33 protein-coding genes, 7 pseudogenes and 1 riboswitch are annotated in these 49872 nt (G+C 70.7%); of the genes and pseudogenes, 21 read left to right on the top strand and 19 right to left on the bottom strand.

Annotation, left to right across the window (positions count from 1 at the left end; genetic code table 11):
* The first annotated feature begins 341 nt into the window (after window positions 1-341).
* From ACIPEK_RS36845 to ACIPEK_RS36820, 6 genes are all read left to right on the top strand, one after another.
* Window positions 342-1202, top strand: coding sequence for a DUF4132 domain-containing protein (locus tag ACIPEK_RS36845; RefSeq protein WP_402005493.1), 861 nt, complete (start codon window positions 342-344; stop codon window positions 1200-1202).
* The gene (locus ACIPEK_RS36840; protein ID WP_402005490.1) at window positions 1199-6385 is read left to right on the top strand and encodes a hypothetical protein; all 5187 of its coding nucleotides are present in this window, start codon (window positions 1199-1201) and stop codon (window positions 6383-6385) included. The genes ACIPEK_RS36845 and ACIPEK_RS36840 overlap by 4 nt, the downstream gene beginning before the upstream one ends.
* Window positions 6382-7605 carry an AAA family ATPase gene (locus ACIPEK_RS36835; protein WP_402005487.1) on the top strand — a complete coding sequence of 408 codons (1224 nt, stop codon included), beginning with the start codon at window positions 6382-6384 and terminating at the stop codon, window positions 7603-7605. The genes ACIPEK_RS36840 and ACIPEK_RS36835 overlap by 4 nt, the downstream gene beginning before the upstream one ends.
* A 3-nt stretch (window positions 7606-7608) precedes the next feature.
* Window positions 7609-11397, top strand: coding sequence for a DUF5682 family protein (locus ACIPEK_RS36830; protein ID WP_402005484.1), 3789 nt, complete (start codon window positions 7609-7611; stop codon window positions 11395-11397).
* Window positions 11394-13316 carry a hypothetical protein gene (locus tag ACIPEK_RS36825; protein ID WP_402005481.1) on the top strand — a complete coding sequence of 641 codons (1923 nt, stop codon included), beginning with the start codon at window positions 11394-11396 and terminating at the stop codon, window positions 13314-13316. Before ACIPEK_RS36830 ends, ACIPEK_RS36825 begins: the two co-directional genes overlap by 4 nt.
* A 273-nt stretch (window positions 13317-13589) precedes the next feature.
* Complete coding sequence (locus tag ACIPEK_RS36820) at window positions 13590-13757, top strand: hypothetical protein (RefSeq protein WP_402005478.1); 168 nt, start codon at window positions 13590-13592, stop codon at window positions 13755-13757.
* Between the two features lie 321 nt (window positions 13758-14078).
* On the opposite strand, the pseudogene ACIPEK_RS36815 reads toward ACIPEK_RS36820, so the two are convergent.
* A pseudogene (locus ACIPEK_RS36815) lies at window positions 14079-14198 on the bottom strand (IS630 family transposase); the annotation flags it as partial.
* A gap of 628 nt (window positions 14199-14826) precedes the next feature.
* Between ACIPEK_RS36815 and ACIPEK_RS36810 the strand changes: the two are divergent.
* From ACIPEK_RS36810 to ACIPEK_RS36800, 3 genes are all read left to right on the top strand, one after another.
* Window positions 14827-15279: a hypothetical protein gene (locus ACIPEK_RS36810; RefSeq protein WP_402005476.1), complete on the top strand. Its 453-nt coding sequence runs from the start codon at window positions 14827-14829 to the stop codon at window positions 15277-15279.
* On the top strand, window positions 15276-19253 hold the full coding sequence (locus ACIPEK_RS36805) for a hypothetical protein (RefSeq protein ID WP_402005473.1): 3978 nt from the start codon (window positions 15276-15278) through the stop codon (window positions 19251-19253). Before ACIPEK_RS36810 ends, ACIPEK_RS36805 begins: the two co-directional genes overlap by 4 nt.
* Window positions 19254-19536: 283 nt before the next feature.
* Entirely contained in the window at window positions 19537-20256 is a 720-nt protein-coding gene (locus ACIPEK_RS36800) for an IS6 family transposase (protein WP_402005470.1), read from the top strand.
* Window positions 20257-20367: 111 nt separating this feature from the next.
* On the opposite strand, the gene ACIPEK_RS36795 is transcribed toward ACIPEK_RS36800, so the two are convergent.
* Complete coding sequence (locus ACIPEK_RS36795; protein WP_402005502.1) at window positions 20368-20481, bottom strand: hypothetical protein; 114 nt, start codon at window positions 20479-20481, stop codon at window positions 20368-20370.
* A gap of 642 nt (window positions 20482-21123) precedes the next feature.
* Window positions 21124-21839: pseudogene (locus ACIPEK_RS36790) on the bottom strand (transposase); the annotation flags it as partial.
* Between the two features lie 160 nt (window positions 21840-21999).
* Between ACIPEK_RS36790 and ACIPEK_RS36785 the strand changes: the two are divergent.
* A complete protein-coding gene (locus tag ACIPEK_RS36785) occupies window positions 22000-22677 on the top strand; it encodes an alpha/beta hydrolase (protein WP_402005467.1) in 678 nt (225 codons plus the stop codon).
* A 178-nt stretch (window positions 22678-22855) separates the two neighbouring features.
* Here ACIPEK_RS36785 and ACIPEK_RS36780 read toward each other — a convergent pair whose 3' ends face one another.
* Complete coding sequence (locus tag ACIPEK_RS36780; RefSeq protein ID WP_402005464.1) at window positions 22856-23905, bottom strand: aldo/keto reductase; 1050 nt, start codon at window positions 23903-23905, stop codon at window positions 22856-22858.
* An 87-nt stretch (window positions 23906-23992) separates the two neighbouring features.
* Between ACIPEK_RS36780 and ACIPEK_RS36775 the strand changes: the two genes are divergently transcribed.
* Window positions 23993-24457, top strand: a complete 465-nt coding sequence (locus tag ACIPEK_RS36775; protein WP_402005461.1) for a MerR family transcriptional regulator — start codon at window positions 23993-23995, stop codon at window positions 24455-24457.
* 27 nt (window positions 24458-24484) lie between these two features.
* On the opposite strand, the gene ACIPEK_RS36770 is transcribed toward ACIPEK_RS36775, so the two are convergent.
* Entirely contained in the window at window positions 24485-25216 is a 732-nt protein-coding gene (locus tag ACIPEK_RS36770) for an IS630 family transposase (RefSeq protein WP_402005499.1), read from the bottom strand.
* Between the two features lie 256 nt (window positions 25217-25472).
* Between ACIPEK_RS36770 and ACIPEK_RS36765 the strand changes: the two genes are divergently transcribed.
* Window positions 25473-26093 carry a plasmid pRiA4b ORF-3 family protein gene (locus ACIPEK_RS36765; RefSeq protein ID WP_402005458.1) on the top strand — a complete coding sequence of 207 codons (621 nt, stop codon included), beginning with the start codon at window positions 25473-25475 and terminating at the stop codon, window positions 26091-26093.
* 79 nt (window positions 26094-26172) lie between these two features.
* Here ACIPEK_RS36765 and ACIPEK_RS36760 read toward each other — a convergent pair whose 3' ends face one another.
* Window positions 26173-27084, bottom strand: coding sequence for a LysR family transcriptional regulator (locus ACIPEK_RS36760; RefSeq protein ID WP_402005455.1), 912 nt, complete (start codon window positions 27082-27084; stop codon window positions 26173-26175).
* A gap of 130 nt (window positions 27085-27214) precedes the next feature.
* On the opposite strand from ACIPEK_RS36760, the gene ACIPEK_RS36755 reads away from it, so the two are divergent.
* The 3 genes from ACIPEK_RS36755 (at window position 27215) to ACIPEK_RS36745 (ending at window position 30911) form a co-directional block, all read left to right on the top strand.
* Window positions 27215-28645, top strand: a complete 1431-nt coding sequence (locus ACIPEK_RS36755) for an MFS transporter (protein WP_402005453.1) — start codon at window positions 27215-27217, stop codon at window positions 28643-28645.
* A gap of 46 nt (window positions 28646-28691) precedes the next feature.
* A complete protein-coding gene (locus tag ACIPEK_RS36750; protein ID WP_402005451.1) occupies window positions 28692-29174 on the top strand; it encodes a pyridoxamine 5'-phosphate oxidase family protein in 483 nt (160 codons plus the stop codon).
* A 462-nt stretch (window positions 29175-29636) separates the two neighbouring features.
* Complete coding sequence (locus ACIPEK_RS36745) at window positions 29637-30911, top strand: alpha/beta hydrolase family protein (RefSeq protein ID WP_402005449.1); 1275 nt, start codon at window positions 29637-29639, stop codon at window positions 30909-30911.
* Between the two features lie 427 nt (window positions 30912-31338).
* On the opposite strand, the pseudogene ACIPEK_RS36740 reads toward ACIPEK_RS36745, so the two are convergent.
* From ACIPEK_RS36740 to ACIPEK_RS36710, 7 genes and pseudogenes are all read right to left on the bottom strand, one after another.
* Window positions 31339-31575: pseudogene (locus ACIPEK_RS36740) on the bottom strand (FAD-dependent oxidoreductase); the annotation flags it as partial.
* Between the two features lie 46 nt (window positions 31576-31621).
* A complete protein-coding gene (locus ACIPEK_RS36735) occupies window positions 31622-33511 on the bottom strand; it encodes a phosphocholine-specific phospholipase C (RefSeq protein WP_402005447.1) in 1890 nt (629 codons plus the stop codon).
* 4 nt (window positions 33512-33515) lie between these two features.
* Window positions 33516-34205 (bottom strand): HAD family hydrolase, encoded by a 690-nt coding sequence (locus ACIPEK_RS36730; RefSeq protein WP_402005445.1) that lies wholly within the window; start codon window positions 34203-34205, stop codon window positions 33516-33518.
* 132 nt (window positions 34206-34337) lie between these two features.
* On the bottom strand, window positions 34338-35474 hold the full coding sequence (locus tag ACIPEK_RS36725; RefSeq protein WP_402005443.1) for an ABC transporter ATP-binding protein: 1137 nt from the start codon (window positions 35472-35474) through the stop codon (window positions 34338-34340).
* On the bottom strand, window positions 35471-36298 hold the full coding sequence (locus ACIPEK_RS36720) for an ABC transporter permease (protein WP_402005440.1): 828 nt from the start codon (window positions 36296-36298) through the stop codon (window positions 35471-35473). Before ACIPEK_RS36720 ends, ACIPEK_RS36725 begins: the two co-directional genes overlap by 4 nt.
* The gene (locus ACIPEK_RS36715) at window positions 36286-37218 is read right to left on the bottom strand and encodes an ABC transporter permease (protein WP_371666192.1); all 933 of its coding nucleotides are present in this window, start codon (window positions 37216-37218) and stop codon (window positions 36286-36288) included. Before ACIPEK_RS36715 ends, ACIPEK_RS36720 begins: the two co-directional genes overlap by 13 nt.
* Complete coding sequence (locus ACIPEK_RS36710; RefSeq protein ID WP_402005496.1) at window positions 37215-38375, bottom strand: ABC transporter substrate-binding protein; 1161 nt, start codon at window positions 38373-38375, stop codon at window positions 37215-37217. Before ACIPEK_RS36710 ends, ACIPEK_RS36715 begins: the two co-directional genes overlap by 4 nt.
* 214 nt (window positions 38376-38589) lie before the next feature.
* On the opposite strand from ACIPEK_RS36710, the gene ACIPEK_RS36705 reads away from it, so the two are divergent.
* The 3 genes and pseudogenes from ACIPEK_RS36705 to ACIPEK_RS36695 form a co-directional block, all read left to right on the top strand.
* Window positions 38590-39348, top strand: a complete 759-nt coding sequence (locus ACIPEK_RS36705; protein ID WP_402005437.1) for a GntR family transcriptional regulator — start codon at window positions 38590-38592, stop codon at window positions 39346-39348.
* 49 nt (window positions 39349-39397) lie between these two features.
* Window positions 39398-39737 (top strand): annotated as a pseudogene (locus tag ACIPEK_RS36700) (ArsR/SmtB family transcription factor).
* A gap of 286 nt (window positions 39738-40023) precedes the next feature.
* Window positions 40024-40107, top strand: a pseudogene (locus ACIPEK_RS36695) (undecaprenyl-diphosphatase); the annotation flags it as partial.
* A 9-nt stretch (window positions 40108-40116) separates the two neighbouring features.
* Here the strand turns inward: ACIPEK_RS36695 and ACIPEK_RS36690 are convergent.
* Window positions 40117-40650, bottom strand: a complete 534-nt coding sequence (locus tag ACIPEK_RS36690; RefSeq protein WP_402005434.1) for a SixA phosphatase family protein — start codon at window positions 40648-40650, stop codon at window positions 40117-40119.
* 4 nt (window positions 40651-40654) lie between these two features.
* The gene (locus tag ACIPEK_RS36685) at window positions 40655-40993 is read right to left on the bottom strand and encodes a hypothetical protein (RefSeq protein WP_402005431.1); all 339 of its coding nucleotides are present in this window, start codon (window positions 40991-40993) and stop codon (window positions 40655-40657) included.
* Between the two features lie 33 nt (window positions 40994-41026).
* Window positions 41027-41091, bottom strand: a riboswitch (Fluoride riboswitch).
* Window positions 41092-41170: 79 nt separating this feature from the next.
* Here ACIPEK_RS36685 and ACIPEK_RS36680 point away from each other — a divergent pair.
* Window positions 41171-41299 (top strand): annotated as a pseudogene (locus ACIPEK_RS36680) (VOC family virulence protein); the annotation flags it as partial.
* A 96-nt stretch (window positions 41300-41395) separates the two neighbouring features.
* Here the strand turns inward: ACIPEK_RS36680 and ACIPEK_RS36675 are convergent.
* Complete coding sequence (locus ACIPEK_RS36675; RefSeq protein ID WP_402005504.1) at window positions 41396-41704, bottom strand: hypothetical protein; 309 nt, start codon at window positions 41702-41704, stop codon at window positions 41396-41398.
* A gap of 374 nt (window positions 41705-42078) precedes the next feature.
* On the opposite strand from ACIPEK_RS36675, the pseudogene ACIPEK_RS36670 reads away from it, so the two are divergent.
* A pseudogene (locus ACIPEK_RS36670) lies at window positions 42079-42501 on the top strand (MFS transporter); the annotation flags it as partial.
* Between the two features lie 182 nt (window positions 42502-42683).
* Here ACIPEK_RS36670 and ACIPEK_RS36665 read toward each other — a convergent pair.
* Window positions 42684-44378, bottom strand: coding sequence for a hypothetical protein (locus tag ACIPEK_RS36665; protein ID WP_402005428.1), 1695 nt, complete (start codon window positions 44376-44378; stop codon window positions 42684-42686).
* A 98-nt stretch (window positions 44379-44476) separates the two neighbouring features.
* Window positions 44477-44695 (bottom strand): hypothetical protein, encoded by a 219-nt coding sequence (locus ACIPEK_RS36660; RefSeq protein WP_402005425.1) that lies wholly within the window; start codon window positions 44693-44695, stop codon window positions 44477-44479.
* Window positions 44696-44865: 170 nt separating this feature from the next.
* On the opposite strand from ACIPEK_RS36660, the gene ACIPEK_RS36655 reads away from it, so the two are divergent.
* Window positions 44866-45057 (top strand): hypothetical protein, encoded by a 192-nt coding sequence (locus ACIPEK_RS36655; protein ID WP_402005422.1) that lies wholly within the window; start codon window positions 44866-44868, stop codon window positions 45055-45057.
* Between the two features lie 28 nt (window positions 45058-45085).
* On the opposite strand, the gene ACIPEK_RS36650 is transcribed toward ACIPEK_RS36655, so the two are convergent.
* A partial coding sequence (locus ACIPEK_RS36650; protein WP_402005419.1) for a glycosyltransferase occupies window positions 45086-49872 on the bottom strand: 4787 nt, incomplete at its 5' end.

Genomic DNA, 49872 nt, shown 5'->3' with positions numbered 1-49872 from the left:
ACCCCAACAGAGTGACGGCCACACGCCGCCCGGCACAGCACCCGAACGGCGCGTCACATCACAACAGGGCAAACGTTCCCTGCTACGGCACTAGCCACGCCTGGCGTTCCGTCGGTTGCGCCGGCGGGCCCCGTGGCGTCGCGGGCCCCGGCGGGACGGTGGGCACGGCCGGGCGGTCCCTTCCGGGGGGCGGGCACGTACGGCGAAGCGGAGGGGTCCGAACCCGTTGTCACTGGGGACGCCTAGAGTCTCTTCCACTCGTCACGGTGGGTTGCCGTTGACGGGTTTCATCAGCGTGCCGCCGGTTCGGCGGCCGTCCGGAACAACGGGGAGAACAGCGCATGGGGTGGGTTCCGGCGGGCGACTACGAAGTCGCCCTGGAGGCGGGCAAGGTGGTCTGCCGCAACGGGAAGGGCCGGCGGCTGAAGTCCGTCCCGGCCAGATTGAAGGACGACCCGGCGGTCGTCGGGCTTCGGCAGTTGACCGAGTGGCTGGAGCGGCACGCACACCAGTGCCTGGCCGACGTCGAGCAGTGGATGGTGCGTTCGTTGCCCGTCCCCACGGCCGTGCTCGCCCGGGTCTGGCCCGACCCGGCGTGGCAGGCGGCCCTGCGGGACGTGGTGGTCACCGGCGCGGACGGTGGGGTAGCCGGGTTCCTGCGCGATGTCGACCCCGACCGCGGTCTCGGCCTCGTCGACCTCGACGGCGACACGGTCCGCATCACCCCGGACGTCGTCAGCGTGCCCCACCCCGTCCTCCTCGACGACCTCGACGAGCTGCGGGAGTTCGCAGTCGAACTGGGGGTGCGCCAGAACGTGGAGCAGTTGTTCCGCGAGGTGTGGCGCCGCCCGCCGGGCCTCGCCCCGGACACCACCTCCGTGGACACCTACGCGGGCGGCGTGTTCAAGGAACTGCGCTTCCTGCACGGCCGCGTCACCCAACTCGGGTACCGGTCGCGCGGCGGATACGCGGTCTGCCCGGTCGTCGAGGACGGCGCCACCGCCGAGGCGCGCATCTGGATCGGCGAGCACGACGGATACGACGAGTACGGCACCGAGACGGGCCCCCTGGGCTGGACCGACCCTGCGGGGCGGGCGCTGACGGCCGCCGAGGTCGGCCCCGTCGCGTGGTCCGAGGGCATGCGCATGGCGGCGGCGCTCTACGCCGGCCGCGACGTGGAGGACGAGGAGCGGGCGGCATGAGCACCACGACGACGAGCACCAACGCGAACACGACGGCAGCGGGCGAGGCGTCCCTCCCCGCCCAGGCCCGGAGCGAGAGCATCTCCACCCTTGCCGTCGAGGCCCGCGCGGCGGCCCTGCTGGACGCGGGCGCGATCCTCCCGGTCGGCACCACCGACCGGGACGACGCCGACGCGCTGACCGCCCGCACCTACACGCACACCGCCCTCGGCGACCGCCCCGTGGTCCGGCTCGTGCCCGGCACCCTCGGCGAAGCCGAGGACCTGGCCCTGGAGTTCCTCGGGCTGGCCCGGACCGCCGAGGCCCCCGTCGTGGGCCAGGTGCGCCGCGAGACGCTGGGCTTCCCGGCCTGGGCGCTGGTCAACGACCCGGCCAACGGGCACCACGCCCTGGCCCTGGTCAAAGACATCGAGCGGCTGGGTCGGCAGGCCAGGACCCGCGCCGGAGCGGCCAAGGAGGGCTTCGACGCACTCGGCACCCGGCTCGGCCGGGCCGTGCCCCACTTCCTCCCCACCTACTACGAGCAGGTGGCACGCCTCTTCCTCCAGGCCGAGAACACCACCTACGCCGCCTCCTTCTTCGGCAAGGCCCGCGAGGCCGAGCGGGTGCACGGGCTGGTCGTGGACGAGGACCGGCAGCGGGCCGTCTTCCTGGAGTTCGCCTTCGCCGGCGCGCTGACCGTCAAGGCGCTGCGGCAGTACGTGCGGGACCTGGTGGCCCGGCTCGCACCGGCGGACGCCTGGGCGCAGTTCCGCCGTCTGCTGGTCGAGCGCTGCGCAGCCGGCATGCCGCCGTACGCGGCGCTGCCACAGGACGTGCGCGCGCTGGTCAAGGCCGCCGGGCTGGACCGCGAGGCCGCAGAACGCGACCTGGTGGCCGATCTGATCGGCTCCCCGGGCGTCGTCCGCGCCCCCGCCTCGTTCTGGGAGACCTACCGCTCCGCGCTCATCGCCCTCGCTCGACGGGACGCGGCTGTGCGGGCCCGGCTCCTCGGCTTCTTCCCGGAGACCTTCAGCGAGAGCGGCCGGGACACGGACGGCGAATCCGGCTGGCTCGCGTTGCTGGCCGAGTCCGGCGCCGAGGACCTGCTGACCGCCCTCCCGGGCACCTCCGGCAACGCTCCCTCCGACTCCTCCGACCCGTCCGTCTCCCCGGCGGACTGGCTCGCCCGCTGGGAGGCACACCGCCGGCGCAACCGGGTCACCTCGGGCCGCAGCCCGCAGACCCTCGACCTGGCCGCCCGGATGGCGGACCGGCTGCGGGCCGACGGGCGCCCCGTCGAGCTGTTCCAGGGCCGCTGGCAGCGCACCGCCGACCTGGACCTCCTCGACCTCTGCCTGGCCTCCGGCGTCCCCGTCGCCGAGCCGGACGACCAGGGCACGGGCACCGCTCAGGGCCCCGGCGTCCCGCTCGGCTCCTGGCTCACCGACACCGCGCCCGGCGCGCGGGGCCTCACCGTCGTCGCCGAACGGCCGGTCTTCCGCGCCCTTCTGCGCCGGAACGTCGGCAGCCTCGGCGACGGACACGGTCAGCGGCTGAGCGACGCCGGCATGGCGAAGCTGGCGGCGCACCCGGTGCTCTCCGGAATCCTGCGGGAGTGGCTGACCGCCTGCGCCGAGGAGTACACGGCCGCGCGAGGGCTCCCCGGGCTGCACACCGCTCTCAACAGGCTCTCGGCGTTCCGCGCCGTGGTCGCAGACGTCGCCCCGGAGGCCGTGCGACTCCTCAAGGGCCACGATGTCGTGCCGCTGCTCGCTTCCACCCTGCGTACCGGTGTCCTCGACGAACTGGGCTGGCCCGCGCTCGACGAGACCTACGCCGAACTGGCCGCTGAGGCCGCCGCCGCGCATCAGCGGCGCCACCGGTCGGAGAGCGTCGGTGTCACCGGCGCCTGGCCCGCGCTGATCCTGAACACTCTCGAACGGGCTGTCGTCATCGGCCCCGAAGGCGTTCTGCTGCGGCACACCCTGCGGCTGCCCGCCACCGTCGACCACTGGTGGACGCTCGCCTTCCGTTACGTCGACGGCGAGTTGATGGTCATCTGGTGGGAGGACGGCAAGCAGCGCGGCTACTGGTCGCACCGCCCCGCCGAGGTGTTCACCGTCGGCGGCGAGCAGATCCCCCGCTGGGGCGGCTCCGGCCCCTCGGACGAGGTCTGCATCCCCCTGTCCAGCGGCGGCCGTGCCACCGGCGGCAAGGCCCTGCACGCGGGCGACACCTCCCTCCCGCCTCAGCGCGCCGTCATCTCCGACGGCACCGGTCTCTGGCGGGAAGGCCACCAGGGCACGCAGCGGGTATGGCTGGAGTACGACCCGGCCGGCGGCACGCACGGCCGCGCATCCCTCCCCGCCTTCCTCCGCTCCGGGGTGCAGGACGGCACCCGGCTGCTCACTGAGCACTGCCAGGTGCTGCCCCTCCAGCCCGGCCTGGAGACCACCCCGTTCGGAACGGACGGCACGGTCCTCGGCCGCTGGGTCCGCCGCACGGTCACCGAGCCCGGCACGGCCGCCCCCGCCGACGGGCAGCGGATCGTCGCCGGCACCCCCGACGGCCACACGGTCACCCTGCCGTACCCGCTGCCCGGCGGCGGCTCCCCGGTGCCGCTCGGCGCCCTCACCCTGCCCGGCGGGTCACGGCCGGTCGCGGCACTGCGCCACCGCTCCGTCGAAGCGCACCCGGCGGACACGGACGGCACTGGTGGCAGCCTGTGGTCCGTCACCCCCGACTCCTCCGGTGGGAACGACGCGGCGGGCACCCCCTACGTGCCTCCCGTCACCTACTGGCACGCCCTGCGCCCGAGGGACGAGCGGGGCTCCACCGCCCTGCGGAACCTGACGGACTCCCGGGCGGGGGAGCTGTTCAAGGAGGTCGCCGCCGCGGTCGCCCGGCACCTGGAGGCGTTCCGGGCGGTCAAGGAGTACACCGGGCCCTCGTCACGGGAGCTGAGCCAGGAGGCCGTCGCCAGGGTGCTGCCCGAGGTGTCCGACGCACGGCTCCTCGCGGGCGTCACCGCCTTCGTCCGGAACGCGGTGGACCGGGCTGCCGCAGCCGCCCGGTACCTGGAACCGCCCAAGCCCGTGCAGCCGGCCACGCCCCGGAACACCGCACGCACCCAGGGCATGTTCTTCGATCACGAGCCCGAGCTCGGCGACGACACGACTCTGCAGATCGCCTCTGCCTGGAACTCCGAGCGGATGCGCGGCGGCTGGTGGGGAGCCGGGAGACGGTGGACCGCGATCCGGCAGATCCTCGCCGTCAACCATGTCCTCGGCGGCGAGCCGGCGTTCGGCCCACCTATACCGTCCAAGGTTCCGTTCACCCCCGTGGACGGCTGGCAGCGGGACGAGTACACCGTGCCCGGCGACTCCCTGGCCTGGACCCCCCTCCTCGACAACCTGCCCGAACTTGCCTACCGGGCCGCCTCGGCGACCACCTCCCCCGAGCACCGCACCGGTCTCCTCGTGCTGCTGGAAACCCTCGCCGCAGGCCCGCTGGCCGACCCCGCGGGCACGGTCCGGCAGGTGGAGCTCGTCGAGCCGATCCTCGGAGGGACGACCGGGCCGGGACGCCCCGAGGCCGTGCACCGCCTCGGCCAGGTGCTGCGCAGGGGCGCCCGCACCGTCGTGGTCATCGCCAACCGCGGCCGGAACTCCCGGAACGACGCGGCATGCTGGCTTGCCCTGGACCACGACCCGACCGGCGCCTTCGGCCCCGTCCCCGGCTTCACCCTGGACCACGAGCACGTTCACCGGCAGGGCATCGCCCGCGACCGGCTCACCCGGCTTATCGCCCTGGTACGGGAGCAGGGCCCGGCACCCTGGCGTCCGGAGGTCGCCGAGGCGTTCCACACGGCCACCGGCATTGGTCCCCTCCAAGCCGCCGCCCTGCTGTCGGCAGCCGTCGAGGAGCCCGGCGCCGATGCGCTCGCGCTGCTCGGGGTGAAGACACGTGCCTTCGAGGCGGCCCAGGCCAGGCTGGACGCCCTGCCCCGCGACGACCGGCACGCCCTGCTCCGGGCGCTGCTGCCCGCGGACCCGGCCGAGCTGTGGTCCACGGGCCCCGACGTCCGGGCCGCCGCCGAGGTCTGGCAGAAGCGCCTGGCCTCCCTCGTCCGCGTCCCCGAGGAACTGGACCTGGACCTGTCGGGCACCACCTCGGGCGCCGTCGACCTGATCCTCAACACGGGCTCCCGGACCTGGCTCGCCCACGGCACCGATGTCCAGGACGGCACCGGCCGCCCGGGCCTGCGCCGGGTGGGCGCACGCGGTGCGGTCTCCTCGGCGCTGACCGCCCTGCGCACCCTCGCCTACACGCTGCCGTACGGGCACCCCCTGCGGGCGCACCTGCCCGTCGGGCTCGCGGCCCTGCGTAGCCGCCTCGCCGACCCGGACCTGGTGCTGGACCTCGGTCTCGACTGGACCGAGTCGGGGGGCTCGATCGGCCCCGCCGTCCGCGCCGCCCACGGGCTCCCCGAGTCCGGCGGCGCCGGCGCCGACGGTCTCGTCCGAGCCGGCACGGCGCTGCTCCTCGCCCCCGGCCACGGCGACAACGAGAAGCTGCTGATTCGCCCGGCCGGCCTGGCAGGCCCCGACGACCCGGCGTTCGGACTCGTCGAGGGCACCGTCGGCCGTCACGGCACCGGCGATCTGCTCGCCCTGCGCACACTGCTGGGCGAGGAGCCCGACGCACTGGCCTCGGCGGGCGCCCCCGACGGCTCCCCGCACCACCCGGCCCAGGACCCGACGCGTGCGGTGCCGGACCTGGTGGCCGAGGCCGTCGACACCCTCGGCCTGAGCGCGGACGCCGCCGCCCTCTACCTCATGCTGCTCGCCCTCCCCGATCCGACGGACCGCAACTGCGTCCGCTGGACCGAGTGGAAGCCGGCACGGGTCAAGAAGGCCCGGGCGGAACTCGCCGCCGGCGACCTCGTCGTGGAGGCGAAGCGCTCCCGCGCCGGCCGCGCCCTGTTCCTCCCCTGCGGCTGGCTCGAACGCGGCGCCCCCGGACTGCCGCTGGAGACCTGGAAGGAACGCCTGTACCCCGTGGCAGGGTCCACCCGGACCCTGCCCCACCTCCCCGTGCCCGCGCTGTTCGCAGCCGCCTGGGCACGGGTCCGCGGAGGCGACGCCCCCGCCTTCGAAGAACTGGACACCCGCACAACCCGGAAGGGCCGCCGCCGATGACGAACGACATCACGACCACCGTGGACAGCACCACCACGGGCGGCGTCCCGGACCGGGCGACGGCGCCCGGCCGGGAGCTCCGCCAGGTCACGCTGCCCGAGGACCGGTACGCCACCGAGCTGGCCTTCCTCGCCGCCCACGACTCCGGGCCCCGCCCACCCGGCTGGCTGCTCACCCCGCGCGCCGTCGTCACCTTCGTGATGGGCAGTGCGGGCGAGGCACTGAGCCTGCCGAAGGGCGCCCGGCCCGGAGACGGGGCGCCGCGCCGCCTGGTGATCGAGCAGAAGTTCGTTGGCGAGCGCGCCCTGGTCGAACGGTGCGTCGTCACCCTTGCCGGAGAGCGCGGACTCCTCCTCGTGGGGGAACCCGGCACCGCCAAGTCCATGCTCTCCGAGCTGCTGTCGGCGGCCGTCTGCGGGACCAGCGCGCTCACCGTGCAGGGCACCGCGGGCACCACCGAGGACCAGCTCAAGTACGGCTGGAACTACGCGCTGCTGCTCGCCCAGGGCCCCACCGAGCAGGCCCTGGTGCCCTCCCCGGTACTCGCCGCCATGACCCGGGGGGCCGTCGCCCGCGTCGAGGAGGTCACCCGCTGCCTGCCGGAGGTCCAGGACGCTCTCGTGTCACTGCTCTCCGAGCGGCGGATCGCGGTGCCCGAACTCGCGGGCGGCGAGGGCGCCCAGGTGCACGCGGCCCCCGGGTTCACCCTCATCGCCACCGCCAACCTGCGGGACAAGGGCGTCTCGGAGATGTCCGCCGCGCTGAAGCGGCGCTTCAACTTCGAGACCGTGGGCCCCATCGGGGACGTGGACACAGAGACCGCGCTCGTCCGGCGCCAGTCGCGGGCGGCCGTCGAACGCGTGGGCGCCGCCTACCAGGTGGACGACGCGGTCCTCGAAGCCCTTGTCACCGCCTTTCGGGACCTGCGCGAGGGCCGCTCTGTGGAGGGCTGGGAGGTCGAGCGCCCGTCCACGGTGATGAGCACGGCCGAGGCGGTCTCCGTCGCGGGCTCCCTGGGCCTGGCCGCCGCCTACTTCCCCGGCGACCGGGACGTGCTCTCCCTCCTGCCCGGCCATCTGCTCGGCGTCGTCCGAAAGGACGACCCCGCCGACGCGGCACGGCTGCTGGGGTACTGGGACGGGCCGGTGCGCAGGCGCGCGGAGCAGGGGTCGGCCACCTGGAGTGCCCTGTGGGACCTGCGCGCGGTGCTGGAGAACTGACGGATGAGCGAGTCGACCACCCCCGAGACGCGGTCAACCGCCGAGGTCTCGCCCACCGCCGTTGCGCCGGCCGCCTCCCCGGCGCAGGGCCCGGCGGCAGGGCCGGCCACCCCGGAAGCCGCGGTGGCGGCCCTCGCGGCGACCGGACCCGGGTCGCCGTTCCTGATCGGAGTGCGCCACCACGCGCCCTCGCTGGCGGCAGCCCTCCCGGCACTGCTGGACGCGGCGGCCCCCGACGTCCTCCTAGTCGAACTGCCCGCCGAGTTCCAGCCCTGGCTGGGCTGGCTCGCCCACGAGGAGACCGAGGCCCCGGTGGCGCTGGCCGCCGTGCCCGCCAACGGGCCCGGTCCCGGTTTGGCAGGCGAACGGGGTCCGGCCTTCTACCCGTTCGCGGACTTCTCGCCCGAACTGGTCGCTCTGCGCTGGGCGGCAAGAAACGGGGTCCCTGCGGTGGCCTGCGACCTGCCGCTGGCCGACCGGGCGTGGGCGGGGGGCGGTCCGGACACCCCCGCCCCCGCCCCCGTCCCGGGCGCCGACTCCGCGACCGTGCCGGGGGAGGGGCACGGGCTGTCCGCCGCGCTCCGGTCCCGGCTCACCGGCCGGGACGGCGACGACCTGTGGGACAGACTGGTGGAGGCCCTCGCGCCCGGATCAACACCCGAGGCGCTCCGCCGTGCCGCCCTGCTCACCGGCTGGGCGCTGCGCCACGAGGCCGAGGCACGGGGCGGGGCGCACCGCACGGACCTGGTGCGCGAGGCATGTATGCGCGGACATGTCGCCGAGGCCCTGGCGAGCGGGCGGCGGCCCGCCGTGGTGGTGGGAGCCTTCCACACCCCGGCGCTGCTGCCGTCCGCGGCCGGGGCCACCGGGGGCCCCGCGCCGGACGCGTCCGCAGCCGTGCCCGAGTCGGGCGCGGACGGCCACGTGAACGGCGCCCTCGGGACGGCGGCGTGCACGGTCTCCCTGGTCCCGTACACGTACCCGTTGCTCGACTCACGGTCCGGCTACCCGGCCGGCATCCGGGACCCGGAGTGGCAGCACACCGTTCTGGACGCCGCCGGGGACCCGGCCGCGCTGCACGAGGCGCTGATCCGCACCGCGGTCCGGGTCTGCGCCGCCCTGCGCGAACAGGGCCACCCCTACGGCCCGGCGGACGGCCGGGAGGTCGTCCGGGTGGCCGGTGACCTGGCCCGTCTGCGCGACCTGCCCGCCCCCGGCCGCGGTGAACTCCTGGAAGCCGTGCAGACGGTGCTGGGGCGCGGCGAGACCTACGGCACGGGCCGCGCCGTCGCCCGGGCCCTCGAACGCGTACTCGTCGGAGCCCGCACCGGACGGCCCGCGCCCGCCGCACCGCGCAGCGGACTGGGCCCCGCCGTCGAGGCCGAGACCGCGGCGCTCTCCCTCCCCGGCCCCGAGGACGCGCACGAGAAGACACCGCGCGACCTCCGGCTCGACCCGGCGCGCTCCACCCTGGACCGGCGCCGCGAACTGCTGCTGCGCAGGCTGACGGTGTGCGGCATCCCCTACGCGCAGGAGCAGGGGGTGACCGGCGCGGCGGGCACGGAAGGACTCACGACGCGCTGGCAGGTGCGGTGGACCCCGGCGACGGCCGCGATGCTCACTGCGGCCGGGGCCCGCGGCGTCACCCCGGCCCAGGCGGCCATGGGCGTGCTGCGGCAGCGGCACGAGGCCGAGCGCGCGGAGGACGGCCCGACGGCCGCCCAGGTCGTCCGCGGCCTCACGGAGGCCGCCGAGTGCGGGCTCCCCGCCCTTGCCGACGAACGGCTGACTGAACTGGCGGCCGTACTCCCGGCGAGCGGCACCCTTCCCGAACTCCTCGCCGGGCTCGACCTGCTGGATCGCATCGACGCCGGCCACCTGCCGGGCCCGGCCGCGCCCGACGGCCCCTCGGCCCCGGACGCCACCGCCTCCGCCCGTGTCACCCGCACCGCGCACGCGGCCGAACTCCTGACCTCGGCCGCGGTCCGCCAGGTCGACGGCCTGACCGGCTCCGAGGAGCCCGAGGACGCCCGGGCGCTGCTCGAACTGGCCCAGCGGGCCGACCGGTTGGGCGGCATCCGGCTCACCGCTGCCCTCGCCCGGCTGGCCGCCGACGGCACCCCGTTGATCGCCGCAGCCGCCGGAGCAGTCAGGGTGCTCACTGGCCACGAAGAGGCCGAGACCTTCGGGGGGCGCGTCGCCTCCTGGGTGGACGGGGCCGTGGACAGCACCTCCCGGGCCGCGCTCACCGCCCGCCTCACCGGCGTCCTGACAGTGGCGGGCCCACTCCTGACCGTCGGCGTGGGCGCCCTGGACCCGTTGCTGCACCGGGTCGTCGAGCTGGACGACACCGCGTTCCTGGCCCGGCTGCCGGCCCTGCGCGGTGGCTTCGACACCCTGAGCCCGGCCGCCCGGGACCGGCTGCTGGACACCGTCGAGGAGCGGCTGGGCGAACGGGTGGGCACCCTCGACGCGGACGATCCGGCCGAGCTGGCCCGCCGAACGGCCGCCGACCTCGCGGCCCGCGAGCTCCTGACCGGCCTCGGCCTGCCCGTCCCGCCACCCGCGCACGACGACCGGTTCCCACCGCTGTCCGGCCACCCCGTCGCAACGCGCCCCACCGTCACACCCCACACCGCAGCCTCCACCGAGGCCACCCCCGCGCGGACCCTCGCGCCCGCCGACCGGTGGCGGCTCGTGCTCGGCCGGCGATCCGACCAACTGCCGTCCGGCGCCGCCCGTCTGGCGACCGCTCTGGACGAGCTCTACGGCGCGGGACACGGCGAGGGATCCCGCAGCGGCCTGCCCGGCCCCGGCCACGGTGGCGGCTCCGGCCCGCGCGGCGGCCGGGAACCGTCGTTCCCCGGTGTCCGCGAGTGGTCCGAGGAACTGGCCGCGCTGTTCGGCCCCGGCATCCGCGAGGAGGTCCTCGCCGCCGCAGCCGTGACAGGCCGGCAGGACGTCCTCGCCGAACTCGACCCGGCGGCCGCCACCCCCTCCGTGGAACTGCTCCGGACGATCCTGCGGTACGCCGGCGGCCTCCCCGAAGCCCGCCTGGCGGCGCTCCGGCCCCTGGTCCGCCACCTGGTCGACGAACTGACCCGGCAGCTCGCCACCCGGCTGCGACCCGCCCTCACCGGCACGATGCTGGCCCGGCCCACCCGCCGCCCCGGCGGCCGGCTGGACCTGCCGCGCACGCTGCGCGCCAACCTGGCCACCGCCCGCAGGACGGCCGACGGAACGGTCCAGGTGATCCCCGAGAAGCCGGTGTTCCGCAGTCGCGCCCGGCGGTCGGCCGACTGGCGCCTGATCCTGGTCACCGACGTCTCCGGATCCATGGAGGCGTCCACGATCTGGTCCGCGCTGACCGCCTCCGTGCTCGCCGGGGTGCCGACCCTGAGCACCCATTTCCTGGCCTTCTCCACGGAGGTCGTCGACCTCACCGGCCATGTGCACGATCCCCTCTCCCTCCTGCTGGAGGTGAGCGTGGGCGGAGGCACGCACATCGCCGCCGGGCTGCGGCACGCCCGCAGCCTGATCGCGGTGCCCACCCGCACCCTCGTCGTCGTCATCAGCGACTTCGAGGAGGGCGCGCCGCTCGGCGGACTGCTCGCCGAGGTGCGGGCCCTGGTGACCACCGGCTGCCACGTCCTCGGGTGCGCGAGTCTCGACGACGCCGGCCGGCCCCGCTACTCGACGGGCGTCGCCGGGCAGCTCGTGGCCGCCGGCATGCCCGTGGCGGCCCTCAGCCCACTCGAACTGGCCCGCTGGATAGGGGAGAAGACCGCATGAACGCCGCCCAGTTGCCACCCGTCGCGCCGGAGGTCACGGCCACGCTCGTGGAGGACCTCTCGCCCCGGCTGCGCAAGCGGCTGGACGCGGCAGTCACCAAGCTCGGCGCCCGCCCGACGCACCGCGACGGGGACACGGTGACGATCGCGGTCGACGACGAGACCGAGTTGCGCCTGCACGCCCCGGGCGGCGTGGTGGCGACGGCGGACGCCATCACCTGCGGTTGCCTCCTCGCCCCGGCATGCGCCCACCGCGCGGCCGCCGCCTGCGCCGCCCCCACGGCGGACCCGGCGCCGGAGCTCACCGACCGGCCCGCCCGGGCGGTCCCCGAACCCGCCTCCGCAACGGACCCCGCCCCCACCCCCGACTCCGCCTCCTCGCCCGAGGTGGCGAGCCCAGCCCAGCGTGCCGCGGCCGACGTCCTGTGGTCGGCTGGAGCCGCCGTGCTGGAGGCCGGCGTCGACGGGGCCGGAGCCGTCACCCAAGCGGCCCTCCTCCGCGCCGCGCACACCGCCCGGCTCCAGCACCTGCCGCGCGCCGCAGGCGCCGCTCTGTCCGTCGTCACGCTGCTGCGCGCGGCCCGCTCAGGGGACCCGTCCTACCGCACCGCCGACCTCGTCACGGCCCTGGCCGAACTCCTGGGCACCGCACACCGAGTGGGGACGGCGTCCGGAGCGGAGCTGGCCGCGGTCAGAGGCCGCGCGCGCCGCCCGTACAACCCGGACGGCTCGCTGCGCCTGTACGGCCTGTTCACCGAACCCGTGGTCACCGACTCAGGGCACGGCGGCGTCCGCACCTGGGTCGCCGGATCCGACGGCCGCCTCTGCACGGTCGGCGACGTGGCACCCGGCGGCGTCGGTCGCGCCCTGGGCGTGGCCGACCGAACCGTGCGCCTGGGGGACAGCGCGCTCACCCACCGGGAGCTGGGCCGGGCCGGCCTGGCGGTCTCGGGGGCGACGGTCTCGCCGGACGGCAGACTGGGCGCCGGTAAGGGCGTCAAGGCCGTTACCGCCCGGGGCGCGGCTTGGACGGAGCTGCCGCTCGCCGCCCTGTGGGAGACGCCGCCGTCCGAACAGGCCGCCCGCGCCCTGCGGTCCACCTCCCGCTACGCGGACCCGGACGACGGCGGCAGCGACCTGCTCTTCCTGGACGTCGAACTCCTCGGCGCCGTAAGGGAGTCGGGCGGCACCTGCCTGCTCGCGCTGTGCGAGGGAGGCATTCCCGTCCGGCTCACCGTCGCCGACGACGACCCCGCGCTGGCCCACCGCGACAACCTGATGCTGCTGGCCACGGCTCCGGGGACACGGCTGAGGATCATCGGCCGCCTGGTGCCCGCCCACCACCCCCGGCTCACCCTCCTCGCCTGCTCGCACCCCACCGGCGAAGGCACGATCGACCTCGGCCTCGACCGCCTGCGCCGCGCCGACCTCCCGGACCCGGCTGCCCCCGTGCACCCCGCCCCGCCACAGCCCGGAGGGTCCGGCGCGCACTCGCCCCTGTACCTCCTGGAGCGCCGGGTCGAACAGACGGTCCCGGCGGGCCGCGCCGCCCTCGGCATGCTCGGCGACGTCACCGCCGAGACCCGCCGCATCCGCCGCGCGGGCCTCCCCACGGCCGCCGGACTCCTCACCGCCCTGTGCACCTCGGCGGCCCAACGCGATCGCGACCTCTTCGGCCGCCTCCTCCCTGCCGACACCGACGGCTTCGCCACCTACTGGCTCACCGCCGCCCGTTACACGGCCGCCGTGGCTGAGTCCCTGTGCGCGGCAGCCTGGGAACCGACGCAGGAGGGCCCGGCCGCGGCGCCATCCGTCCCGGACCAGGGGCCAGGACGAACCGTGGCGCAAACCGCTCAGTACCAGCGGGTGCAGGTCCAGTTCCCGCCCTGTCCGTCGTACTCCTCGACGCAGGACCGATAGGCCAAACTCACCAAAGGGTCGGCAGTCAAGGCCCGCACCCAGGCCATCAACCAGCTCAAGGCCGTCCTCGTCACCGCTGGCCCGGACCTGCGCGAAGAACTTGCTGGGCTGAACAACCCGGACCTCTTCCGCACCTGCGCACGGTTCGCCGACGACAGCAACTACGACGAAGGCGACGAAGAGACGGCACTGCAGGCCACCCGCATCACCCTGTGCCTGCTGGCCCACCGGATCGAGCAGCTCACCGCGCAGATCCAGGACCTGGAACGCCGCTTGACCCGACTTGCGGAACGCCACGCACCGCAGCTACTCGCTGTGGTGGGCATCGGCCCGGACACGGCCGTGACTCTGCTCGAGCGAACCCCGGGCGCGAGGCAGTACCGTCGCCTCAACCGCGGCGGCGATCGGCAGGCCAACGCTGCCCTGCACCGGATCGTGTAGACCCGGCTGCGCTGCGACCCGCGCACCCAGGAGTTACTACGAACGCCGCATCAAGCAGGGCAAGACCCGGCGCGAAATCGTCCGGTGCCTCAAGCGTTACGCTGCCCGCGAGGTGTTCCACCTGGTCAGGGCCATGCGATCGTGACCCCGTCATAGGGGCTGTTGTGAGCGGTGAGTTCGGCGTCAGGGGTGAAGACGAAGACGGCGGACTGCTGCCGACGGTATTGGGGCACGTCAGATTCCCAGGTCGATGGTGGAGTACAGGTGGCCGGCCAGCCCCCAACAGGCTTGGCGAATGGCGTGATTACTGACTTCGGCTCGTCAGGGTGTCGTTGGGGTGTCGAGAGTCAGGCCGGTGCCGGCTATGAAGCCGTCGAGGGTGTCGGGCCGGTACTGAAGTCGTTTGAGCCGGTTGCGGACGAGGGCCTCGAGGCGGTCGAGGCCATGCGTCCCCCGAGATGTCCGTCTGCTCTGGTCGGTCAGGAAGGGTATTTCGGGGCGCGTGGGCGCACGCAAGTGCGCGTGGCGCGGTCGCGGTGCAGATGGGCCGCGCCGCCGGTTCCGTGAGTAGAGAGGACCCGCCTGGTCCATCCTCGCGGAGCCCCGCCGTGCGGCTGCTGGACTGGCGGAGATGGGGCGACCGATTATGACGGCACGGGCACCCCGTCATAGGGCGAACGAATACCTTCGTGGCCATAGGCTGCCAGCCAGCTACAGCTGGCACCTTCTCTGTCTCGACGGCGCTCAACTCGACCGCACTCCCTGACGAACCATATCCCCGCGTTGCAGCGGTGGCCCGACGTTCAACTGTTTCAGCGATCGCGCAGTACTGGGGAGGGCAGGACGCCGACCGCAGCTGCTCGTACGTGCAGGTGGTGAAGCGCAGCTCAATGAGTCCTGACAGTACGACGGGTCCGCCGGAGTCCCCAACTATGGTGTGCCGCAACGCGATTGGTGGCAGCATAGACATGAAAGGACGGATGCGGCGGAACGTCGGAACGGCGGGGGAATGCTGGCGGAATCACTAGTGGCGCTGGCCACCGCGGGATCGACAGCTCTCGTCGGGGCCATGGCCACGGATGCCTGGCAGGCCACCCGGACTGGTGTACTGGGGCTCTTCGGGCGTTCCAGCACAAGCTCGCGGGACGGCACTGCGGCGCAGCCTGTTGGCGGCACGGCACCGGAGGAGGGCGGGACGGAGGCCGCCCCCGCCGCGGACGGCCGGATCGCACTGGTCGCGGCGCAGCTGGACGGCGACGCCGCCCTCGTGGCGCGGGCCGACGACACGGCGGCGGCCCGGCGCAGCCTGCTGCCGGCCTGGCAGCTGAGGGTGCAGGAGCTGCTGCGCGAGCACCCGGAACTCGCGGGCGAGCTGAGCGACCTCACCGAGCGGATGCGGCGTTCGTTGCCCGAGGAGGAGCAGCAGTGGGTGATGCACGTCGTCGCCCACGATCACGCACAGGTGTTCGCCTCTCAGGGTGGCAACGTGATTGTCCATCAGGAGCGGAGTGAGCGCGCTTGAGTTCCCAGTACGTCACCGCCACTGGCGGGTTCGCGTACGGGGTGATCGGCGCCGATATCCACGTCTTCGGGGACGGCACGCCGCTGTACGTGCTGGAGCTGTGGCGGCCGCCGCCCGCGCTCGACGACGAGTGGCTGCGCGAGCAGCCGAGCCGGATGCTCAACGCCCGGTTCGCCGTGGTCGGGTTCACCGGCCGCGAGCAGGAACTGCGGGAGCTGCGCGAGTGGTGCACCCAGGAGCGAGGCCGGGCCGCTCGGTGGCTGCACGGGCCCGGCGGGCAGGGCAAGACGCGGATGGCGCACGAGCTCGCGGCCCAGATGGCTGAGCTCGGGTGGACGGTGGCCGCGGCGGCCGAGGGCCCGGGCGGTGTCCTGCCGCCGCCCGGCAGCCAGGACCTGCGCCCGGACGGCACCGCTGGGCTGCTTCTCCTGGTCGACTACGCCGACCGGTGGCCGCTGTCCTCGCTGACCTGGCTGTTCAGCAACGCGTTGCTGCACCGCACCGATCTCCCAGTGCGGATCCTGCTGATCGCCCGCAGTACGGACATCTGGCCGGCGCTACGGGCCTCGCTGGTGAACGAGCAGGTCTCGTTCTCTCAGCAGCTGTTGCCACCGCTCGTCGCGAACGGCCCCGACAGTCCCAGCAGGGCCACCGCCGCGGAGCCCGAAGGACGTCACACCATGTACCGGGCCGCCCTGAACGGCTTCGCCGCTCGGTACGGGGTCCCACCGCCGCGCAACGGCCCGGCCGACCTGGGCCACCCCGAGTTCGGTCTGGTGCTGGCCGTCCACATGGCCGCCCTGGTCGCAGTCGACGCGCACGCCACTGGCCGTACCCTGCCCGCGCCCGTTCCCCCGGCCACCTTCGACCCGGCCGCCGTACCCGCCCTGCCGGGCACCGCCAGACTGGCCCTCTACCTGCTGGACCGGGAACAGCTCAACTGGGCACGTCTGTACCGGGAGAGGCGCCACGGCCGGATCGCCACTCCGCCCGCCACGATGAACCGGGCCGTCTTCACCGCCGCCCTCAGCGGCCCCCGGTCCCTCGATTCCGGGACCGCACTCCTCAACGCACTGTCTCTGGGGCGCCCCACCGCCGAGGTCCTCGCCGACCACGCGATCTGCTACCCGCCACCCGATCCCGTGCGGGCCACCGTCCTCGAACCGCTCTACCCCGACCGGCTCGCCGAGGACTTCGTCGCCCTGACCCTGCCCGGCCACCGCGCCGCGTACCCGGCGCAGCACTGGGCCCCGGAGAACGCCGCGGTGACCACCCGCCACGACGACCTGCCCACCCGGGCCGTCACCATGCTCGCCGCGGCGGCCGAACGCTGGCCACACGTCGGTCCACGCTGCTTGTTCCCGCTGCTGGACGAGAATCCGGATCTGGCCGTGGCCGCCGGCGCGCCTGCCCTGCTCGCCCTAGCCAACCTCCTCTCCATCCCGGACGAGTTGCTGGGCAAGGTGCTCAACCGGTTGCCCCGCCCGACCCCGGCCGACCTGGAGGTGGCCGCCGCCGTCCTGCGGGTCCGCCTGCTGGAACTGCTGCTCGACGTGGCCGACGGCCCGGGAGCGATGGCGGGTGTCCTGGTCAACCACGGCAACGACCTCAGCCTGCTCGGCCGCCAGGAGGAAGCGGTCCGCGTCGTGCTGCGGGCGGTCAGTGCCTTCGAACGCCTGGCCGTCGAGCAGCCGGAGATCTACGAGGCCGACGTCGGGAAGTCCCTGACCAACTACGTCAACCTGCTCGTGAAGACCGGGCGGGGGACCGAGGCCGTGGCCGCCCAGGAACGGGTGGTGGGGATCTTCCGTCGCCTCCACGGGCTGGACCGGCCGCGGTACGACCTCGACCTTGCGACCGCTCTGGCCAACCTTGCCACGCACCTGGAACGCGCCGGGCGGTGGACCGAGGCGTACCGGGCCAACCAGGAGGCGATCGAGCATTACCGCCGACGGGAGGCCGACGACCCGCGCTTCCGGGCCGGCCTCGCCATCGCCCTGACCAACGCTGCGGCCCTGACCCTGCGGAGCGCGGCCGACACCGACACTGTCGTCGAGCGGCCTCCGTCCGGCGCCGGGGCGGGAGGCCCGGCCTCCACGCCCGGTGACGGCACCGAGACGTCCTTTGAAGCCGTCCGGATCTGGCGCGAACTGGCCGACGCCGACCCCGTACGCCACCGGCACAACCTCGCCCTCGCCCTGCTCAACCTCCGCAGCGAACTCGTCGACGCCGCACGCCACGAGGAGGCTGTCGCCGCCATCACGGAGTGCGTTGGCCTCTACCGCCGCTTAGCCGGCGACAACTCTCTGACGTACCGGCAGCATCTCGCCATCGCGCTCGGCCTGCTCTGCAGGAGCCTCACGGCCGTCGGCACCCACGACGAGGCCCTGGCTGCCGGCGCGGAGTCCGTCGCACTCTGGAGGCAGCTCGCCGCAGCGAACCCCGACGAGCACGAGAGGGACCTGGTCGGCGCCCTGCACAACCAGAACGACGCCCTGCGGGCTGCCGGACTACCCCAGGACCCCGAGGCCAGTGCGCGCTCACCACGGGTTCACCTCAAGGACCGCGTGCTGCAGCCCGGCACCACGGTCGAAGTGTCGGGCTGGGACCGCGCCACCGAGCTGTCGGCCACCCGCGACAACCTCCTCCGCGTAGCCGACCAACTCGCCCGCCGACAGGACTGGCCGACGTACTGGGAGGCCGTCTGCCGTTGCTCGCTGACCGACGCCGCCCGGCTTGCCCACCGCATCCCCGTGCGCCGCTGGCACCCTGCCGACGCGGTCGACCGTGCGCTGCTGGAGGCCCTCCGCTCACTCCCCGCCCGCCGCACCGCCACTCTGATTGCCGATGCCTCCGCGGGCGCGAGCACCCGGCTCCCGGCCGAGCTGGACCTCTTCGACGAGGACTTCATCTCCTTCGCCCACGGCAGCGACGCCCTGGCGGTCGCCACGACCGCCGACGGCTACCAGGAGACGATCGAGACCCTCGACCTGCGCACCGGCACCCGGAGCACCTTGCACACCGGCCCGCCCGATCACAGTTCGATCACCTGCGTCGACGCCTCGACCGTCATCGCCTTCAGGTCACCCGGCCATGGCAGGACGTACGAACTCGTCCGCCACACCGGTCAGGGCACCACTATCCTTGCGCGAGCGGCCACGATGGCCGGCGCCAGGGGGGCCACGATGCTCTTCGGCTACGTAGCCGGCCTGCATCTTTTTCCCGTCGCCCTGGTCGACGAGGGCCTCGGCTCCGCCTCGCCGGATGCCCTTCGGCAGGTCGACCTCAGTGCCTGGGGACTCTCCAACGGCACCCTGATCGCCGTGGACCCCGAGGGGACCAGGCTGGTGCTCTGCGACGGCTACGTCCTGGTCGCCGCCGACGTGCTCCTCGGCGGCGCCCTGGCCGTCGGAGGACCGGTACAGCCTGACGCGATCATCGACCTGACATTCGTCGGCCGCAACCAACTGCTCACCTCCGGCCAGGAAGGCGGGCTGACCCTCTGGCAGCTCGGCGGATCGCACATGCGGCCCCATGTCGAACGGGCCACGCCGCGCATGGAGCACCTGTTCTCCGTACCGGAGTGGGACGTCGTCGGTGGCAAGGCCCCCGGCGAAGGACGTGTCCACTTCCTCGACCCCGATACCCTCGCCCCGCGGCCAGCCCCACCCGCCCTCACGGGCACCGAGCACCTCAACCTCATCACCACCTCCCCCGACGGCCGGTACGTCGCCTACGCGGGACAACTGGCCGTCGGCGAGCCCGTCCAACGCCGCGATTTCGACTGGCACAGCCGCGTGTACGACCTCGACCACGCCGGCGCGGTCCTCCAGCGCCCCCTGACCGACCTGCGCCTCGCCGCGACCGGGCACCTTCACAGCGCGGAAATCGAGGCCCGCCGCACCGGCAACACCCACCTGCATCACCTGTTCACCCTCGCCCTCGCCCTCGCGGAGCGCTCCTCGGGCGACTGACCCCGCAGTACGGCCGGGCTGACTCTGCGACCGTGGACGGACCCGCGCCCCGCGGCGTCCCCTCCCGTCCGATCCGCAGCTCCTCACTGGTCACGAGGGCAGGCGCGCCACAGCTCCCAGGACGGGGGGAAACCCAAGGAGAAGGGATCCGGGGTGCCCGGCGCCGTGCCGGTTCCTCCGCCCGAGCCAGCGAACCGGTCCCGACGAGCCCTCCCCGGGGCACTGTCACGTTGGCTGACGGGTGGGATGATCTTCGGGTTGATCACGGTGGAGGGGGTTGTCCGTGGGCAGTACGCCGCCGTCGTACAAGGGGCACCGGTACCCGGTCGAGGTGATCTCCCACTGCGTGTGGCTGTACTTCCGCTTCCCGTTGTCATTCCGGGAGGTGGAGGAGCTGATGCTGCAGCGCGGCATCATCGTCTCCTACGAGACGGTCCGCCGCTGGTGCCTGAAGTTCGGACAGGCTTATGCCGACGGACTGCGCCGCCGTCGGCCACGGCCCGGGGACAAGTGGCACCTGGACGAGGTCTTCATCAAGGTCAACGGCGAGCTGAAGTATCTGTGGCGGGCCGTCGACCAGAATGGCAACGTCCGCGACATCCTCGTCCAGAATCGGCGGGACAAGACCGCGGCAAGACGCTTCTTCCGCCGCCTGATAAAGAAGACCCGTACGATGCCGAGGGTGGTCGTCACCGACAAGCTCCGCTCCTACAGCGCGGCGCACCGCGAGGTCATGTCCTCGGTGGAACACCGTTCCCACAAGGGCCTGAACAACCGGGCGGAGAACTCCCACCAGCCCACGCGGCAGCGTGAACGCGCGATGAAGGGATTCCGTTCCGTAGGCGGGGCCCAGCGGTTCCTGTCCGCGTTCAGCGGCGTCTCGCCCCACTTCCGCCCTCACCGCCACCTGATGGCAGCCTCCGACCACGGAGCCGAGATGACCGTCCGCTTCGCGATCTGGGACCAGATCACCCAAGCTGCCAGCCGGCCCACCACAGCCTGACCACAGGCCCGGACCGTAAGCCCACCATGCCCCAACGCGCCGTCAGGCACCGACATACTCAACAACTTGACAGCGCCCGTGGTCGGGCAGCTGGCCGCTTGCGCAGGGCCTTCACCTCTGCGGTGTGATGCCCAAGGACCTGATGAGCTGGGCCAGTTCTTCGCGGAAAAGCTCTTCCGGGCTGAGGGCCTGGGTCTGCAGGTGGCCGTAGATCTCAAGTGACACCAGGCCGTGCAGGTGGCTCGATGACGCCCTGAACGTCCTGCGCACCTCCAACCGGCTGTGGACCTACTTCAGCCCCGCGGAGGACATCGCGCCAGGTGAGCGTACGGGCCGGTTCCGGACCGGCGGCGACCAGCCAGTCCTCGACGCGGACGGGCGAAGCCGGATCTCCATGGAGGACGCCGCCGTCGCCCTCGTAGACGAGGCGGAACTGCCGCGTTTCGTCCAACGCCGCTTCACCATCGGCTACTGACCGACGTCGGCGGACCAACGCGGCAACTGTCGGATGCTCCTGGAAGCGCGCCGCCGCGCCGGTAGAACCGGATGCCCACGAAGGCGCGTTGCGGGATCCCCATGGGGAAATCCATGAATTTCCCCATGGGGAATATCGTGACCGTTCACAAGAGCCGCTCTCAGCCAGTTCGACGGCAATCCGGTCACTCGCCAGGTCACGTGCGGCCCGTACGATCGCCATGAGCCCCGGCCCGTTGCCGCTCCCGGACACGGTGATCGCCGTCAGCACTGCCAGAAGCGGGGCGTCCCGGCAGGCGAGGGACCCCGGCCCCAGTCGACGCCTCACCCCCGCTCGCGCGGAGAGTACCCGGCCGTGGAGGCGGGAGGCAGGAGCGCGAGGGTACCCCTTCTGACCTGCCGCAGCGGCTTGAACAGTTGCGATTTGGCCCGCTCGGCCTCGCCCTTGCGGGCCGGCCGCAGAAGCCGGATGTTTAGCTCGGCCAGCTGCTGCTCGAACTCCCGGCCGAAGTAGTTCTTGTCGCCGATCAGAGTCTGGCCCGGGCGCTCGGCGGTGAGCTGCGGCTCGACGACGAGCAAGTCCCGCAGCGTCTCGCGTTCGTCTGCCTCGGCCCCGGTCAGCGCGAACGCGACCGGCAGGCCGTGCAGGGTGCAGACCAGGTGCAGTCGCAGTCCCCAGAAGTAACGTGAGTGGCTGGCGCAGTACCGGTACTGCGCCCATCCGGCCAGGTCGGAGCGTTTGACGGTCTCGCGGGAGCGTCCGCACTCGACGGGCGTGGAGTCCACCACCCGCACGTCGTCGGTCCTGAGCGTGGTGTCACGGGCCGGCGTCCGGGTGACGTACCGGATGAATTCGGCGGCCTTGCGCAGCCGCTTGTTGTACCCGGGTTGTTTGGGCAGGAAGGGGTGCAGGCGTGCCGCAGCCACCGGGCCTCGGAGGTGAAGCCGAGCATCGCCTGCGTCATCGCCGGCGTTACCAGCCCTGCGTCGCCGAGTTGCGGCGCGATGCCCACGGCTGGCCGCCACGGTGCGAACTGCGGTGATTCCTTCAGTAAGTCGTCGGTCTTCACGTAGGGTGCGGTCGCGAGGGTGTCCAGATTGTTCGTCACGCATTGTTCGCGGATGCCCTCGCCTCATCACTGCGTGGACCAAGTCCTTCCGAGTGCCGGGGACAACTGCGGTCCACCGGTGGGGCGTTGGTCGCCGCGCCTTGGCGGGCCGAGCGACGGTGTTGAGGCACGGTGTCCGCTACCGAGGGGCTCGCTGACGATGGCTACGTATGTGTTGATTCCCGGCGCCGCGTCCAGCCCGTGGTACTGGCACCTGCTGGAGGCTGAGCTGTGTGGGTGGGGCCATGAGGTGGTGGCGGTGGACCTGCCGTGCGACGACGACTCGGCCGGGCTGGCCGAGTACGCCGACACCGTGGTCGACGCCATCGGTGATCGCGTCGACCTGATCCTGGTGGCCCATTCCTTCGGCGGGTTCACCGCCCCGCTGGTGTGCGACCGCGTGCCGGTGGACCTGCTGGTGATGCTCCAGGCGCAGATCCCGGCACCGGGCGAGACCCCGGGCCAGTGGTGGGCCAACACCGGCTACGAGCAGGCCAGGCGCGAACAAGACGAACGCGACGGCAGGGACCCCGGCGACGACACCGCCCTGTTCCACCACGACACCCCGCCAGAACTGGCCACCGAGGCCGCAAAGCGCACGCGCACGCAGTCGGCTACCCCGTTCATGAAGCCATGGCCGCTGACCGCGTGGCCGGATGTGCCCACGAAGTTCCTGCTGTCCCGGGACGACCGCTTCTTCCCCGCCGAGTACATGCGCCGGATCGTCCGGGAACGCCTGGGCATTACACCCGACGAACTGCCCGGCGACCACTGCCCCATGCTCGGCCACCCCACAGAGCTGGCCGACCACCTGGAGGAATACCGAACCGAGGCGTAACAGCCGCCCGGCTCCACGCCCGTCTTCCGCGTCAGCACCGGGCTACTGGCGACATCCACCTACTCGATCTCGACGTAGAGCCCTGCCGCCGGGATGTCCAGGTTGTTCGTCACACCGTGATCACGGGTGCCCTCACCCATCACCGCGCATCACCCCTTGGAACAGGTCATCCAGCCATCTATGCGGCGGCGCGGTCTGCCGACGATCGGCGGCGCCCCGGGGCGTCGTCGAGCACGGGCGGCCGCCAGGCACCGTCCGGGTGGTAGAGATTGACCCCAGGCGGCACGATCTCGTCGATCCTGTCGAGTGCGGTGTCGTCGAGCACGAGTGAGGCGCCCTTGAGAAGGTGCTCCAGTTGCTCCCGGGTGCGCGGCCCGATGATCACCGAGGTGACGGCCGGGTGGGCGACGGGGAAGGCGACCGCGAGCTCGGGCAGTGTGCATCCGATCGTGGCGGCGAGTTCGGTGAGCTGCTCGACGGCGGCAAGCTTGGCCGCGTTCTCGGGGATGGCGGGGTCGAAGCGGGCGGGGGTGAGCTTTGCCCGGCCGCTGGAAAGATCGACGGGTCGGCCCTGGCGGTACCTGCCGGTCAGGAAACCGGAGGCCAGCGGACTCCAGGTCAGCACGCCCATGCCGTAGCGCCGACAAACGGGCAGCACTGAGGATTCGATGCCACGGGCGAGGATCGAGTAAGGCGGCTGCTCAGTTCTGAAACGCGGCAACCCACGCCCTTCGGCGACGTAATGGGCCTCGACGATCTCCTCGGCCGGGAAGGTCGAGCACCCGAAGGCACGGATCTTGCCTTCGCGCACGAGATCGCCCAGTACCGCGAGCGTCTCCTCGATGTCGGTCGAGTGATCGGGGCGGTGGACCTGGTAGAGGTCGATCCAGTCGGTCTGTAGTCTCTTCAGGCTTTCCTCGACCGCCTGGACGATCCAGCGCCGCGAGTTGCCGCTCCGATTGCGCCCCTTCCCCATCTGGAAGTGGACCTTGGTGGCGAGCACGACGTCCTCGCGGCGACCCCGGAGCGCCTTTCCGACGATCTCCTCCGACTCGCCCGCGGAGTACATGTCCGCTGTGTCCACGAAGTTGACTCCCTGGTCGAGGGCCGTGTGGATGATGCGGACGCACTCATCGTGGTCGGTGTTCCCGACCGCGCCGAACATCATCGTCCCGAGGCAGTACGTACTTACCTCGATGCCGGTGCCGCCGAGGATGCGGTAACGCATGGTCGTGCTCCCTTGCTGGTCCGTCCACTGTGTGCCGCACTCTAGGAGCTCGAGTTGACTCGAGATCAAGCCCGTATCCTCGGCAACATGGCTGGGAACAAGGAGATTTTGAGCATCGGACAGGTCGCCGAGCGCACGGGATTGAGCGTGCACGCGCTGCGCTTCTACGAGCAGGAGGGCCTGCTGGTCAATCCCGTGCCGCGTGGGCCCGGCGGACGACGCGTCTACAGCGAACAGGACGTGGACTGGCTGAACCTATGCATCATCCTGCGGGCCTCCGGTATGCCCCTGCCAGAGATCCGCCGATACACCGAACTCGCCAGGCAGGGTGCCGGCAACGAGCAGGAACGCATCGAGCTCCTGCGGCGGCACCAGGATCAGGTGGCTGATCAGATGAAGCAGCTCGAGCAGTGCCTGGACCTCATCAATTTCAAGGTCCGGGTGTACGAGGACATCCTCGACGGCGCGGGCGGGCACTCGTGCGATGCTGCTGTACAGCTGGGGAATGAAGAGCGTCGCCAGACCACTGACCCCTTGGGAACGACGATCTAGTGCAGCGCCGCACTGATCCTGCGAGGGTCAGGTGGCCTTGAGTGGGGTGCCGTCGTAGGTCCATCGGAAGCGGCGGGCTTCGTTGTCGTAGTCGAGGGTGAACTCGCGTATCTGGTCGATGAGGTCCTGGCGTGAGGTGAACTCGCCTCGTCGCAGCAGTCGGCGGGCCGGGATCGAGAAGAAGATCTCGACCTGGTTCAACCATGAGGCGTGCTTGGGCGTGTGATGGACGGTGAACCTCGGGTGGGCCGCAAGCCAGGCCCGCGTGGCCTTCGAGACGTGTGACGACCCGTTGTCGAGGACCAGATGGATCGTCAGGGCAGCGTCGATGCTCCGGTCCAGCAGTTGTAGGAACCGGATGAAGGTGACGGAGTCGTTGCGGGCGATGTCCTCGACCAAGACCTGTCCGGTGTGCACGTCCAGGGCAGCCACGATGGACGCGGTGCCGTGGCGTCGGCACTCGAACTCGCGGCGCTCGGTATGGCCGGCCGTGCGGGCCTGGTGGGGCGGCGACGCGAGCGGGCCTGCATGGCGGTCGTCTACGGCAAGGGATTTGGCGATTGACTTGTGGGTCCATTGACTGTCGGGGGCCGGTTTGGCGGAGGTAACCGTGGAGACGATCGCAAGGTCCACCTCGGGCCCGTACCGACGCGGGCGCCCCGGCCTCCTGCGGTCGTCCAGAGCAGCCATGCCCTCGAGGTGGAATCGCTTGCGCCACCGTCGCACGGTGACGATGTGCAATCGGTGGCTGCGGGCGATGGCCCGCGTTGGAGATACCGTCAGCGGCAGCCAGGACGACCTCGGCTCGCTGGATGCGCCGCAGCGGGGCGGAGCGCGAGTGGGTCAACTGCTCCAGGACCGCCCGCTGGTTCTTGTCCCAGACCACCGTGAACGGGCTGTGCGCCGGCATGACCCCACCCCTGGATTCGACGAGCGTCGATCATTGTCGCGCGGACGAACGGCGTCGGCAGCAGACGGCCTCGCGGGGACCGGGGCCGGTGGCAGGATGACGGCCATGGCGAATACCAGGCGCGCGAAGCCGATCTCCCGCTCCCGGACGGCACCCGGAAAGGTCGTCCACAAGATCAAGGTCACCCTGTGTGGCTCCCGGCCCCCGATCTGGCGCCGCCTGGAAGTGCCGTCGAACACCACACTGCAGCAGCTTCACCACCTCATCCAGACGGCCTTCGGCTGGGAGGACTACCACATGTGGGCCTTCGAGATCGGGCACGGCCGGTACGGAATCGCCGACCGAGAGCTGGGGATCCGGAGCGCGGCTTCCAAGCGGCTCGACCAGATCACCCCAAGTGCCGGTGACCGGCTCGGCTACACCTACGACTTCGGCGACGACTGGGAGCACGACATCCTCGTCGAGGCCGTCACCGACGCCGAAACGGGTATCGCCTACCCTCGCTGCCTCACCGGCCGCCGTGCCTGCCCGCCCGAGGACTGCGGCGGGATGTGGGGATACGATTATCTCACCGAGATCCTCGCCGACCCCGGTCACGAAGAACACGACGACCGGCTCGAATGGCTCGGTCTCGACACCGCCGGCCAGTTCGATCCCGCTGCCTTCGACCTGGCAGAGGTCAACAGCGCACTGTCCGGCTTCGCAGCCATCGTGATCGAGAACTGACGCTCCACCGCGTGACATCGATCGCCCCGGCCGCCACGGCAGGGGCGACTCAGACCCGCAGGATCATTGCGGAGCTGCACTAGATGCGGTGGGTGTTCCGCACCACCTCAAGCGCTGTTCGCGCGAAGACCTGGACGGCGCTGGTGTCGTCCCCGGCCCGCCATACCAAGCCGTATCCGATGGGGTCGGCGTCCTCGAACGGAATGTACGCGACGCCGGGCCGGGTGTAATACGCGGCGGTGTGCGCGGCTGACAGCAAGGCCCCTTTGCCGCCGGCGACGAGCAGGAGTGCCTCTTGCATGTTGGTGACGGCCGGACCGTGGCCGATCGGTCTGCCGCTGGGCGTGCGCGCTGGCACATGGTGCTCCAGCCGGTAGTCCGGGAGTTCACCGTCGATGGTCAGCAACAGCACATCGGCCAGATCTTCGAGCGACACTTTCTCCCCGACGGCCAGCGGATGCCTGGACGAAATCGCCAGCACACGCTCCTCCGTGAGCAGGATGGGCCCCTCGCCCAGATCGTCTTCGCGCACGGGGAACTCCGTGAGCTGCACATCGAACTCGCCGTTGCGCAACTGCCCGAACGGGTCCGAGAACGGCACCTCACAGATCTCCACGCCCAACTCGGGGTGGCTGATACGGAGCGCCTCCGCGGCCCTCATCACGATCTCCCCGGCCGGCGGGCTGGAGAACCCGACGTGCAGCACCCCCTTGATACCGCGTTTGATACCGCGCGCGGCGGCGGTGGCCCGTGCGACGGCGGCCTCGACCGCGCGGTAGTGCGGCTCAAGGTCGTCGCGGAGCTGCCGGCCAAGGGCGGTAAGGGCGACGCGGCGGCTCGTACGGACGAACAGCGGGGCGCCGATGCGGCGTTCCAGGCGTTGGACGAGCTGGCTCACCCGGGCGCGCGACAGCCGCATCCGATCCGCCGTGCGGCCGAAGTGCAGCTCCTCGGCGAGGATGAGAAAGCACTCCAGTTCAACGCGTTCCATGTTCGTCCCCAGATCGCCGGATCGGTAAGCCTGGCTGAACGAACGTTGCGATCTTCGCCGTTGTTCCCCCCTCGCGCCTCATCAATGGTGGTGAGCCAAGAACTTCCCTACACACCATCGAGGAATTCACATGCGTGCGCGTGACTGGGGCGTGCTGTTCGTTCTGTGCGGTGCGATCTTCCTGGAAGGCATCGACGTGGCCATGCTCAATGTGGCCCTTCCCTCCATACGCTCCGACCTTGGCATGTCCACTGGTGAGCTGCAGTGGGTGATGAGTGCATACGTCCTCGGCTACGGCGGCTTCATGCTGCTGGGGGGACGGGCCGCCGACCTCTTCGGACGCCGCCAGATGTTTGTCTTCTGGCTCACCGTCTTCCTGCTCTTCTCGGGCCTCGGCGGATTCGCCACCGACGGCTGGATGCTGATCGTCGCGCGGTTCGTCAGCGGCGTCGCCGCCGCCTTCATGACGCCGGCCGGCCTGTCGATCATCACCACGAGTTTCGAGGAGGGCCCGCAGCGCGACAAAGCCCTGCTCGTCTACTCCGGCACCGCCGCGGGCGGCTTCTCGATCGGCCTGGTCGTCGGCGGGCTGCTCACCGCGGTCGACTGGCGGTGGGTGTTCTTCGCCCCGGTCGTCCTGTCCGGCATCATCCTGATCACCGCGCTCGCGCTCATCCCCAAGTCGCCGCGGCCGGATCGGACCGGAGAGAAGGTCGACCTGGCCGGTTCGGTCAGCATCACCTCCGCCATCGTGCTCCTCGTCCTCGGCGTCGAACGTGTCTCTCATGCGGGTATCGGCTGGACTCTCGGGACGCTCGCGGCGGGCCTGGTCCTTCTTGGCGTCTTCATCGCCGTCGAACGGCGCTCGTCCTCCCCGCTCGTACGCCTGGGCATCTTCCGCAACGCCTCACTGGTCCGCGCCAACCTCGCGGGGCTGCTGTTCGCGGCCGGCTTCTTCGGCTTCCAGTTCCTCGTGGTGCTGTATCTGCAGGAGCTGCGCGGCTGGTCGACGCTTCAGACGAGCTTCGCGATGATCGTCATCGGCATCGACGCGATCCTCTCGCCCACCCTCACGCCCAAGCTGGTGAGCCGGTTCGGCAACGCCAGGGTGATCTTCGTCGGACTGCTGCTGGCCGCGCTCGCGTACGCCCTGTTCCTGCCGGTCGGCGCCGACTGGACGTATCCGGTGATGTTCCCGAGCCTGCTCATCCTCGGCCTCGCCTTCGCGCTGGCGTACGGCCCCCTCACCATCGCCGCCACGGCCGGTATCGAGGAGGAGGAACAGGGACTGGCCGGCGGCCTGCTCTACACGTCCTTCCAGTTCGGAGCCGCGCTCGGCCTCTCCGCTGCCACCGCCGTAAACGTCGCCGCCACCGATTCGGATGCGCCAGCGGCTCTGCTCGACGGTTACCACGCCGCCCTGGTCGTCCCGCTCGCCGCCGCCCTGCTCGCCGCCCTCGTCGGCGCTTTCGGGCTGCGGTCCCCGAAGGGCACCGCGGGCACGGTGGTCGCGTTCGACGACGGCGCCGCGAATCGTACGGAGACCTCCGCTCCGCACTGACCCCGCCCGTGCCCCCGCCCCTGCCCCGCCCCCGCAAGGAGCCTTCATGGCCGCCAAAGCCGGTGCCTTCTCCGATATTCAGGACACCTTCTTCGCCTATGTCCGCGACATCAAGTACGCCACGATGATCACCGTCGACCGGAAGAACCGCCCCCGGGCCCGCGTGCTGTTCCCCGTCTGGGAAGTCGTCGACGGCCACCCGGTCGGCTGGCTCGCCGCCTACAAGACCCCCGTCAAGACGGCCCACCTGGCGGGCAACCCGCACACCACGTACGCGTACTGGAGCCCCCGCCAGAACGCCGCTTTCGTGGACAGCGTCTCCGCCTGGGCCGAGGACGAGGAGTCCAGACACCACGCCTGGGATCTGTACGTCAAGGGCAGTCTGCCGGGATTGGGTTACGACCCGGCCCAGTACTGGCGCGGAGGCCCCACTGATCCCCAGTACCACGTGATCCGTATCGATCCCTGGCGGATCCAGCTCGTACGGGGCGCCGACCTGCGCAGCACCATCTGGTACCCCGACAGCTGACGCATTCCGGCCGGTGGGCGACACCCAGGGGTGGGGTCATGCCGGCGCACAGCCCGTTCACGGTGGTCTGGGACAAGAACCAGCGGGCGGTCCTGGAGCAGTTGCCCCACTCGCGCTCCGCCCCGCTGCGGCGCATCCAGCGAGCCGAGGTCGTCCTGGCTGCCGCTGACGGTATCTCCAACGCGGGCCATCGCCCGCAGCCAGCTGAACCGGATCGGCTTCGAGGCATCCGAGCGCCCCTGACCGGCTCCGGTCGGCCACCACCGGCATTCGCGGCGGCCGTCTCCTGCTTGTCTGCCGCTACGCGCATGCCCGAACTCCCCCCGTGCGACGACGGCGAGTGACAAATGTCAGCGAAAACGATGAGAAAACACAGCAGTCCGCCGACAGCACGGCTCCTAACCTTCCGGTAGGGCACCACGTGCCTGCGCACCGCGTGTACCAACCGCGAAGGAGATCGCCATGCAGCGTCCGGCCTCGTTCCCACCGAGCAGCACCCCCAGGACCAGCAGGACCACCGGGATCAGCAGGAGGCGGATGGTGACCACGGGCACCGCGTTCGCCGCGGGACTCGGTGTGACCGCCGCCTTCGGCACCCCCGCCGTCGCATCGTCGCTCCGCCGGACGCCGGGTGATGTCCAGCCGCCTGTACGGCTCGTCCTTCCGCGACCGAGCGGTCCCCATGCCCTCGGCACCGTGGCGCTGCATCTCAGCGACCGGAGCCGCCGGGACCCCTGGATCGCTGCAAGGCCGGTTCGGGAGCTGATGGTTCAGCTCTGGTACCCCGCACGCTCAGCCGCCGGCCTGCCCAGGGCGCCATGGATGACCGGACAGGCCGCCAAGGTCTTCCAGCAGACGGGGTATCTCCTTCCCGAGTACGTCACGCTGCCGGACACGCACGCCCGTATCGGGGCAGCGGCGGACACGCGTGGGGGTCGGCGTCCGGTGATCCTCTGCTCCCATGGGCACGGTCAGCACCGCAGCTCCAGCACTGCGCTGGTCGAGGAACTCGTCAGCCACGGATACGTCGTGGTCACCATCGACCACACATATGACGCCGGGCAGGTCGAGTTCCCTGGCGGCCGGGTCGAGAAGTACGCGATGCCACCTCTCACGGGGGAGGACGACGACCCGACGATCCTCAAGGCGGTCGAAGTGCGGGTGGCCGACACCCGTTTCGTACTGGAGGAGTTGTCGCGGCGCGTTCGGGGCCGCCGGGGTCCGCTCCCGCACGGGCTCGGCGACATCCTCGACCTGTCCAGGACCGCTATGCTCGGCCACTCCCTGGGTGGTGCGACCGCGGCCTCGGCGATGGCGGCAGGGGTGCCGATCGCAGCAGGCGCGAACCTCGACGGCAGTCTCTTCGGTCCGGTGGTTACCCAGGGGCTGCGCAAACCGTTCCTCCTGATGAGCGAGGACGCGGACAGCAATCCGAGCTGGGCGGAGATCTGGCCGCGGCTGCGAGGCTGGCGCCGCCACCTCCGGCTGACCGGTACCCGGCACTTCTCGTACACGGACTACGAGACGTTCATGCCACAGGCCGCCGCGCGGCTCGGAGCGACCGACGAACAGCTGGCCGAGTTCATAGGCCCGCTCGACGGGACACGCGGCATCGACGTCCAGCGGCGCTTCCTGCTCGCCTACTTCGACCTTCACCTGCGCGGCCGTCGCGCCCCGGTCCTCGAAGGACCGTCTCCCCAGTACCCGGAGGTGCGCTTCATCGGCGGTGCCGGATGATCAAGAAAGAATACGTACCCCCGGTTTCGTACGCAGGGTAAAGCGCGACGTGTTCCGGGACCCGCATGACGGAGAAGCGCTTCTTCCTGAGCAGAGGTCGAGTCCAGCGTGAACCGGAACGCCCGAAGCACCACGGACTGCACGTGAACCACCGTCGCGCGCTCGCCCAGTGCAGTTCTTCGAGCGCCTGGCAGCCATCGCCGAACAGCTTCTCCGGCTCCCTGGCCTGCTCCTGGTTCCGCTGCTCGATGGCAGCCTGGATCGCAGGGTCCACGGCGGTGGTCTTTCTGGCCTGGTGGGCTTCGAGAAGACCAACGAGATCACCTGCTTCCAGCCACTGCTGGAGACCCTCGCCGATCTGGCGGGCGTGGTCGTGAACAGCGACGCCATGCACACCCAGCGCGAGCACGCCAGCTACCTGCTCGGCCGAGGCGCGCAGGTCGATGCGGTACGAGCCGATGCCGACGGAGTCCGGGGGGCGGGGCCTGCCGCGCTCGTCGACGACGGCGCGGGAGACGTGGTTCTCGGTGGTGCCGACGACATCATGGCGGAGCCGGAGGCCGGGGAATCCGGTGCCGCCGTCGGGGCGGGGGGCTTCGGTCTGGAGCCAGTAGAGCAGGGAGAGGGAGAGCTGCTTGGCCTCCCGGTGCGCCGTCGCTGCGGTGTCGACTTCGGTGATCGGGCGGAGCGAGCGTGCTGGAATCAACGGATCACGAGACATCAGCCGCAATCGTGTTCGGGGCCGCGTGCACTGTCCCCGCGTACCGCCGGGCGAAGCCCGTGCCTCCGTCCGCCGTGACGGTGATGTCGTACCGCCCGCTGTCCGTGGGCCAGTTCAGGACCACCTTCTCGCGCGGGCCGAGCAGTTGCGTGTGTTCCGTGTCGCCGAAGTCGTTCGGGGCGACGGTGAAGCACACCTCCGAACCGCCGTCGTTGGCCAGCAGCAACTCGACCGAGGCGTTCTCCGGCTTGCCGCCCCGCAGGACCCCTGTCACCCGAGGAGCGGCAGCGTCGTTCTGATCGACTGCGGTCACCGTTCCGGCGAATCGGCAGACGAAGCCGTCGGCGCCGTGAACGGTGAAGTCGTAGCGCCCGCCCGTGCGTACGGCATCCCACACGTAGGTGGCAGTGCTGTGCGGCGCGACAGTGAACGGCGTACCGGCGAACGGCCGCGCGATGTTCGGGAACACCGTGAAGTGGAAGGAGACCGTTCCTTCGTTGGCGAGTGTGCAGGTGACCTTGCCGGTGGCGCTGTCCACAGCGACGTCGGCCCATGGGCGGTACGGCAGCGCCCGGTGCGGACGCGCACCGCCCGGTTCCTGTGTCGGCATGACCTGTGTGCCCGGTGCCGGGAGCTCCACCGGTGGCAGTTCCACCGCCGCGTCGGCCTGCTCCACCAGCGCGTGGGTGTTTGGCAGTACGGGGATCGAGAAGTCGGGCAGGGCGAAGTCGAAGCAACTGGTGAGGTCGCCGCATACAGCGCGACGCCACTCCGAGATGTTGGGTTCCCGCACGCCGGTGACGAGTTCCAGGAAACGCAGGACGGAGGTGTGGTCGAAGACCTGGGAATTGACCCAGCCGCCGCGCGACCACGGTGATATCACCCACAGGGGGACGCGGTTGCCCAGCCCGATCGGCTGCCCGTCCACGAACTCCTCGGGGGTCGCGGCGGGCGGGGACGGCGGCACCATGTGGTCGAAGTAGCCGTCGTTCTCGTCGTACATGACGAGGAAGACGGTGTGCCGCCACACGTCCGGGTTGGCGAAGACCGACTGAAGGGCGGTGTGGACCCAGTGGGCGCCGTAGGCGGGGCTAGCGGTCGGGTGTTCGCAGAAGAGATACGGAGAGACCAGCCAGGACACTGTCGGCAGCGTGCCGTCCTTGCAGTGGGCGTCGAACGCCGACAGGTCCCACTTCGTCATCGCATTGATGTAGCGCGGGTCGTCCTTGTCGAAGGTGTGGAACCGGGCGAAGTACTCCAGGGCGTTGTCCTCGTAGTTGCCGTGGCGCTCGTCCAGTCCGGGAGTGTGGTAAACGCGCCAGGTGACGTTGGCGGCCGACAAGCGTTCTGCGTAGGTGGTCCAGTCGCAGACCGGGTTGTCGGGAAGCGGGGTGTTGTCGATCCACGGGCCGGTCGTGCCGTCCCGGCCCGGGCCGACGGTGCCGGTCCACAGGTAGAGGCGGTTGGGACTGGTGGGTCCGGCCAGTGAGCAGAAGTAGGCGTCGCAGAGTGTGAACGCGTCGGCCAGCGCGTACTGGTAGGGAATGTCCTCACGGGTGAGGTAGCCCATGCTCTGCTCACCCTTGGCCGATGTCCAGCGGTTCATCGCGCCGTTGTTGTTGGCATCGTGACCGGATTCCCAGTCGTGCGGCAGGCCGTCGGCGTTCTGCGCGTTGAACTTCGTGGAGTCCATCCGGTAGGGCAGCAGGAAGCCGCCGTCGGTCCGGGAGAGGGCGGGCTGACGGAAGACGCTGTCGCCGTTCGGGAACGTCAGAGCCTGACGGTCGTCGAACCCGCGCACGCCGTTCAGCGTGCCGAAGTAGTGGTCGAAACTGCGGTTCTCCTGCATGAGGATCACGACGTGGCGGATGTCGTCCATGGGGTCAGTTCCTTTCCGCGGACGTGAACAGGGATACGAGCAGGGGCACATCGACCCGCTCCAGGGAGTCGAGGACCGTCCGCCGTGCTGCGGACGGGATCGGTACGGTGGAGGGCACGACCAGCACCATGCACCCGGCGGCCTCGGCCGCGGCGACACCCGTGGGCGTGTCTTCGACGACTACGCAGGCGCGCGGATCGACGCCGAGGGCTGCGGCCGCGGCGAGGTACGGATCAGGCGCCGGCTTGGTGTGGACCGTGTCCTCGACGGCGATTGTCAACGCGAACCGCTCCTCGCCCAGGGCCTTGCGCACGAGGTCGACGACATGGCGCGGCGACGCGGAGACGATCGCCGTGGGGACCCCGGCCGCGGCCAGTTCGTCCAGCAGGCGCAGCGCGCCCGGTCGCGGGACGACCTCGCAGGCGACTCGGGCGGCGAACGCCGCATCCAGTTCGATGGCGAGCACGTCAGGGGCGGGGACCGCCGGGCCGCCGGTACGGTGCAGGTGAGCTGCGGTGTGTGCGGCCGGCCGGCCCAGCACATGATGCGTGTCGGCGTCGGTCAGTTGCCGCCCGATCCCGTCTGCCACCTGTTCCACGGCCGCCCACCACAGCCGCTCGGTGTCGACGAGTGTGCCGTCCATGTCGAACAGCACGGCAGAGGGAAGGCCGGGTGTGGCCCTGCGATGGTTCATGAGGAGTTTCTCCGGTGCGTGGCGAACGGGCGGAAGCGGAGGCTCCCTGCGTCGAAGGCCGGACAGGTCGGTTGGTTCGTCTGAAACGACGGCTTTGTACGGCGTGGTCGGATCGAGAATCGGCCGGAGCAGTCAGCTTCCACCGCGACCGCCGTTTCCCCAGCTGTGGCGATCCACCAGCACCGGGCGGTCCGGAAGGGTCAGCGTCACCATGGCACCGACAGGGAGTCCGGCCGTCGAGTGAGTCGCCACGTCCGCCATCACCTCCGCGCCTCCGGCCAGCCGTACGGTCAGCCTCGTCGTCGCGCCCAGGAATGTCGCGCCCACGATCTGGGACGTGCCATCGCCGTCCGCCGTGACCCCGATCGCTTCCGGGCGTACCAGTACGTCCACCTCGCCACTTCCACCGTCGGTCCCGACGGGGCCCGGTAGCGTCCCGTGGACCGGTAGCGTGCGGCCGAACGCGCCCACGGTCGTGCCGTCCGCCCCCGGCCGGGCCGGTATCCGGCTCATCACCCCCACGAAATTGGCGACGAACGCGGTCGCAGGGCGTTCGTACAGCTCTGCAGGAGGCGCACACTGCTCCAGTCTCCCGGCTCGCATCACGGCGACCCGGTCGGCCATGGAGAGGGCCTCCTCCTGGTCGTGTGTCACGAACAGTGTCGTGATGCCCAGTTGTTGTTGGAGGCGACGGATCTCCTCGCGCAGCGCCAGCCGCACCTGCGCGTCGAGCGCGGACAGCGGTTCGTCGAGCAGCAGTACGCGTGGCCGCAGTGCCAGAGCCCGGGCCAGCGCGATGCGCTGCTGCTGGCCTCCGGAGAGCTGGCGCGGGAAGCGGGCGGCGTGGTTCGCCAGCCCGACCAGCTCCAGAAGTTCCGCGGCGCGGGCCCGCCGCGCGGCTTTGCCCGTCCCGCTCATCCGCAGCCCGAAGGCGACGTTGTCGATGGCTGTCATGTGCGGAAAGAGGCTGTACGACTGGAACACCATGCCCGCCTCGCGGCGGTGTGCGGGAACACGCGTGATGTCCTCGCCGTCCACGAGCACTTTGCCCGTGTCGGGCCGCTCGAAGCCGGCGACCGTGCGCAATGCGGTGGTCTTTCCGCAGCCGGACGGGCCGAGCAGTGCCAGGAGTTCGCCGGGGCGGACTTCAAGGTCCAGTCCGTCCAGCGCCGTCGTGGTGCCGAAGGCGCGGCGCAGCCCACGGAACTCCACGGTTGAACCGGTCCGCGTCGGCCTGACGGTTTCGGGATCGGTGAGAAGGTCGGTCATGAGTTCTCCTTGGGGCGGCGAGTACGTCCGGCGGCACTGATCATCAGCAGCAGCATCCAGGTGACGAGGAGGCCGACCATCGAGACGGCCACCGACATCTGCGCCTGCGAGCCGCTGGTGGCGACGATCCACACGGCGAACGGCTGATAGCCGAGGACCGCGGCGACGGTGTACTCGCCGAGGACGAGTGCGAGGGTCAGGAACGCCGTGTTGAGCAGCGCCCCGCGAAGGTTGGGCAGCACGACATGGATGAGGGTGCGCGGCCACGGCGCCCCGCAGGACCGTGCAGCCTCGACGAGCACGCGCAGGTCGATGGCGGCGAACCCGGCGTCGAGTGTGCGGTACGCCAGCGGCAGCGCCATCAGCGTGTAGGCGAGCACCAGAACCATGGGGAACTGCGGGTTCTGGAGCGCGACCATGGCTTGGAAGAGCGGGGTGCCGGCAAAGTGGTCCGGTCCCCAGCGCAGCACCGCGCTGATGCCGGCGACCAGGGCGACAGCGGGTACGACCAGCGGCAGCATGCACACGATCTCGACGAGTGTGCGTAGACGCGGCGCGGCCAGCCGCACCGTGACCAAGGCGGGCATGAGCAGCACCAGAACCAGCGCGATGGTGGCCGTGGCCAGTTTCAGGGTCAGAGTGAGGCTGTCGGTGAAGCCGTCGGCGCCGAAGATGCCGGTGTATGCCTCGAAGCCCAGGGCCTGGCGGGGGGCGCCGATTCCGATGCTGAAGGCGATGGCGCATGCGATCGGGACGAGGAAGTACGCACCGGTGAGCAGCAGTACGGCGCTGCGCCCGTATCCGGTCCTGTTCAAGCGAGCCATCGTGTGCTCCTACGCTGCAACGGCACCTGGACGGCCATGACAAGCCCCGCGACCAGCACCATGTCGACGCCGAGCGCCAGGGCTACGTTGTCCTGGCCGACCAGGACGTTGCCGGACAGCGCGTCCGCGATCTGCATGGTGACCAGCGGTACCGAGCTGCCGACCATCGCGGCGGCCGTCGCGTACGCACTGAACGCGGTGCCGAACAGCAAGACATAGCCGCCGAGCAGCGATGGCATGAGAATCGGCAGGGCGACGTGCATCCAGTACCGGAAGGTGCTTGCGCCGTTGTTGTGGGCGGCCTCGCGCCACTGCCGCCGCAGTCCCTCCAGAGCGGGGGCGAGCGTGAGGACCATGAGCGGAATCAGGAAGTAGAGGTAGACCAGGGTCAGGCCCCAGAAGCTGTACAGATTCCAGCCGTGGCCGAGCAGGTGGAAGCGGGTCGTCAGCACCCCGGCGTTGCCGAGCGTCGCCACGAAAGCGAATGCGAGTGGCACACCGCCGAAGTTCGCCAGTACGCCCGCCCCGGCCAGTACCGCCTCGCGCAGCGCGCGGAATCGCGAGGTCACGACCGCGTGGGCGACCGGCAGACCGACGACCGCGGCGATCAGCGCGGAGACGGCGGAGAGCTTGACGCTTCCGATGAGCGCGGTCAGGTAGGGGCCGTGCAGTGAGGCGCTCATGTTCGCGCCGGTGAAGCGGGCCCCGCCGGGCACAGTTTCGGGCGTCGTGAGCGCGCCGAACACCATCGTCCCGGCGGGCAGGCCGAACACCAAGGCGGCGAAGAGGAGCAGCGGCACGGCACCCAGCCAGCCTGCCGAGCGAGGAAGGCGCCACCGCCGGGCGGCACCCGCACGAGTACTGCTTCCGGAGGAGCGGGTCGGGTTGTCGCCTCTGGCGACTGTTTGGAGGGTACTCATTCGCCGGCGCCCCGGCCCCAGCCCTGGACGACGTCCTGCTTGGCCTTGCTGACCTGATCCTCCGTCGGGAAGGCGGTCTTGCCGCCGGGTGCCTGCGGGAGCTTGGCGGCGACGGTGGTGTCGAGCGTGCCGGCCTTCTGCATCGAGGGCATCAGCACGGGGCGGGCGTGGCCCTTGACCCACAGGTTCTGGCCTTCGGGGCTGTAGAGGAACTCCTGCCACAAGCGGGCAGCGGCCGGGTGCGGTGCCCACTTCACGATGGCCTGCGAGTAGTACTGGGCGTACACGCCGTCGGCCGGGACGCTCACCTTCCAGTCGACGCCCTTGGCGCGGAGGTCGTCGACGTATCCGGCGTTGAGGTAGTCCCAGTTGATGCTGATCGGCGTCTCACCCTTCTGGATGGTCGCAGGGCTCGACTCGACAGGATTGAAGTTGCCGGAATTCTTCAGGCGGGCGAAGAAGTCCAGGCCGGGCTTGATGTCGTCGAAGGAGCCCTTGTTGGCGAGTGCCGCCGCGTATACGGCACCGAAGGCCGAGCCGGACTTCGTCGGATTGCCGGTCAGCGCGATCTGGCCCTTGTACTGCGGATCGAGCAGGTCGGCGAAGGTCTTGGGGCACTTCTTGACGCGGGCCGCGTCACAACCGATCGAGACGTAGCCGCCGAAGTCGTTGTACCAGCGTGCCTGAGCGTCCTTCTGCTCCTTCGGGATCTGGTCGAAGGCGGAGACGCGGTACTGCGCCAGCAGGTTCTGCTGGGCCGCGCTGATGGCGAAGGCGCTGCCCACGTCGATGACGTCCGGAGACCGGTCCTGTCCCTTGCGGGAGGTGACTGCGGCGATCTCGTCCTGGCTGGAGGCGTCGGGGTTCTCGACCTCGACCTTGATCCCGTACTTCTTCTCGAAGGTGTCGATGATCTCGCCGTAGTTCGCCCAGTCCCGAGGAAGGGCGATGGTGTTCAACTTGCCCTCCTTCTTCGCGGCTGCGACGAGAGCGTCGAGGCCGCCGGCATCCTGTGCCGAGACGGCGGTCGCGGCCTTGCTCCCGCTATCGCTTGCCCCATCTGCACTGGTCAGGCCGCATGCGCTGAGTCCCAGCGCGGCCGCGGCAAGGACACAGAAAAGGCCTGCCGAGGGAAAGCGGTGCAGTCTCAATGGAATCTCCCAGTGGAATAAGTTGGCTGTACAACTTGACTCATTACCTCGGGAGGCGGTGTACGGAAGATGAACGCCGGCGAACGCACGGAGAAGCCTCTCGGGAAGAGATCGCGGGCTGTGCGGCGGGAGGGGCCTGATCGGTGAGCCACGTTCGGGAGCGGATAGGCTCACGTTCCACAGCAGCGGCGATGGGCGGCTGAGGGAGAAGGAGAGCGGAATGACGGTCGCGGGGGGCGGCACCACCGGAGCCCGGTACCGGCGGCTGGCGGCTGACCTGCGCGAGGCCATAGTTGCCGGCGCCTACGGGTCGGACGGCCGGCTGCCCAGCGAGGAGAAGCTCGCCCAGCAGTACGGCGTCTCACGCGGCACCGTCCGTCAGGCGCTGGCCGTGCTGCGCACCAACGGCCTGGTCACTTCCCGACGTGGCACGCGCCGCGTCGTGCTCGGCACCGCACGTACGCAGAGTTTTTTCGAGTTGCTGAGTTTCACCCGATGGGCACGCTCGCTCGGAGAGGAACCGGGCAGCCGCACGATCGACATCGAACGCCGTCCCGCAGAACCGTTGGAATGCGAGCAGCTCAGCCTCGCTCCGGGGTCGCAGATACACCGGGTGCTCCGGCTGCGGACGCTGTCGCGTGTTCCAATCATGATCGAGAGGACTCTCTACCCCGAGCGGATCGGCGCCCTGATCGAGCGCCTGGATCCCCACGCGATCTCGCACACCGATCCACTGGCGGAGGAGGGAGTGGTGTTCGCGGACACGGAACACACCATTGACCTCGTCTACGCCGATGCCGACGACGCGCGCCTCCTCGGCTGTGCTCCGGACGCGCCGCTGATGCGGGAGCGGCGGCGGGCCACGGACCAGGCGGGCAGACCGTTGATGTGGTCGGACGACCGCTTTCTGCCGGGCACGATTGCTTTCACGGTGCACAACTCAGTGGCGACGACTGCGCTGTCGCGCCGACGCGGCTGAGCTGACCGGCCGTCATTGCCGTCGTCCGCCGTGCGAGGGTGGCCGGCTCATGTCCGGCGCCGACCGGCGAACTGGGCCCACTCGGGTTCCGGCATTCCCGGCCGCGGTGCCGCCACGTCCGCCGTCGAGGCTGTACATCCTTGCCCGCCTTCAGGAGGGGCCGTGCGCGGCCGGTGAACTCGCTGACGCGGTGGGCATGGAGCAGTCCGCCTGCTGCGCAACCTCGACCTGGTCACCGGCGAGCGGCGGGGCCGCTCCATCATCTACAGCCTGTACGACAACCACGTGTGGCCGAACTCCTCGAACAGGCCCTCTATCACGTGGAACACCTGCGACTCGGCCTGCACGACACCCCCGCCGACACCAACACGGCGGCCGCCGTGCCCTGACCACCCCGGCCACTGACGGATACGCTAAGAACCTCCTGGTGATCGGTTCCAAACTGGACACCGACGACGCGGACCCCGTTACCTCCGCCACAGTCCACCCCGCATTGCCTCGCCTGCCGGGGCACCGGCGCCCAACTCACCTCACTTCGCCGGCTGTAGACCGCGCCTTCGGCATCTCGTGTAGCCCTGCGCGACCGTGGACAAGAGGGGAGGGCCGCTTCGCCCCGGACATCGACCGCCCTGAGGACGTGCTCACCGTGCTGGTGGAGTCGATCACGGACGCGGGCTACACCTCGTTGCCAAGCACTCCTTCGGCGCCTTCGTCATCTACCGCATCGTCGTCGGCGTCCTGCTGTTCGGGCTGCTGGGGCGGGTGTCCTCAACGCGTGGCGGTGAAGCCGCGGGGGACGGCGAAATCAGCGAGCGCCGCTGTGCCCGGCGCGAGCTGGGCCCATGTGCCCGGCAGCACCAATACCGCGACAGCGGAGGTCGGGAACTTCTCGCGGGCCCGCGCAAGTGCCTCGTCGTCCCCGCCTCCCACCAGGGACAGGACCACGTCCTGCACGCCGGGCTGGTGGCCGATCAGCAACACGGTCCGCCGCCGCTCAGGGACTTCGCGCACGAGGGCGACCAGGGCGGACGCGCTCGCCTCATACGCCCGCGGCTCGAACACCACCTCCGGCGACGCGTCCAGTTGGGCCGCGACCAGACCCCACGTCTCCCGGGTACGCCGGGCGGTCGAGCAGATGACCAGGTCGGGCACGCAGTGTGCCTCGTGCAACCAGCGTCCGGCCGCAGGGGCGTCCCGGCGGCCCCGGCCCGCGAGCGGGCGTTCCTGATCGGGTACACCGTCCGGCCAAGCCGACTTGGCGTGCCGCAGCACGATCAGCCGGGCCGGAACAGACCTGGACACGGTCTCACCCCGCTTCGGGCAGTGGAACGCGCCCGATCTCGCGTATGAGTTCCAGGCCGAGTATCCGGTCCAGAGAGGCGAAGGTCTCGAACTTCGCGCCCTCGGGCATGCCGTCGGCCGCCTCGGGCCAGGCCGCTATCTCGTCCCCCGGCAGTGCCGGCTCCTGCATCAGGACCATGGTCTGGATAGGGCGGCCGTCCGTGTCCAGGGTGTCCTCGACGCACCCCTTGCCCACAGGCCAGCCGCTGCGACCCGTCGCATCGGACTCGTCCGACACCGGACCGTCGTGCCTGCCGATGGAAGACCAGATGGTCGATTCGACTGCGACGGTGATACGAGGCACCGCCCCCCACCTCCCGTAATGCCAGAAGAACGGGATCACGCAGAGGCCATCAGCGCCGTGGTGGCGCGCTTACGGCGAGCCTCATCGCCGGATGTCTCCATTGTCCTGCGCGGGGGCAGGCGTCACAACTGCCGCACCCTGGCCGGACAGAAGAACGTTCTCGGTACTCGGTAGACTTCCGGCGTCTTCACGGTGCTGGGCGGTCCCGGCAAGCGCTTCGGCGCGCAGGGCACCGCGGTCTCCCTCTATGTGCAGGACCCGGACGACAACACCGTGGAACTGCGCTGGTACCCGCAGGAAGCCTGAGGATACCCACGGCGACCCATCGGGCACCCCCTGACCCCGCACGATCGCTGGACTTTGCAGGACTCCGAACAAGTCGCCTGATTGCCCCAGGCGACGTCAGGTTGACCCGGACTGAATGGTTAGCTCTGCGCCTACGGCTACGTTCAGTGATGGGCACTCGGACGCGAGGGCGCCGCGATCAGGGCCGAGTTCAGCCTGATTTCCCGGCCACGCCCAGCACGTCTTTTTCCGGTGCTGGTTCGGTGCTGACTTTCGTGTCGCTGTCCGGGAAAACTGCAGGTCGTAGCGCTGATCCGATGAGTTGTCGTACCACTCGATGGTGGTGCCGATGAGGCTCGCGGCGACGATGCGCTTGAGCGAGCGGGCGGTCGGCGGGGCGGATGCCGAGGCAGCCATGAACACCACTTCCGGACGTTGGCGGGGACGGTTTCGTGTCGCCACACCGTAGGAATGGGCAGGTCAGAGGCACATGTGGCGGGACACCATAGTTCTCGGGCCGGGTGTGCGCGGGGCCACCATGACAGGCACGTCGAGACTGCTTCGAGGACCGTACTGAAGGCCGGCAGGCGTCTGTCCGAGTTGCGTTGTTCGGCACGGTTCAGTGCCGAGGTGCTGCCTCCCGTGCTGGTTTGGCGCTGACATGAAACCGCATGTCAGCACCCCTGATCACCTGTCCCGTGCTGACTTGGTGCTGACTACGCGGAGTTGAACTTCGGCATTCGGGGCGGATCGGACGGGTAGTGCAGTGCTCCCCGCCTCCGCGCGACTGCCGTCAGGCCCGGATCGTCGACCGGTTCGGGGCGGTACGGACGGTGCGGGTCGGCGGTGTGCCGGCGGCCGTCGAAGGACTGCTGGTCGTGCTGTCGCCCGACCCGGCGGTGGCGCTGTGCGGCTTCGGGCTGCTGGGTCTCGGCGTGGCGGTCGTGGTGCCGCTGGCCTTTGCCGCGGCCGGGTGCAGCGGGCCGAACCCGAGCCAGGCCATCGCGGTCGTGGCCACCATCACGTACACCTCGGTGCTCATCGCCCCGTCGGTGATCGGCTCGCTCGCCGAGGCCACGTCACTCGTCGTGTCGTTCGGCCTGGTGACGGTGCCCGCGTTCGGTCTGATCCTGGGGGCCGGAGTGCTGAGGGCGGGCGACCGCAACGTCGCCGGACCGGACACCGTGCCGGCCAGGAGCGCGGCGGAACGCGGCGGGAACTGAACACGGCCGGGGGAGCCCGTGGCACCACAGCGGCACGAGTGCGGCAGGTGTCCTGATCACGGAGGTGAAGGCCTCCTGGAGATCGGGGCGCCTGCCGCGTTCGTACGTTGCGCGGGGCGCGGGCGGACCGGTCCGCCGGCCGGTTACGCAGCCGGTTTCTCAGTGGTGTCCGAGCCGGTTTCTCAGCCGGTGCAGGTCACCTTCAGCGCGGATATCGCGTGGTGCTCGTAGTTGTTGTCCTCGCCCCGGTCGTGCAGTTGCACGGAGAGCTTCTTGGCGTCGACGGAGAAGGTGCCCGGCACGTTGTACCAGGTGCCGCGACGCTCCTGTTGGCGGACGTAGTAGGAGCCGACCAGGTTGCTGGTCCTGGGCAGGAACCGGTCGTACACGGTGTAGTAGCTCGGGTTGCCACCGACCCGCACGATGTCGGAACTCCCGGGCACGTGGACGGAGATGCTGCACTTCCTGGCGGTGGCGGGCAGGTCGAACAGCCAGGTCGCCGATCCGCCCGAGTCCTTGGAGGAACTGCCGGACATGGGCATGGAAAGGTACTTCCCCGCGCAGCCGTAGCCGCCGAAGCCACCGCTGTGGGTGGCCCAGCCCTCCTTGCCGTCGCTGTAGTAACCCGACTTCTGGAAGCGCTGGGTGGGGCACTCCGGTCCGGACACGCCGCTGTACACCACGGCGGGTGCCGACTTGGGCGCCGAACCGGCCGAGGGGGCCTTGGCGGGAGTGTCCGAGCCCGTGCCGGCGGGGGCCTTGTCGCCGGAACCGCTCTTCTCCGTCTTGTCGGCCGTGCCCGTGGTGCTGCCCTTGCTGCCCTTGCTGCCCTTGGCGCCCTTGGTCTCCGCCTCGGCCGACCCGCCCGCGGGCTTCCGCCCGTCCCCCGTGTCCGCGCGTACGTCACCGACGGGGCCCTTGTCACCCCGGGCCGGGGTAGCACCCGGCTTGTCGCCACCGGCGGCCCGCTTGCCCTCGGGGCTGTCGGGGTCGGTGCCCGGTACGTAACCACCGGCCCGGCCGTCCTCCTTCCATGCCGCCGCCGCTTCGCGGCTCTCGGGCTCGGCTTCGTCCTTCTGGGCGCCCGCCACGACGAACGGGGTCGCGAGAAGCAGCGCACCGGCGAAGGCGGCCGCGACCACCATCGGGCGCGACAGCCGGCCGGGGCGCTCCGGGGCACCGCCCTCCCCCGCCGCGGCACCGCCGGGAGGGCTGGACGAAGCCGCGGCGGAGACGGCGGCCGTGGCGGTGGCCCGACCGGCCGCGACGGCCGCCGCGGTGGAACCCGCCGTCGAGGCAGCGACAGCCGGCTCCGTCGCGGTCTCCGTGGAAGCTGTCTCCCTGGATGCGGAGGGCCCACCCGCGGGCGTCGATTCCGCGGCGGCCGTGGCGGACGACGACGTGCTCGCCTCGGCCGTCTTCCTGGCGGTGCTCTCCGCGACACCCGACGAGGCCGCGGAGGCAGTGCCCGCAGCAGTGGTGGTGGCGGTGGTGGCCACCACCGCGGTCTCTCCGGCCGTCGGTGCCGCCTCTTCCTGGGCAACCGCCGAGTCCTCACCGCCCGGTTGTTCCTCGGGCTCGGACGTGGTCCTGCCGATGGAGACCCCGGCCGCGTGCACCACCGCCGGGGTCTGGGCCGCGGGTTCCTCGGCCTCCTCCGGGCCGGACTTCGACGAGGTCGGTGTCCGCGCGCCGCCGTCCTTGCCGCCGGTGACCGAAGTGCCCCCGCCCTCTGTCACCGTGCGGGACGAGGGCGCGGACGGGGCGCCTATGCTCCCGGGAACCGCGCCCTGCGAACTGTCCGGAACCGTTCCGCCCGAGGCCCCGCCCCGGCCGTTGCCGGACTCACTCTCCTCGCTGGACCGCTCTCGCTTCACAGGTCGCCCCTCTTTCCCTGTCATTGATTCTCTTCATTCTCTTCGTTTGCTGATGAGAGCACTCGATACCCGCCCGCACCAGGCGATGTGACGGCATGTCACATCTGCTCGTAACCCTGGTTCTCGTTTTCGGCCGTCAGCCAGTCCATGGCGTCGCGCAAGTGCCTTCCCTGGCGCTGGAACCGCGGGAACTCGCCGCGTATGTGGTTCATCACCCCGAACTCGTCACGCAGGTGGACATTGAGCACCTGGAGCAGGGGGATCGGCCCCGAGGACGCCGGGCCCGACAACTTCATGGCCTCCAGGGTATCGAGCATTTCGATGTTGTCGGTGACCTTCGAGTGGCTCCCCCGCCACGATCCACGCACCGCGGCGCTGTGCGACGGGGTCCGCGAGCAGACCCAGCACACCCCTGACGCCGTCGGAGCCGTTCGACAGTCCGGCGTGGCCGACCTCGGTGTCGGGCGCGTACCAGAGACGTCCGGGTATGGCACGTGCCGCGTCCGTCACCACGCTCCCGCCGTCGCCACTGCGGATCTTCGCCGTCTCGCACGCGACCAGTACGACCGGAGCCGAGGGCTGCGCCGGGTCCCTGAGCGTCTCCATGGAACGCGCGAAGCCGACGACATCGGGCGAGGCATCCCGGGGCGCCCAGTGCAGCGGGGTGTGTGACGCGTAGCCCAGCGTCCGGCCGTCGGTGTCACGCATCACCCGGAGGCCTCCGCAGACCTGGCCGAAGGAGACCTGACGTCCGTCCGTGGAGTTGGGTCGGGGCCCCCGAGCCCGTGGTACATCCGCATGACCTCGGGCGAGAACGGCTTCCCGTACACCAGCCCGGTGAAGACCTCCGCCACGAACTCGCGGGGGTTGCCGGCGGCGTAGGCGCTCACCCCAAGGGCGTGAGCCTGATGGGGTACGGCGTCGCCGTCCTGCCCGCTGCGGCCGGCGAACTGTGTGAAGGCCAGATCGTGGTACTGGGCCCGGGCGTTGACGTAGTGCAGGAAGTGGCCCAGTTCGTGCACCATCGTGCCGACGCCGGAGGGGTCGAGCTCGGTCGAGAGATAGCGGTACCGCTTGTCGGCGAGCTTGTTGGTCAACGGATTGCCGACGACATCGGGCGACGCGATCACCGCGTTGGGTGCGAGGTACTCGGCGCGCTGTAGCCGGCCCCCGCTCCGCTCGGCGACATGGTCGTTGTGGACTTCCAGGAACCGGCCGTACTTGGGCAGGTGCAGTTCGACATCGGGAACGTGGAAGCCGGCCTCCTGCACTGTGATCACGGCCTTGCGGAAGTTGTCGATCCGAGCGTCGCGGAGGCTGTCCGTGGGGTCCCCGTGGACGGTGACCTGCGTGCCGTGGACGTCCTCGACCACAGGCGTCAGGTTCCCGAGGTGGGAGCCGGTGTCGAGTGCCTCGGCCTGGTTGGCCCGGTCGAGATAGGAGTTGAGTTCGGGGTAGAGCGTGGAGCGGGTCAGGTCGTTGCGGGCGCTGTCCATCAACTCTCTTACACGATCGGCGGACACCCGCGCCTCGACGGTCACCCCACCAGTCGCCGCTTGGTCCCGCTTGGCCGCCAACTGCTGGCGCGAGAGCTCATCGGCCGCGTCGAGCGCATCGTCCGACAAAGCGCCGTGGTGGGTGCGGTCGCCAGTGAAGATGTCGTGCGTGGTGTTGTTCGCAGGATCGACCCGATCCGGCGCCCGTCGGCTCGCGAAGTCGCTCACATCAGGATGGATACGGGCGTACCGGTCGAGAAGTTGTGCCTGGTGCGCGCGCTCGGCGATGCGCTGGTGCAGATCGTCCCGCTCGGACCGGACGTGCGCGGTGAGGCGGTCGACCGCCTCGGCACGGTCGCTGGGGCCGTTCTTGCCCGACTTCCACGCTTCCACGGCATCGAGGATGGCATCCAACTGACGCTGGTTGGTGTCATGGGCACCAGGCAGCTGCCGGCCGCCGTTCGCCCACTCGTGGACAGCCGTATCGATGCTCCGCAGAGCGTTGGAGCGCCGCGCCCGCGGCAGCGTCGACAGAGCCCGCCAATTGTCGATGATCTCGCTGTCCCCGACACCGCGGCCATCGGTCGGGAGCGTGCCCGGCGTTGCCGTCGTCGGAGCGTCAGCGGGGGTACCGGGTGAGCGTGACGTGGGCCAGCGGTCAAGGGTCGGGTCGGTGGTGGGGCGGTGGTCGCGCTGGACCGCGGGGTTCTCGCCCCGGGCGGTGAGGGGGTGGTCGTGGAAGACGGTGCTGCGGTCGACGGTGTCCTCGATGGCTGCCAGATAGCGCTCTGGCAGCGGCGCCAGGCGCGCGGTGTCGGCCATCAAGCCATCGGTGTGGACGGCCACGCTGTCCGCGTTCCGGCGGAAGAGGAAGTCCCGGTCCCGGTACTCGTCGGGCAGGCCCAGATAGTGCAAGACCTCGTGGATCATCACCGGCAGATACCTGTGGTCCTCGGTGGCCGGCCCGAGGTTCCAGTGCCGCTGGTCGGAACGACCGGGGTTGTCGGACCGGCTCACGATCACATGCTCGGGGTGATCGTCGTCATGGACCAGTCGCAGCTCGACATTGAACTGATCACCGGAGCGCGGAAGCGCGTAGCCGACTGCGTTGAAGTGCTCGTCCAGCGCGCCCTGGACGCCTGCCCGAAGGCCGGCCAGATCCTGCTCGGACAAGCCACTGCCAGCCAGGCGGACGGGGAGCGTCACGACATGGTCGCGCACCCATGTGCCGTTGTGGGCCTCGATGCGGGAGACCTCGGCGCGCATCAGGGTCTGCGAGCCGGCCAGCGTGCCGGGAACACGGTGGCGGCCCATGGCGTCGACGGCCGGGTCGAACCTCTCGACATGCAGACGCCCGACATGCCCCGACGGCACTTCCTTCCGACGCTCCACCCAGGTCGAGGGGTCGGCGGGGAAGGGCACCTGGCGAGCTGGACGGCTCAGCACCTGCCCATCTGACGGGCTATCGGGAACATGCGGCGGCGCCATGCTGACCGAAGGTCCTGCCGTCGGCTGCTCGACAACCGGTCCGTCCAGCTGGCGCTCACTTTCCGCGGTGACCCAGTGGATTCCCTGGAAAGCCTCCAGCACGCGGGGGGAGAACAGCGCTATCGCCTCCTTCCGCTGGAATGTCGGATAGGAGGAACCATCGAACTCGGCAACACCCTCCGCACCCGCCTTCATGGCGAACCGCTGGAGCGGAGGGAACTTTTCGCCACCGGGGATCCGGTCCTCGATCATGGCGGGGCCACTGATCTGCGGTGCCAGGTTCTTGAGCTCCTTGGGGAACTGCGACGTATCCACGGAGGACACCTCCATGTGCTTCCGCAGGGCGGCGAAGTTCTTGGGAATCGCCTCCAGGAGCGAGGTGATGAACTCCGATCCCGGTGGCGCGACGATGAGGTGGTTGCCGAGGACTCCCGCGTCCCACCGAAGCCGCGCCGCCAGATCCACTTGCTCGTTCCGGTCGGCGGGAGCGTCCACCCCTGCCCTGGCCAGCGCGTCGGCGACGCTGGCCATGTCCCGCACGCGCGGGGCGAGCAGTGGAAGATCGCCCGAACGCATGGTGATCTCTTCCATCGAGGACAGATCCACGGTTCCCGGATGCAGGTCCACGTCGGCGTAGACCCCGCCGAGCCGCTCAAGGATCACGTAGCGTGCGATGTCGGAGGCCAGGTTGTATGCCCCATTCGCCACAGCCGTCTCGTAGACCTCGAGCACTTGCGGCCGGTCCGTCATGCGCAGGGAATCAAGCGCATCCTGGTGGACGGTGACGATCTGCTCAAGACGCGTGCGCACCGGTCCGCTCCACTCGGCGTACGTCGCGTCGGTCCACAGGTGCTGTTCCCAGCTGCCCCCGGCCGATCGTGCCCACGCCTCAAGGTTGTTCAACGCCCCCGCGCTGGGCTCCTCGCCCATCCAGAAGAAGTGAATGTCCTTGGGCACCGGGGTGAGCGCACCGGCGGGCGTTGTGATCTCGGCAACCCGCTCCGCGTAGCGCGATTCGAGCTCACCGCGCAGTACGTGAAGGTTCTGGAGCTCCAATCGGCGCAGCAGGAGCCGGACTCGGGCATCTTGGCCACCCCTCACAGACTCGTCGACGTAGTCCATGAGCGCCTCGCGCCGGTCGGCGTCGAGTTGCGTCCGGTCGTGCGCCAGCAACCGCAGTACGCGTGCGGGCCCGTCGGCCACCGCCCAGATCCGGACCGTACGACGGGCCGCACGAGCCTCCGCCGCGGTCAGCGACTCCACGGGCGTCTCGGGAACCGGGGCAGCGGACTCGCCCTGGCCCCGGGACCGGGGAGCCTGGAGCAGGGAAGTGGCGGTCAGAGTATCCGGATCTCCGCTCCGCAGCCGGGAGATTTCTTCGTTCAATTGGCTGCGCAGCACGTTCCACACCGCCTGAGCACGCTCCAACCCGGAGTCGGCTCCACTCGACATTCCGCGCAGCGACTGCCATTTGCTGCCGTTCCCGCCTCCTTCGACGTAAACCCGGAGCGGCTTCTCGTCGTGGGTGGCCCGGCGCACCGCTTCGGCGGCGACCGAAGCCGAGAAGTCCTCGATCTTGGTCAGTTGGTCTTCCCGGGGTCGCTTCGAACCCTCCCCGAAGGCGATCTCCGCGGTCGTATGGAAGGGCTCCCCCGACGGGGGTGAAGCCGACGGCACCACGTCGCCGCCCTCCGGCGCGCGAGAGGTCGGCCAGCGGTCGGCCTCGTGGGGCGCCGGTGGTGTGGGCTCTGTCTGCTCGGCCTCCGGGCTGCTCTGCGCCAGGTCGTCGGACATCACCTGCTCCGCACTGTTCCGCGGGGCGGAGTTGAGGGTTTCGAAAATCATGTCCGAGAACGCGGTGGTGGGCGGTACCGGTTCCCCCTGCGTGTCGGGGACGAAGGCGGGGCCGGTTTCGAGTGACTCTCCCGCCACGATCCACGCACCGCGGCGCTGTGCGACGGGGTCCGCGAGCAGACCCAGCACACCCCTGACGCCGTCGGAGCCGTTCGACGGTCTGACATGGCCGACCTCGGTGTCGGGCGCGTACCAGAGACGTCCGGGTATGGCACGTGCCGCGTCCGTCGCCACGCTCCCGCCGTCGCCACTGCGGATCTTCGCCGTCTCGCACGCGACCAGTACGACCGGAGCCGGGGGCTGCGCCGGGTCCCTGAGCGTCTCCATGAAACGCGCGAACCGGGCACCGTCGACGACCAGGGGCTTTTCGCCCACCACATGGAGTTCGATGCCGTTCTCGGTGCCGTGCGCGTCGAAGAACAGCGGCCTGACCGGCTCCTTCGCATCCCGTGCCGGTGCGTCGGCCTGCCAGGGGACCTCGTTGGCCGGGGAGTCCGTGTCGCTGTCGGTGTCGAGTACGGCACCCCCTTCGTCCGTGGCCCGGTAGTGCGCGAACAGGACCTCGTCGGCGCGGTACTTCGTGTAGAAGTCGTTGCGTGGGGCCCAGTCCCGGTCGCTGTGCGAGGCGTATCCGATGACCTCGCCCGTGGCGTCCC

This window comes from Streptomyces sp. NPDC088246, assembly GCF_044741025.1.
Lineage (GTDB): Bacteria > Actinomycetota > Actinomycetes > Streptomycetales > Streptomycetaceae > Streptomyces.
Note: the sequence above shows the minus strand (reverse complement) of the source record. Positions and strands in the feature narration are given on the sequence as shown.

Bases quoted from the DNA above. Each gene is read 5' to 3' on its own strand.
- ACIPEK_RS36760 (WP_402005455.1), bottom strand. From the start codon at position 27,084: ATGGAACGCGTTGAACTGGAGTGCTTTCTCATCCTCGCCGAGGAGCTG.
- ACIPEK_RS36785 (WP_402005467.1), top strand. From the start codon at position 22,000: ATGGCTACGTATGTGTTGATTCCCGGCGCCGCGTCCAGCCCGTGGTAC.
- ACIPEK_RS36715 (WP_371666192.1), bottom strand. From the start codon at position 37,218: ATGAGTACCCTCCAAACAGTCGCCAGAGGCGACAACCCGACCCGCTCC.
- ACIPEK_RS36780 (WP_402005464.1), bottom strand. From the start codon at position 23,905: ATGCGTTACCGCATCCTCGGCGGCACCGGCATCGAGGTAAGTACGTAC.
- ACIPEK_RS36835 (WP_402005487.1), top strand. From the start codon at position 6,382: ATGACGAACGACATCACGACCACCGTGGACAGCACCACCACGGGCGGC.
- ACIPEK_RS36720 (WP_402005440.1), bottom strand. From the start codon at position 36,298: ATGGCTCGCTTGAACAGGACCGGATACGGGCGCAGCGCCGTACTGCTG.
- ACIPEK_RS36830 (WP_402005484.1), top strand. From the start codon at position 7,609: ATGAGCGAGTCGACCACCCCCGAGACGCGGTCAACCGCCGAGGTCTCG.
- ACIPEK_RS36735 (WP_402005447.1), bottom strand. From the start codon at position 33,511: ATGGACGACATCCGCCACGTCGTGATCCTCATGCAGGAGAACCGCAGT.
- ACIPEK_RS36825 (WP_402005481.1), top strand. From the start codon at position 11,394: ATGAACGCCGCCCAGTTGCCACCCGTCGCGCCGGAGGTCACGGCCACG.
- ACIPEK_RS36765 (WP_402005458.1), top strand. From the start codon at position 25,473: ATGGCGAATACCAGGCGCGCGAAGCCGATCTCCCGCTCCCGGACGGCA.
- ACIPEK_RS36775 (WP_402005461.1), top strand. From the start codon at position 23,993: ATGGCTGGGAACAAGGAGATTTTGAGCATCGGACAGGTCGCCGAGCGC.
- ACIPEK_RS36755 (WP_402005453.1), top strand. From the start codon at position 27,215: ATGCGTGCGCGTGACTGGGGCGTGCTGTTCGTTCTGTGCGGTGCGATC.
- ACIPEK_RS36810 (WP_402005476.1), top strand. From the start codon at position 14,827: ATGGCCACGGATGCCTGGCAGGCCACCCGGACTGGTGTACTGGGGCTC.
- ACIPEK_RS36660 (WP_402005425.1), bottom strand. From the start codon at position 44,695: ATGCTCGATACCCTGGAGGCCATGAAGTTGTCGGGCCCGGCGTCCTCG.
- ACIPEK_RS36730 (WP_402005445.1), bottom strand. From the start codon at position 34,205: ATGAACCATCGCAGGGCCACACCCGGCCTTCCCTCTGCCGTGCTGTTC.
- ACIPEK_RS36840 (WP_402005490.1), top strand. From the start codon at position 1,199: ATGAGCACCACGACGACGAGCACCAACGCGAACACGACGGCAGCGGGC.
- ACIPEK_RS36725 (WP_402005443.1), bottom strand. From the start codon at position 35,474: ATGACCGACCTTCTCACCGATCCCGAAACCGTCAGGCCGACGCGGACC.
- ACIPEK_RS36655 (WP_402005422.1), top strand. From the start codon at position 44,866: ATGGCACGTGCCGCGTCCGTCACCACGCTCCCGCCGTCGCCACTGCGG.
- ACIPEK_RS36845 (WP_402005493.1), top strand. From the start codon at position 342: ATGGGGTGGGTTCCGGCGGGCGACTACGAAGTCGCCCTGGAGGCGGGC.
- ACIPEK_RS36745 (WP_402005449.1), top strand. From the start codon at position 29,637: ATGCAGCGTCCGGCCTCGTTCCCACCGAGCAGCACCCCCAGGACCAGC.
- ACIPEK_RS36705 (WP_402005437.1), top strand. From the start codon at position 38,590: ATGACGGTCGCGGGGGGCGGCACCACCGGAGCCCGGTACCGGCGGCTG.
- ACIPEK_RS36750 (WP_402005451.1), top strand. From the start codon at position 28,692: ATGGCCGCCAAAGCCGGTGCCTTCTCCGATATTCAGGACACCTTCTTC.